Consider the following 57,671-nt stretch of genomic DNA (forward strand, 5'->3'; position numbering starts at 1 on the left):
CGAGAGAGCTTGGTAGGTGCTGGATATTAGTTAGTGAGGGGTTGTGATAATTATTTTAATTATCAGTGCTTTAATATTGGTGTTGGGCGTTCAAAAAGGGAAGGAGCTATGACGTTTAGCGGTTTTGAATTATTCATGAATATGAGTGGATGGCTTTATTATTATCAACGCCCTTAGGCGCTGATAATATGTAAGTCGACTTAATTCATCCGTCAGCTTGGTATCAATGACTTATCACGCACAAAGCTGTTTTGAACGATACAGCCTAAAAATTGCTGTGATTCAACATGCTTGAATTTTAGTGGTGCTGCTAGTTCGCCAAACAGTGAAATACCACCGCCAAGTAGGGTAGGAATAGTGGTGATGATCATTTCATCGATCATGTCTTCTTTCAGAAAGTTTTGGATAGTCACGCCACCATCAATGTAAAGGCTGTTGAAGCCTTGCGCATTGATTTGACCAACTACGTCTTTTAGCTCTCCCTTTACGAGGAAGATTTTGTCTTCATAGCCAGCAGGAACCTCCGCCATGGTGTTGCTCAAAACAAAAACAGGCTTTGGGTAGGGCCATTCACAGTCAAAACTTAGCACCATATCAAGCGTGTTACGGCCCATCACAAGCGCATCAATACGATCCATAAAGTTACCAAACCCCATATCTGAACCCTCAGGGTTTGGGACTTCGTGTAACCAATCAATCTTGTTGTTTTTGTCTGCAATGTATCCATCAAGACTGGTTGCGATATAAACGATATTCGACATCTTTGACTCCACGCTCGTGATCATTATCAGTTGGCAATTTATGTCTAACGCTATAAAATATTCTACAGTGTAGAAATTAATTGTAGCGAGTGATCTCAATGAGTGTCAATGAGAAAAAACGTGGTCGTCCGAGTGGTAAGGGAAGTCAGCTTAGCCAAGCTTCGATCATCGAACAGGCGAAAAACTTGATGCAAGTTGAAGGTAAAATCCCCAGTATTCGCAAGTTATCAGCTGCGTTAAATGTGGATGCGATGGCGATCTACCATTACTTCAAAAATAAAGAGGCTTTGTTAGAAGCCATTACAGTTTCTTTGGTGACTGATATTTATGAGCCGAAAACCAATGCCCAATGGCAAGTAGAACTAGAGCACCTGTGTCATAGCTATTTATGTTTATTGGCGCAATACACTGGCTTACTTGAAACTTTGCTAAGTATGAAATCAACAGGGCCAGCTCACGTGTTTATAGATCGTTTTAATTTGATTATTGAACCACTGGCACTTTCTGATTCTATGCAAGAAAACGCTATTGGTTTGCTGGTGGATTATCTTCACGGTTTTGCTTTGGCGATGAAGTGCAGTGATGGTGCTTTAACGATCGATATGTGCCAAGGTGCGCTGGCCTTGTATTGTCGTGGAATTGCGAGTGAGTCTGTTAACCGCTAAGTAGCCACCGTGCTCACGATGGCCAACAATCAACTCTGCCTCATGAAATTAAGGTTATTGGTCGTTAGGGCGTTTTAATTGCGTTAAAAATTTCACCGCTGGCTGACTCTTGGATACTTGCTTGGTAATAACGGGCAACATCACTCGCTGGGATACCTGTGCTGCTATCAACTCCCCATTGCTCCATAGTTTCTTTTACCATGCTAGGGCTAACAGCGTTGATACGTTTGTTTGCAGGGAGTTCGAGCGCAGCAGTAGCAACAAAAGCATCTATTGCCGCGACGCCCATCGCAATAGCTGTTGTGTTGGGCATGAGAATATTAGCGGCTTGACCTGAGGTTAGGGTGATTGAACCACCGTCAGATAAGTGCTCTAAGCCATACGTACAAGGTTAACTTGCCCCATAACTTTGTTATGTAATACATTGAGGAACCCTGATTCTGGCATAGTTTGTAAGTTACCCATTTCCAGCCATGCTAACAATGGCATCAACAGTGCCAATTTGTTCAAACAGGCGATGAATCGACTCTGTACTTTCAATATCAACAGTGAGCTCGCCAGTGGAATGTCCAACGGGAATTACGTCGTGATCTTGTTGTAATAAACGCACTGTCGCTTTACCGATCAAACCATTGGCACCAATTGCTAAAATTTTCATTTTGCTATCCTTTATTTTGTTCTCTTTTATTGAATGTTTCTCAGCTTTCTTTGTTTTACGGCGTGTTAAAACTGAGTTTGTTGTAGCTAATGAATCACCTTGTCTGCTAATTGTTCGGATTGATCTTCTTGTAAGAAATGCGAAGCATTTTTGATTGTGGTGTGAGGCTGATGTTTAGCACCACTAAAGTTTTGTTGAAACTTCTCGTCATAATCACGATCAGCTAAGAAGGGGTCCTTATCACTGAATAGGGTGAGGACGGGTTTTGACCATTGTTTGAGTTTTTCCCAGTCGGCGTTGACTTGATCCAATTCAGTGGCGACGATTTCTGGCACCTTTAGTGTTACTGCCAGCCAATCATTTCTGTTGGTGAATCAAAGGGATCTGGTCGAGCTATAGCATCTAGCATCCATTGTGCGACATCTTTTTTTGATATTTGAGATGAAAGGTCAAAATGGTCGACAATAACTGCTTTCTTATCCGTTTGTTGATCGACAAGTCCAACAGGTCGAACTGCAAGACTGTCTATTGCACTATTCGCTAAAATCTTTTCCATCGCTGCGAAATCATTGAATGTTTTATTAATATTACTGCCTTTAATGAGTAATTTCATGATAGTGCTGATGTTAGAAAAGCTTTCAGCTACTCCTGCAGCACTAACAACAACGAGCCGTTTAATGTCATGAAATGTCATCGCATCTACGATATTTTTAGTACTTTGAGTCGCAAGGTCTGATGGAGAAGCAAGTGCAGACCATGGATTTTTCGCTGTTTTACGTTTGATACCAAGACAAGAAATTACCGCATTCTGATTACTCATCGCATCTTTGACTGTTTGTGGATCTAAGATATTTCCGTAAATCACTTTAACACCAGCTGGCGGTGTATATTGGCTATTCTGGCGGATCAATACCGTGACTAAGTAACCTTGTGCAACGGCTAATTCGACAGCCCACTGCCCACAACCACCTGATGCGCCCAATATTAATAACTTTTGTTGTGTCATGTTTCGTCCTCTTTATGCTTGGAGTCTGAATTTATCTCCAACTGATAACGACAGCTTACGGATCACCAGACGTTGGAAATAGATGGATAGCGACAAATCATTTTTGTTATAAAGACAAAAGTACTGTAATTTTGAGGTGGCATTGACGGGCTTATTTGAGGTTTATTGCTATTATGGACAAAATTAGAGCGTTGCGTTATTTCAAGCGCGTTGCTGAAGTGAATAGCTTTAGCCGAGTGGCAGAAGAGTTTGATGTGCCTCCGTCGTCGATATCCCGCAGAATAAAAGATCTTGAAGCTGAGCTTGGTGTTGAGCTTATTAAGCGAACAACACGTCATGTCAGTACCACAGAGCTAGGTAGCATTTACTACGACGCGATTGCGCCCGCATTGCAAAAAATAGATGAAGCAGATGAATTAATTTCGCAAAAGCGCGACGCAGTAGAAGGAAAGTTGCGTATTAGCACCACAGTTAATTACGGCGAAAAGGTATTAATGCCTATCCTGCAAAAGTTTAGGCAATTGCATCCAAGCTTAGTTTTGGATATCGATTTTTCTGAGGAACGTATTAGCTTATCGCAAGGATCAACAGATATCGCGATAAGGGCAGGGTACATGCCAGAAGAAAGGGTGATAGCTAAACCGTTATCAAGTGCTTTGTTTTGTTTAGTAGCCAGTCCTCAGACCCTTGCGCAGTTACAATCCCAAGCGGGTAAATCATTACTTACTTTTGATGACATTAAAGCCAGTCCTGCACTGCAGTATCGGAGCAGTCATGGTGTATTTTCTTGGTGGGCGATTGATGAAGAGGAGCGTGAACGTATCGACACTACACCGGTATTGGTCTGTAACAGCGGTGAAACTCTTCTTCAGGCTGCAATTAATCATGAAGGAATTGCACTGTTTCCAAGTTGGTGGATAAAGCCTTATTTAGTCTCAGGTGAATTGGTTGAAGTACCGACAGAGTGTCAAATCACCAGTAGTCCAACCGTTAGTCTAGATATTTATATTATTTATCAACAGGCTAAATATCAAATCCCTAAAGTGAAAGCATGTGTAGATTTCTTGCTCGCCAATTTAACAGAGTAAAAGTCTTTGGATACATCCAAAGACTTGATGGGGCTTTCCGCGAGCTTTAACTATTTGTTATTTACTTACCCAGGACACTTTTTTACCGTTACTCAAATCGGCAATGATTGTGTGTGGTGCAAGTGATGTTTGACGGGATTTGAATAATTTATCTGAAAAGTTAGCCGTTATTGTGCTGCCATCGCTAAAGCGAGTTTGCTGGATATTTCCTTTATTATCTAGCCATTTAAAATCAACAAGCTGTTTATCCCAAAGTTGTTGGTGAATCGGCTCGTAACCCTCTTGATAATGTTTCAGCGCTTTGATTCTCGGGCTATTGGCACTCTTTGCTTCATCGCGACTGAGGTGAACCATTGCGGGCGTGTTATAGAGCATCGAAATCAAATCACGTTCTGTTTGTACGTTACTGAATTTGAGACTGTCACTATGCCAGTGGTGGCTGTTAATCACCTCATCGTGAAATACAGCTTGGTACAGCGGTACACGGTATTGTGGTGCAAACAGCAGTGTTTTATAAGGTTCTTTGACCTTGGCTGATTTGAAGAAGAAATCAGGCTTATGATCGGGATACCAACGGCCAAGGTAATAAGGCGAGGCTTTATTATTCTTCATGTCTTTATCTGTCCAGCCAAAACCTATGGTTTCTAAGCCATGAGCAAAAGCGGTTCCAGTGGTGGTTAAGCTATTACCATCTTCTGAACCTAATACCACGCCTGTATTTTTTGCAATCCAATCCATACGATGGTTAAACGCTGTGATCATCTGGGATTCATTACTTTTTGCTTGGTAATCTTCGCGTGCCATGGCGGTGCCATCAACATCTAAAAATAGGCTATTGAATCGCCCGTATTTCACAATATCTTTAACCCTTTGCTGTACATAATCAAGATGACATTGAGGGTTAAGGTAATACCCATTCCCTCTGAAGCCTTTTTTCTTGCTGCCATCGGCAAGCTCTATGGCACATTGCTTACGTATTGCATTTGGTAATTGAGCTGTGAGCCAGCCATCGTTTAAACCCAATGGAATAGCGGTATTATACGAATCGTAGGTTGCTACTAGGTATCCTGCTTGTTTGGCTTTATCGACCATCTTTGGTTGGTAAAACGCAGGCATCCAGTTATCTAGCCCTAGCCACAGCTTGTTAATCCCTGATTGTTCTAGTGCTGTGATCATATCTTCCGAGAGTGCTTGTCCCCATTCTCTACTGCTGATCAGATAGGGCTGCGCATGTTGTGCTAACCATTTTTTCCGCAGTTGAACGGCTTTAAATTGTGCGGCAATGCCATTGTTAGCTAGGGTTGGCTGAGGTGCCGGATATTTAGCACGAAGAGAGGCGTTAATGCTATCGACCAATAATTGCTTATGGTAGTGACTAAACCAATCTTTACCTTGTGTCAGTGCTTTGAGTTCTTTATTCGCTTCAGCAGGGATCGTTAGTGTTGAATGTGTAAAATACCAATTCTTCAACTGCCACCAGTTGATAACATCTTCTGGACTTATCCCGTCAGAACCGAATAGGTAAACCTGAGAAGCGCCAATCATCTTTTCAACAGCGGGTGTTTGTATGATTTTCTTCGTTAACGGTTCGGCTTGGCCGTGCTTAATTCGCCATTGACGATAACGTTTTGCGCCATCGAGCATGTTAGCGCCAATACTCATTCGTATTACAAAGGGCTCATCTTGATTGAGTGCGGTGAAATAGTGGGTCGCCGTCATATCAATTTTGTGTGCATTGTATTTTTTGTTGCCGCTGGTTTTACTGTTATTCACGAAGGTTAATTCGTTATTGGTTGGGTTAGCCAATTGTACTGTGATGAAGTGGCCTGCTTGTTGCGAACTCCAGAAGGGCATTTTTAAGTCTTGGGTCGTGTTAGCGCCTGAATGATTGTCTGCTAAATATTGCGCCCATTGAGAATTATCAGTAGGGATCCGCATACCTTCACTGAATGGCAAGTACAGTTCGTTTGTTTGGCTGTCGTTTAAATTAAACCAGTTCAGCGAGACAGGTTTATTGCGATCTATTGGATCCATGGTTGAGGCGTCAAACGCTAACTCGAGTACCTCGCCATATGTCGCTTTAACCGTTATTTTACTTGGCAATAAAGTCCAACTGGCACGATTGGTGCCCGTTTGACTCAGTTCGGAAGGTGTTTGCGGTTTACCATTAACTAGAAGTGCTGGAGAGTTAATAGAAATATTTTGTTTATCTGTCAATTGCCAGTCCAGCTTGAGTGACACTGGCGAGACCGTGACTTGTTCTGAGCCATTTTGTAATTGTAGGCTCAGTTCGTTTGCCGCTGTTGAAGGTGTGGTAAGTATCGCCATAAGCAAAGAGAGAGGAAATGATTTTGTAACGATTGACATGATTAACTCCGTTTGTGTTTGTTACGGATATTAAACGTCATCAATTGTTGGTAATTGTCACCTATTTGTCTCTATCTCAGGTTTATGGACTTTTGTTTATGGTCGGTTGTTTTGGTATGCACATTTTGCGGGATTGGAATAGCGACTCTGTGGAGGTACTCAATTTTTACACCTGTTTGATATTCAAAAATAGATGCCGATGCACTTAAATAGCTCGCCTGATTTGAAGGTGGAGCAGGAAGTCGTGTGTTTGTTTCAGCGCTAGTTTTACTCAGTGATACTTCACAAAGGTCTATTGGTTGTTTTAAGCCAATTTGGTTGTAGTTTTGATCGAACCATTCCCAGCTTAACGAGGGTGGAGAGCAATGTGTAATTGTTTCAGGCAAATGTGTTATTAGCTGAGTATTGAGCGTTCCTTCTCGCGAAAGCCAGCTTTCGGTATCACTATTTGTTAGCAGTAATGGATAACGGTTTTCACCAACTTCAAGCTGATATAGCCCTGCTTGAGGTTTAGCGAGTAGCTCATTCGTTTCCCATTCTTGGTAATCACGCTTAGCAGTTAGTTCTCCACTAACTAACTGCTCTCCCTGAGGGGTATAAAGTGAGAATACTTGCGTTTGCTTTACTTGCTCAGCAGAGATCTTAACTTGGTAGCCAAGGCTGGCAAGCCCTGAACGACTAATAATCGTTAACGTTAATTTGGCAGATAGTCCATTGCCCTCATGCATTAATTGCTGACCACATCGGGTTTGCACCATAATTTCATTTTTGATCGGCAGCCAGTGCTGGCTGTCTATATCAAATTGACTGACGGCAAGCAATAATTCTTGCCATGCTCGCTGTGGGTGCTTTACAAGTAATGCATCTAGCGTTGGTTGTAAAGGTGAGTTAGGGAACCAAGAGGCTGAGCTGGTAACTGGCGCGAGCGTACATACCATGAATAAAAGTGTTTTGATCTTCATTTAGCTTTGGCCTCTAATAGGCGATAGCCAACGCCACGATGTGTTTCTATATTCAGCTCTGGGAGTTGCTGGCGAAGGCGTAAAATATGATTATCAACGGTTCGCGTCGTAGGAAATGCTTGGTAGCCCCAAATTTTATTTAGCAACTCTTCGCGATGGAAAACACGCCCTTGGTTTTGGAGCAGTAGCAGCAGCAGTTGAAACTCTTTGGGTTTCAGATTTACCTCGGTCGTTTGCTGTTTAACAACCCGCTTTGATGGATCAACCATGAGCGATTGATAATTGATTTGCCCTGAGCCAATAGGGCGAAGGTGTGTAATGATCCTTGCCAGTAATTCATCTTGGGCAAAGGGCTTAGTCATATAGTCTTTCGCACCAGCCATTAGACCTTCTATGCGTTGCTCGACGTCAACTTTTGCTGTCAAAATGATCACTGGTAGTGCTTTTAAGTTAAGCCAGTACGGTAAATGCTTGAGGCTATCGCAACCATCAAGTTGACGATCAAGCACCACTAAATCGGCTTTAAACCAATGCTGTTTTACATTGTGAGATGAGGTTAGCCAAGTGCACGAAAAACTATGAGAAGCTAGGTATTGACGTAAACCATCACCAAGTAATTCATCGTCTTCAATTAAAAGAATATGGCTCATAAAGGCATCTCCAAAATACAGCTAGTAGGTTTTCTTTCTATGATTAATCGTCCGCCCATTTGCGTCATCAGCCGTGTGACAATGCTTAGCCCAATCCCCATGTTATCGGGGTGCTTTTGGGGAGATAACCAGATTAACCAGCGTTCAATGAACGAAGGGAAGCGCCCCTGATCAGAAACGCTGATACGAAGTGTTTTTTTCTTTTTTCTAAATATTGTCTGTGTAGGCGGTCGCATTTCAACATGAATACGGATTGATCCTTTGCCATGTTGCTTTGCATTGTTGATCAAGTTATCTAAGCAGATCGACAGCCAGTAAAAAGGCAAAGTGAGTGTGTGATTTTCATCGAGTTGAAAGCTGATCCCATGTTTGTCACAAACATGTGTTAGCCACTCTTCAAGCTCTGCGACTTGTTGTATCAGTTGCTGGTTTTTATCTGTGCTTAAGTAACCTTTACTGGTTTCAGTTAATTGCGCTAGCCGTTGGTGATCAGCCAATAGTCGCCACACTGCTTGCTGCGCTGTTTGATTGAGGTTATCGAACTCATCCCTAAACATTTCAACTGTTAAACCTAAGCTGGCAATGGGAGTGCGTAGCTCGTGGGTAAGTAACTGCAGGATAAAACGCTTATCTCTATTTTGTTGCTGCCTTTGGCGTAGGCTTTTTAAGCCTATAATCGTCATACCAAACAACAGCAATAATAATGTGAATTTTAATAGAGTCGAATTGGGCTTCTGGTCACTTAAGCAAAGATTGCTGTAACGAAATGCACAATTACTCGCCCCAATCTTGATACCAAGCTGCTTGGCGAGTGGCTGCCAAATGTTAGCTGTTATTTTTTTCCAACCTTCTTTGCCACTTAACCATAAGGTGTCACCGTCAAGCCAAGCTCGATAACCGCTTAATAGTGCATCTCGGCCTTTAGGTGAGAGTGATTGAAAAAATGAATATAAAGGGTGAGCTGGATTATCTGCGCTTAGATAGGTCTGGAAAGGTGCGCTTATCTTTGTGATGCCTTTTTGCCTGAAGTAGCGATCAGCATAGCTTGCGCCTGCAGGATAGCGGAGTGAATGATTATTAAACCATGTAATGTCTAATTTATCGTCATCGACTGGCGGTTTTGAACATAGCATCAGTTCAAATTCGACAGCGGTTTTGAGTTTATCATCGATCAATTTTGGTACTGCACAGTTTGATTTTATCGCAGACAGTTGTTGAATATCTTGCCAAGTATAATGCTTAAAATCTGGGTATTGCACAGTAGAGAGCAATAGCTCTGTTGGGTATTGGCTTAGTTCCTGCTGCGTTAGTGTTACAGGGTTATCGCGCCAATTTTTTTGATAAAAAGCCTGCCACTTATCTTGTAAGTTCATGGCGCTAGCAGGTGCAGAGGCACTTGCTAGCTGCAGTGCTAACAATAGGGGTAATCCTTGCCCAAATAAGCGGATTGAAAACCGAGATGAACCCATAAAGTGCGATGATTCAAAAGAAGAAGTGTTGTCATGGTATCGGTTTTTCGCTTTGATTTGTAACCCCAGTGTCAACAATGCATTTAAGCCTTACTTTAGCGCGATACGAAATCAGTATGCTGTTATAGCTTAGCGGCGAGTTGAGTGATTTTCTCAATGAGTGCCAAGTGAGATTCAGATGTTTCTCTTCTGTGATGGTAAATGCCCACAGTGCCTGAATTGGGTTCTTTTTCCATGGTTAGGCATTGTAGCCCGAAAGATTCAAGGTACGTTTGTAGCGCCTTGGTATAAGACATGATCGCCACGCTATTTTTAAGAACGTCAATGCTAGCAAGTAAAGAATCAAGCTCATAAGTGGCACGTTCATCAAGTTGCTGACGATCACGCTCGTATTGTTTTGGACTGGGGTTGTCGATGATATGACTGAATTTCTTCGCATCATAAGTGACCGAGAGGGCTGGGTATTTGTGCAGCATCTCTTCGGTTACCGTTTTGCCTAAAAGCGGATGATCAGGTGAGACAAAATAAGTATCGGTCGTTTGAAAAAGAGGGATAAAAGTCACATCACATTTTTCAGATAAACCCACGATTTCATGGCCAATGAAAAATTCGATATCTTCGTTGATCAGCGAGTCCATTAAACAGAGATGATTACCAAATTCAACGTGGGTAGACGCTAAAGGTGAATGTGTGAGGTGTTCATCCAGTGCTTGTTTTACAAACAGTGGCCACCACGCATCGCCAGTGCCGATTTTAATTTTGCCAACTTGATATTTCTTCCTTTCACTAATGCTTTGTACCATTAGGTTGTATTCGTGTTGCATCGCATTGCTGTGACGATAAAGAATACGGCCATATTCGGTCAGTATCATGCCTTTAGATGTTCGTTCAAACAGATCGACATCAAGGCTTTCTTCAAGCTTCTTTAGATTGCTGGTTACTGTTGGTTGGCTCAGTCCTGCCATTCTTGCTGCGGCGCTAATACTTTTACAACGCGCGACAAGTAAAAACTGTTGCAGAGATTTGTCCATATCTTATTCCTTAAAAGTGCGAGCCATTTTGCACAAATTCACTTGCAAATCACAAATTTGAAATCATTCTCAAGTCAGAATAAACATATTTAATAGATCTAGATCACGGCTGTTCGTCGAGATATAGCTTTTATCTATGACCTGGCGCATCCCACCTATTTTTCCTGTGAGAGTGAGTTTTTTACACTGACGCACAAAATAACGAATGGAAGGGATGAACATGAAACCGAGTATTATCGCGCTTGCTGTCGCATCATGTATCGGGCTTGCCGGGTGTAATTTTAACTCTGACTCACAAGAGAGTGTAAATATGCCGACTGTCGCACCTAAGCCGGAAGATAAACCTATCATCAGCGAAGATTTGTATCTACGTGGTTTAAATGGTGATTGGGGCACGGCTGAGCATGCCAAGCTGAATTATTTGGGTGATAACGAGTACGAAACGGTACTAAGAGTGGCGCGCGGTAGTAATCAGTTTAAGATTGCCGATCCTGGTTGGCAGCTAGAATACACCCATTTTACTGAGCCCACTGAGTTTGACGTGGCGCAGGACTATTATCCGAAACCCGAAATTAATGATGATTGCATGAATGATGACTGTAACTCTGTCATCACTTTTAAAGAAAAGGGCTATTACAAATTTGCTGTCAGTTTTGCCAATGAAAGCAGTGCAACAATGACGGTAACTAAAGCGACTCAAGCTGAGGCTGAGAAATATTACTCAGAGGCCATTATAGATCCTGCGATGGTTCACAACGGCCACCAAGTTAAAGAAGCTCAGCAATTCGCCAACTATGATGGCACCCAAGATACTGTGGTGTTTTCTGTAAAAGACCCACAAGCCAAACAGCGTGAGTTTGGGATTTCAACAACGACAGAGTTACGTGATGCCTTGGATCAAGGCTTAATTGTGAATGAACAGGCTGGCCCGCGAGTAATATCAGGCGATGTTGCCTTTGATGCACTGTTTGCGATGAGCCTGAAAGAGCTGAGCCAGCTATCGGTGTCTGAAATTAAAGACGGTAACTATAACTACAATAAGCCAATTAAAGCGGAAGTATTTGAAACCGGTGCCAAGTGGCACTATGTGTGGACTCGTGATTTAGCGTATGCGGCTGATCTCTCGTTAGCATTGATGAACCCGACACGGGTTAAGAATGGGCTTAATTTCAAATTGTCTGGCTTCCGTGCCAATACTGGTAAGCAATACGACGGCGAGCAAATTGTGCAAGATACTGGTACGGGAGGGAGCTGGCCAATCAGTACCGACCGTACAACGTGGGCATTGGGTGCTGAGCGATTACTTTCAGCATTAGACGGTGAAGCATACGATCAATTTGCGGAACGTGCTTATAACGCGATTAGCAATACACTGGAAGCTGATCGCCTAGCAGCTTTTGATCTGCAGTCAGGTTTGTACAAGGGGGAGCAATCCTTCCTTGATTGGCGCGATCAAACATACTCTACGTGGACACCGCAAGATGTGAATGCCATTGGTAGCAGTAAAGCCTTGTCGACGAATGTAACCCACTATCGAGCGATGCGTTTAGCCGCAAAATTGGCAGAGCAGTTTGATTCAAAAAATGCCGTTAAATATGGCGAATGGGCTAAGCAGTTAAAATTAGCGATTAATGATAAGTTCTGGAATGCACAGCGTGGTATGTACGTTAGCTACCTATTTGATAACGGTAAAGATATCGCGGTAGATAAATATGACATGCTTGGTGAATCGCTGGCTATCATTAGTGGTATTGCGAGTGATGAGCAAGCCAAGAAGATCATGGCTAATTACCCACACAGCGAATTTGGTGTGCCCGTGTACTTCCCTCAGCAGCCCGATGTGCCGGTTTATCATAACCGTGCAATTTGGCCATTTGTAACAGCTTATAGTTTACGTGCTGCGAAGCAAACACTAAACGTAGCCGCAGCCAACAATGCGGTGCAATCTTTGGTGCGCGGAACCGCAACGAACCTGTCTAACATGGAAAACCTCGAATGGTTATCGGGTAAGTCATTTATCATTCATAGCGATCATGGTGCAGACGCCAGCCTTGATGGCCCTGTGATTAATTCACAGCGCCAACTTTGGTCGGTCGGTGGCTACCTGAATATGGTTGTGGAAACGATTTTTGGTATTCATACCGAAACAGGGCAATTAGAGGTTAATCCGTTTATTACCGGGTGGATTCGCAATAGCCTATTTGCGCATTCCCAGCAAATCACACTCGAAAATTTTAGCTTCAAAGGAAAAACAGTCTCAGTCACTATCGACTTACCACCAGCAAGTGATGACATGTCTGGTTACTACCCAGTTGATAAGGTACAAACCGATAAAAACGGTAACTACCGTGTCACTTTAGGTGCGTTGGTTGGAAATGATGACACGATCAAGGTCATTGCGGGCGTGAAGCCTTACGCAAGTGATGATAGCAAAGTGTACTCTCCGAAAGAGCCAACATTAACGGCGAAAGTGATTGATGATGGCAGTGTTAAAGGCGTAGCGGTCGATGTTCAGAGTAAATACAAGGTTAACTTGTACCGCAATGGTCAGCTTATTCAAGACGGTGTTGCAGCGCAGCAGTATATTGATACCCCACAAGGGTTTGCCTGCTACATAGCCGAAAGTATTAATGACCAAGATTTCCGTTCAAATCCAAGCCAACCTGTATGTGTCGGTAATGATATTCGCGTCAAACTTGAAGGCGATTACCATACACTGAAGCAAGGTGTCTCTGTGGTAACGGTTGATCAAGACAGTGGACCTGTAAACAGCCTTAATAGTTTTGTTGTACCTAAGACAGGGACTTATCAAATAGCCGCTTGGTATAACAACAACCTTGGTCAGCTAAACACTGGGATCACAAATACGGTGAAGGAGATTGAAGTGTTTGATGATTCGGCGAAGGTGGTTGGTCAGGGTTATTTACAGATGGGACACATTGGCGAGAACAAGGGGATGCGTTATTCAACCCCAGTTGAAGTCAATTTAGAGCAGGGTAAGGCATATCAGTTCACGATTAAGGATCATTTTAATATGAGTTACCTCAAATCGAATGAAACCTATATCTACGCTGGTGGCGTCGATGGTGTGAAAAATGAAGCGAAAATTGCAGACATTCGCATTACACCGCTCCAATAAAGTAGTGCAACACAGTTAAAGCACCTTGAGTACAAAGCCGTTGAAGTTATTCAGCGGCTTTTTCGTTTCTGCTACTTATAAAGCGATAGTCAACTCGTCTGCCTCTGAATGCTCTTTAATCAATTGTTCGTAATTTCTGAATAATGAATTTAAATTTTACTCAATTATCAAATTTAATTTGATGAATATACTGGTTACATACTTTCCAAGACTCATCAGAAAAAGAATTGAGATGATTATGAAAAAAGAAAAAATGCCATTACAGGTATGGATTTTAACACTGGCTGCATTCGCGATTGGTACTGCGGAGTTTGTGATTGCAGGCCTGCTTCCACAAATTGCATCATCACTATCAATTACAGAGGGGCAAGCTGGTTACCTCATCAGTGCGTACGCATTAGCCATTGTTTTTGGTGGACCGATTCTAACGATATACCTCGCGCGATTTAATAAAAAAGCGGTGCTTGCCAGCTTGATGGTGCTGTTTATTCTTGGTAACGCGATGTCAGCCTTTGCACCTAACTACACAATTTTAATGATAAGCCGAGTGATAACTGGCTTAGTTCAAGGTCCTTTTTACGGTATTGGTGCGGTTGTTGCGACAAACTTAGTGTCTGAGAAAATGGCAGGACGGGCCGTTGGTCAGATGTTTGCAGGTTTAACATTGGCGAATGTACTGGGTGTTCCTGGCGGTACTTGGATTGGCTTACAGTTTGGTTGGCACAACACTTTTATTACGGTTGCAGCATTAGGCTTGGTCGCGATGGTATTCATTCTGGGTGTGGTTAAATCAACGGGTCATGGTGAAGCGAAAGATGTGAAGGCACAGCTAATGGCATTTAAAAACCCAATGTTGTTAATGAGTTTGGCCATCACGGTGTTTGCATGGTCTGGCTTCATGACGCTTTACGGCTACATTGCACCTATTGCCACTCACATTACAGGCTACGGTGAAGAAGCAGTAACTTGGATTTTGGTTATCGTTGGTCTAGGTCTGATTGTTGGTAACACTGTGGGCGGACATTCTTCTGATAAGAACCTTCATAAGGCATCAATGTTCTGGGCATTTGCGATGATCGTTTCTTTAGTACTGGTGGGCTTAACCGTTGATAACCAGATCTTATTTGTTGCAGCAGCATTTGTTTTTGGTATTGCTTCTTTTGCAAATGTACCCGCTATGCAATTACGAGTAATGAACCATGGTGGTGAAGGTCAAGAACTCGCAGCGACAGCAAATATTTCAGCGTTTAACTTAGCGAATGCATTCGGTGGCTTCCTTGGTGGCATGGTGTTGGATAGCCATATGGGCGCAGGCATGATTCCGTACGCAGCAATAATAGTTCCTGTATTTGGTTTAATATTGATTTCGGTTGCTAATAAACGTGAAACGCTAGCGTTTACATCAGCAGAGCAATACTAAGTAATACATTCAATAAAAATGGTAGATAGAAATAAATAACTCTACAGACAATAAGAAGAGTACCCAGCCTTAGCTGGGTACTCTTGTATTAAACATGGTGAAATATTAAGTAATGCACATCTAGCGTAAGGTGTATTAGCTTTGCTTCGCCATGACTTTATCAATATCCTCTGCGCTATGGCGTTCAGGCACTTGTTCCCATTCTTCACCCCAAGATCGATTGACTAACCGACCGCGTTGCACCGCTTCACGCTCAGCAATCAGATGGGCCCATCGCAAAACGTTTTTATAGCTGGCGACATCAAGGAATTCAGCAGCATCATACAGTTTGCCAAGTACTAAATTGCCATACCAAGGCCAAGTGGCAATATCTGCAATCGAATATTCATCACCTGCTAAGTAAGTATTGTCGGCTAATTGTTTATCCAACACATCTAACTGGCGCTTTGCTTCCATGGTGAAGCGATTAATTGGGTATTCAAATTTTTCTGGAGCATAGGCATAGAAATGACCAAAGCCACCGCCGAGGTAAGGGGCAGAGCCTTGCAACCAAAAGAGCCAATTCATGGCGCTTGTACGTGTTGCGAGATCTTTAGGCAAGAAGTGACCAAATTTGTCTGCGAGATAAAGCAATATCGCACCAGATTCAAATACGTTAACTGGCGTTTCCCCAGAATAATCGACTAATGCAGGGATTTTAGAATTTGGGTTTACACCCACGAAGCCAGATGAAAACTGATCACCGTCGCCAATACGAATAAGATATGCGTCATATTCTGCTTCTTTGATACCAAGTGCTAATAACTCTTCAAGCATGATGGTAACTTTTTGCCCGTTTGGTGTACCCATCGAGTAGAGCTGTAATGGGTGTGAACCAACAGGTAATGCTTGTTCGTGTCTTGCACCAGAGTTAGGGCGATTGATGCTTGCCCATTCGCCACCGTTTTTATCGTCCATTTCCCAAACCTTAGCTGGGGTATATACCTTTGCCATTGTGTGTCCTTTTAATTGACGTCGCTGTGATAGAGTGCGATTTCGTTAGTCTAGTTGGTTATTGTAAACACCGGCTTGCTTGAGCTACAACATAATCTGTGTCGAGCTCTGTACCTATCATGATTTGATGGTTTAGCAACCCAAGTAGGGTGGTGTATAGCGTATTACAGTGTTCTGCAGAAACATAAGTAGTCAACATAGTAAGGTATTTCTGATTCGCGAGCTGCATGCACGGATCGTCTGCAATCTTGTCTAAACCTATTACGTCGATATAGTCTGCAACTAGCTTCATCTCTTGGAAAAAACGCGGTGCCATTTGTTTAAAAATCAAAGTGAAGTTTTCGAGTTGCTGAGTGGTGGAGGCCGAGGTGGCGAGTGGCCGTCCTGCCAGTATATCTTCATCTAGGTTAACAATCGCTTCAGTCGCAGCCCGAAAGAGTTCGTCTTTAGTTTTGTAATAGTAATAAACTGCACTTTTGCTCATCTCAAGCTTGTCACAGAGCTGTCTCATACCAATATTCTTATAGCCGTACTCTAAGAAAATAGCGGTTGATTTCAATGCGATTTCTTGGCGTCTTTTATCATGATCGACGATTTTTGGCATTTTCTTCTCTTTGTTCTGCTCGGCAATATCAATGCAGTATACCATCAATATTTTATTGCTGACCACTTGGACTAAAATAGATCTTTACTTGGGTGATGGGATGCTCTATTTTTAAAAAAACCAAGTGGTCCAAATAAAATAACAGAGGATAACGTAATGAAAATTGATTGGCACTTTCCACCTGCTAGGACTGGGTTCTTTGGCGTCATAGATAAGTTGATAGGCCCAGGCGCGACAAATGCAGAGAAAAAACTGCAGCTTTATATTCCGTTCATGGCTGGGTTTGCTGTCGTTGCATATGCTTATTTTAATGATCTAGAGTGGGGCTGGTGGCAATATCTAATTGCTGGCTTAATTACGGTTGATATTGTCGGTGGCATTATCACCAATGCAACATCCAGTGCTAAACGTTGGTTTCATCGCAAGGGCCAAGGTTTTAAGCAGCATATGGGGTTTATCAGCATTCACTTTGTACAACTGACAATGCTTAGTTGGGCTTTTCTAGATTTTGATGTGTTCTGGATTGCCTCTGTTGGTGGTTACATGATGTTAGCGAGCGCTGTAATTCTGCTAACACCATTATATTTACAACGCCCAATTGCACTAATGATGTATGCACTTGCTATTGTGCTTACTACTTATCAGTTTAAAGCGCTGCCTGATTTGACGTGGTTCTTACCTTTGTTTTACCTGAAGCTGCTACTTAGCCATGTATTACGTGAAGAACCATATCGCCCTGAACATGAATAATGGTTAAGGCATAATCTATTCGACGAGGTAAGCCGTATGGGCAAGGCAAAATGTATTTTAGTGGTGGGTTCAACGGGGTATTTAGGATCGCACATCATCAAACGTTTATTGGATGAGCAGGCTGATTTTAAAGCGGTAGCAAGAAGTAAAAACAAGTTACTGGCACTTGGAGTCAAAGAGTCGCAGATCATTGAAGCGCAAGTCACAAACCCAGATGAGTTAACAGGAATTTGTGATGACATTGATATCGTGATCTCATGCCTTGGTATCACTAAACAGCGTGATGGGCTTAGCTACCAAGCGGTCGACTATCAGGCCAACCTTAACTTGTTGTGCGAAGCGGAACGAGCGGGTGTGCGTAAGTTTACTTACGTCTCAGCCTTTAATGCGCAAAAGTATCCAGCTGTGCGGTTATTAAAAGCTAAAGAAGCGTTTGCCAAACGTTTATTAGCGTCAGAAAAACTTACTCCGTGTGTGATAAGACCGAACGGTTTCTTTTCCGACATCAGTGACATTTTCAATATGGCAAGATCAGGACGAGTATATTTATTTGGTCGTGGTCATTTAAAATTAAATCCAATTCATGGTGCCGATCTAGCGTGTTTTTGTCTTGAAGCCATTAGTAAAGAGCAACAAGAAATGGATGTTGGTGGCCCAGAAATCTTATCAGTAAAAGCAATAGCCCAGATCGCTTTTACTGCTCAACACAAACCAGTCAAGATCACTTATTTACCTGACTGGTTACGTGTTTTTCTGGTGGCTATTGTTAAGCGGCTACCAGTAAAGTGGGGTGGACCTGCCGAGTTCTTTTTGACTCTGATGGGAGAAGATGCAATAGCTCCAAGTTATGGGGAGCATAGATTGGTCGATTTTTTTGCCACGTTGGAAAAATAGTTTACCTGTGATTTATAAACAACACCCAGCTTTGTAACTGGCACATATTAATGTATGACTCGTAATAACAATATAAGTTAATATTTAACTTTATTGATAATGTAAATATATCCCACATAATATTTGTTAGCTTATTATTCTTATTAGTTGAAAGCTATTATTTTATGTGACGTTGACAATATAATAAACGTGGCCTTAACTTCTTGTGAGTTTCTCAGTCTGTAACCATCAAATATGATTGCGGTGGTTAAGGTGAAAATATTTTATCTAGAAGGGACTACACATGAAGATTGTTGTTCTCGCACCTCTATTTACTTTAATGATATCAATGGCTTTTGCTTCGGAAGAAAAACCTGAAACACAAATACTCTTCAAGAATGTCGATATATTTAATGGCCTCGAAAATAAGCTTTTTGAAAATTATCATGTATTAGTTGAAGGGAATATCATAAAAACCATTTCTGACAAAGACATTAAAGTTCGAGACGACGCGACTACCATTGATGGTACGGGAAAAACCCTAACTCCAGGCTTTATTGAAAATCATGCGCACTTGATGCTCATGGGGCCAAATTTGCCTGCAATGGAAGCAAATATGACTTGGGAAGACTTTGCCATTCATGGTTCCCGAATGGCGAGGATGTACCTTATGCAAGGTTTCACGACTGTGCGTGATGCGGGTGGTGCAAATGGTGGTTTAAGGAGAGCCATAGACGCAGGGGAAATTGTTGGTCCACGTTATTATCCATCGGGTGCTTTTCTTGGCACTAGAGGGGGACATGCGGATTTTGCAAACTTCACGGCTCCTGTGGGTAGCGAAACAAATTTTGGACGCCTGAATATGGCACAAGAAGTTGATAGTGTTGCTGACGTTAAAAAATATGGAAGAAATAATTTCCGTATGGGGGCGACTCAGTTGAAGTACATGCAGTCTGGCGGGGTGGTATCAGCATTTGACCCTTGGCAACTATTGGCAGGTTCTCCTGAAGAAATTAAAGCCGCGGTTGCTGTTGCTGAAAGTTATGGTAGCTATGTAATGGCGCACTCTTACCGTAAAGAAGCCATTCTTAGCGCTCTTGATGCGGGAGTTATCTCGATTGAACATGGCTTTGCATTTGATTGTGATATTGCCAAAGTCATGACGGAAAAAGGCGCGTATATAACAACGAACTTAACGGCATTTGATCCTGGCCTTTTGGATATTCCTGCCGTGAAAAATGTAGCTTCTAGTTTAGCAAAAGCAAAATCAGCGAGTGATACCTTTAAAAACTACATTCCTAATATGAAGAAGTGCCCAGTTAAGCGTGGATTTCAAACTGACTGTGTTGGTTCTGTAGATGCATGCAATATTCAAATCGCTTACGAAAAACATTTAAATAATGCGTTCTTCGGCCCTTATGAATCTTTGAAAACATTAACATCTGTTGGAGGTGAGATTTCGAAATTAACAGGTGATTTCACTAACCCTTATCCAAAAGCTAAATTAGGGGTGATTGAAACGGGTGCTTATGCAGACATTCTGTTATTAGATGGCAACCCTTTAAGTGACTTTTCTGTTGTGGGTACTGGTGACAAGTGGTTTGGTGCAGAAAAGCGCCCTGAGAGTCCAGAGACCATTAAATTGATCATGAAAGATGGTGTTATCTATAAAAATACGCTTTAGGTCATCAGCTTGAATTACCTTAACTGTCTTTAACTACAGCTATTTGAGTGTTTAAGAAAGGATGATGAATATTGAAAAAGCGTATTTTATTACTATTCACTGTGGTATTAGGGGCTGTCTCTTTAGGCTGTTATGCCAACGATCCAATCACAATTGAGTGGCAATCATTAAGGCCTGAAACTGCCAAAAATCCGATAACACTTCCAGACCTCAGTGATGAAGAGAGGTTACAACTTCAACGTGTTTTCACGCTAATGCAGTCTAGTGGGCAGCAAGACACAGATCGTATTGCTTTAATCAAGAAACAACTAAAGTCCAAAGGTATTGATGTCGATGAATTGCTTGAATTACGGAGGCTGTATATACAAGCACAGAAAAAGTCAGCGGAAGCGATCACCACAACCTTTGATGGAAAGAATGTCCGTATCCCCGGTTTTCTTGTTCCAATTGAGTTCTCCGACGCCATGGTGACGACGGACTTTTTACTGGTTCCCGTTGCTGGCGCTTGTATTCATATGCCGCCTCCACCAGCAAACCAGATTGTCCGTATATCGTTCCCTGAAGGGTATAAGGTAAAGAATGTTCAATATCCGGTCTGGGTTGAAGGGGTTATTGCTTCATCTGTTAAATCAGAAGATGTCTATATCGTAGATGGGACCAGTAATATCACTATGGGGTACAGTTTGAATGCATCTAAAGTGGTTGATTATGAAGAGTTCTAATTTGAAATATGTAAAATTGAATTGAACTTGTTGTGATATTGGCTGCGCTGACTCATGAGGGCTTTGAGTGAAATGCCGTGGACGCTAAAAACTAAAAACAGCGCCATCGCAGAAGGATGGCGCTATTTAAGAATGCAGTAATTAGTGTTTCTTACGCTGTGGACCTCTGCGTACCATCTCTTTACCGTTTTCGTATACGTCTTGAGATACCCAACGGCCCAATAATAATTGGTGTTTGTCATCTAGCACAGCAACAAATGGACGACCATCAGTGTTGTTCGTTGCCATTGCAATACCAGCAACATTTGTTAGGCCAAGACCACCGTCTTCGATTGAAATAAGAAAAAGTTCAAGTTCGTCTAGTGTTTCGATTACAGTATTTTCGATATTCATGGATATTTCTCTATATTGTTACTTTTACCGCAATGCGTATTCAGCGCAAGAACATTCATTACTATGCCTGAAGATAGCGGTAAACGACCGATTTTGCGTACTTTACAGGTGAATCTAAGGGAATGAAACCTCAAGTATCACGATGGACTCTATCCCGTTTTGTGAACGGCTTGCTATGTGCAGCAAGCCGTTAAGCTTAATTCGACATACTACGACGAAAAACGGAGCTTACAACGGTTGATAAATGCCTGCACTATGAATAATTTTCTTGGAAATTTTATTCATGACGCGGATGAAGAACCTTCGCAGTAAACCAAACTTGATGTTAACAATTGCAACTCGGCAAAGTTCGCCTGAGGCGTTATAACCTAAATAGACTCGCATACCTTTACGGGCTAAGTGAACCGCTAAAACGTTAGATGCATTACTCTCATCGGGTTGAATCAGATGAACTGCCTCAGTTTTGGTGACTTTTTTACGCCAAGTTTTGGTGCATTGCTGCGCCGCTTTAATACTGCTTGGCTCTCCAACTAATAGCGTTTTACCTTTTATTCGGCTTTCTAAGTATGGGTACAGTTGGTTTGCTGCTGGGTACCAGTGATCTGGCTGAGTTTGATTAAGCCGAATATCGACCATTTCCAACTGATCTTGGCGCTGATAACGATAAACCTGCGTGACGGATGCTTGCAATTTATTGCCTAAAATTAAACCGCTTGCAGACTGATTGTATTGCATGAAGTCCAGCTCACCATTGGCGAGGGTTAAACTGCCAATATGAGCAATGTCGATACTTTCATCATTTAAAAGCGCCGTCAGTTCAGCCACATAGCGGGGTTTGTTTTCCATTACGTGGAAGGTTTTTTCTGCGACTAAAACACCAGAAGGATCATATATTTCAAATCGGTAAATACCGCAGATGCTTAACGCACGATCCGACATCGTCCAGCCAACATAGGTTAAGCGGCCGAGTGAGATGGTGGTAGCCCAATCAGATAAGTAGCCATCTTCACTGTGCATGTATGGATGGTGTAATTTGATGGTTAGTTCCAATTCTGGCGCTAATTCATCTTCATTATCGTCATCGGCAAAATACCCCAGTTGAAGACCAAACGAACGATTTAATTCATTATCAATCTGCAGCGTCTCTTTGCGATGTTCAATTTTATAGAACAAGAGACAGTCACTTTCTTCTTGTTCTTGCTTTATTTCTTCAAGCTCTTCTTCTGTGGCCCCTTCAACGAAGATCCCATAATTAATTATTTCAATATTTGAGGTGACTGTTTTACTGTATTTTCCAGCTTGAATGTCGGCAACCAAATCACGAACATTACGAGAATTATGTGCAGCATAGTGATCTATTAGTGATTGGCATTCTGGGTAGCGTGCTAAAGATTCTAATAGTTTCAGAAGTTCTTCTAGATTGAGTTTATCGGTGTACTGACGTATTTGTGGTTGTTCAGCAAACCAAGGTAAACTTTTGTCCCATCCCTGATCTAGCGAATAAGACAGTAAGTCATGAATATTAGCACCATATTCGTGCACTTTTTGGCACAATTTGGCTTGTGTCGTTTTATCTTCGCAATAAAGGTGCGTTAAACCAAGGCGTGGTCTGGCAGCGAACAAGCGCATGATTGCATCTTGTAAATGTGAGGAGGTGTAGTAAAACAACGTCTCCAATGCTGCCATGCCATAAAGCGTATCGAACTCATTGACACGGTATTTATCACATAAGGCGAGTAGTGTTGTGACTTGCTCTGTGGTTAACGGTGCCGTAGTTGCTAATATTGAACTGAATTGTTGAAGATCCTGCGCCTCGTCTTCTTTGTTCGATTGGATAGGAGAATAAGCTCTGTGTATTTGGCGACGAATGCTGTTCATCATCAAGTAATGTACAGTTTCATCAAAATAGCGAATGGTCAGTTCAGGGTTTGCCTTCTGAAGGGCGATATAAAACTGCTGTTCGTTACGGGGTAATATTAAGCGTAGTGCTAACCGTATGCACTGTTGTTGGTGTTGTTTGGTTTGTTCCGTTATCCATTGCTTGAAAAATGGCGCGAGCAGTGCGGCTTCGTCATCATCCCAACCGATGTTATCAACAATAGTTTCTATTTGATAGGCAAGCGAAGCCAGTGGCGTTAATGCGTCGAGTTGCTTGACTAAATCGGCACTCGCTTTCGTTTTTTTTACCTCTGGATCGGAAAAGAAATCCGCCAGCATGCGCGTTGTTTTACAGGGAGCAACACGCAACCAGAGTGATACAAAACGTGTGCAGAATGACTGAAGCGCAAAATTATCTATGTGTGCTCCAACTTGGGCGCAAACTAAAAGCTTTTGTGCGTTATCACTGAAGTTACGTAAAAACTCATAATAGGGTTGTGCTGGGTTAATGCTTTCTTTTCGCTCGTGGCGGATTAACTGAGGCTCAAAACGGGCCAGCGCTTCTTCAAAGTGATCATGTTGTTGGGTGAGGAACCCCTGTATAAATTGCCAATCATCAGCCGTTTTAGCGAGGTCTTCGCTATTGGGTGTGACATAAGAATACGGTTTGTCATCGGTATGGCAAATAAAGTGACTGGTTTCATTTAAGTCGCGATAGATCAGTGTTTCAAGGTTTAGCTCTAACTGGTTAAGCGCGTATAAAGATAGCTCATCATGTTGTTGATGTGTTTTGTCCCATTCCACAATGGCGGCGCACAGTGCCATGTGAGTAACGGCATCGAAGTCTTGCGTCTTCGTTAGCTTGGTTAATAGGGCGATGATGTCTGAACGATGGCTTTGTATTAGTGTGTAACAACGCTTGAATTCATCATGTGCGATTGCGCTACTATACCCTGAAAACTCACCAATATGACGGATTAGCAGTGCTTGCCAATCGCTATTATAACGCGCAATAAAAGCGTCATCGGTGAGAAGCTCATAGGTCTCGACTATCTCGTTCGCAAAATCAGGGTGGAATGCTTGCTTGCCGTTCCAGTGATGAAGAACATCAAACATGCGTAACAGTTTCAGGCGGTTATTGGTGAGGATCTCTTCAGCATCATCCTCATCATTCCAGTCTACGATCAAGTCATAAATGATCGATGCCATTTCAGCGTGGTAAGTATCAAATCCGCCGACATGATAGGCAATTTTCTTGTGAATATTGAAGTTGCCCGCTTTGGCTACAGCGGCCATATCACAAGGTGTTACCTGATCTAGAATACTTGGATTTTCACCTGTTTCGACGAAATGCCAAATATCACGACCGTGCTCAAATCCATCGGTTACAAAGGCTTTCCAATCTTGCTCACCCGTACCGTAAATATAGTAATTGTCGCGGTAATAATCGTCTTCATCTTCAATCGCTTTCGGTGCAACAATTGGCCGCCCTAAGTATTGCTCTATTTCTAGTTTGAGTTCAGCAGCAACTTCGTCGCCCGGTGAGTTGATAAAGTTACCTAGCAACACTTGGTGGTATTCATCCCGATCGTAATAATCATCACCTTTGCTTGGCGACATTATTGTGTAGATGAAACTTTCAACCGGGTGCTCTTGGTAATAACGCGTATCGTCCGTGTATTGTAGGTAATCTTGTTCAGCAAAGCGCTGCTTTAATAGCGATTTAAAGGTGTTGAATTCATCAGGATTACGGCGAAGTACACCCAGTAATCCACCTTCAATGGCTTCACTTTGTACAGAGTCGGCACCATGGTGACTAAGGTATTCAAGGCTAAACATGCGTGCTCTGGCGCTGCTGTTATCACAGTAACAGAAGGCCTTTAGCGTATGTTGGTTATTATAGCCCAAGTGACTCGCGAGTAAAGCTAGCATATCTTCGCCAAGGGGCGCGTGTTCTGAATCCCAGTACGGGATGATATAGCCTCCGAATAAGTAGGCATTGCTCGGGTAGGTTATTGCTATCATGAACAATGGCAGCATCCCAAAAACCTCACATTCTGAGATCCACATTTCAGATGAGTCATTGATATTCCGAGAGACTTGGCAAATGAGTTTGGCCGTTTGTGTTAGCTGCTCTTCCAATTGAGGATGCTGACAGGCGCGAAGGAAAAAGGCGCTTTCAGAGGTGAGGTGGGTTGAACTCAGTGTTTGTTCTGCCTGTATGCCATCGGTATTGCCGTCGCTATAGCCAAATGTGAGGTTAGCGAGCTTCGTTTCGTAAAGGCTGCCAATACGATCGTCACAACCAGAGATAACCTCAAAGCGTACCTGACAATGGGAATCTGAGAAGGCGCCATCAGATTCAAGGAGTTGACGGTAAGTGATTAGCCCTTGGCGAAGAGATTCAACTGATTTTGGGTCGTAATACACAACAAATGGGGAAGTGTTTAAAGCAACGGACATAGCGAACACATGGCATCAAAAGAAAGGTGTGTTAAGAGTAAAGGGTTACATTTTCTATGTCATTGAAAATAGTTAAATAATTTGCGGTGTGAATGCTTTAAAGTGCAATTAATCATTAACGTGTCACGCATAAAATGCAGGAAGGGTTTAGTGCCGTGTTTTATGCGCAATATTACTATGACTATTGGACTTAGCTATTCAGACGTAAGTCTTTTTTATCGGTTTGAAAAAGTGTGCGGTGCATCTTAGTGCGGGATTCTGTTAAACTGTGCGGCTATGCTTTCAGCCTCGGCTTATGCGGAGGCTGTTGATTATTATTTTCTACCGAGATCCTACATGTCATTCTCTAAGCTTGGATTACACGAATCAATCCTAAAAGCCATCGCCGAATTGGACTACAGCAAGCCGACCCCTATTCAAGAACAAGCTATTCCCGCTATTTTGAAAGGTCGTAACCTTCTTGCTGGTGCTCAAACGGGTACAGGTAAAACGGCTAGCTTTGCGTTACCTATTCTAACTATGTTAGATAGCGATGTAGAAGTACGTGCTAAACGTATCCGTGCGTTAATCTTAACGCCTACACGCGAACTTGCGATTCAGGTAGAAAAGAATATTGCGCAATACAGCAAGTATTCTCAGCATACATCACTTGCTATGTATGGTGGTGTTGATTACGCCGATCAAAAACAACGCTTGATCGATGGTGTTGATATCCTAGTAGCAACGCCTGGTCGTTTGTTGGATATGTATACCCAACGAGCTATTCACTTTGATGCACTAGAAATATTGGTTCTTGATGAAGCTGACCGCATGTTGGACATGGGCTTTATTGAAGACATCAATAAAATCATGGAACGTCTACCAGAAGATCGCCAGAACTTATTGTTCTCTGCTACTTTGTCAAAGCAAGTTCGTGCACTAGCGAAAACGGCTATCGTAAACCCAGTAGAGATTGCTGTGAAGGCAAATGCCGATACAGCACCAAAGATCGATCAATGGTTAATCTCGGTAGATAAAGACAAGAAATCGGCACTTCTTAGCCATTTGATTAAAGAGAATGAGTGGGAACAAGCACTTATCTTTATCGAAACAAAACATGGTGCGGCTAAATTAGTTTCACAGCTAGAAAAACGTGGCATTGTTGCTGAAGCGATCCACAGTGGCCGAAGCCAAGCTGCGCGTGAGCAAGTACTTGAAAAATTCAAATCTGGCGAATTGAAACTATTGGTAGCAACAGGTGTTGCTGCGCGTGGTATCGATATCGATGATCTTGATCGTGTTGTGAACTACGATCTACCATTCCCAGCTGACGAATATGTTCACCGTATTGGTCGTACTGGCCGTGCTGGTGCATCGGGTGAAGCGATTTCTTTAGTATCAAGAGACGATTTCAAAAACTTGTGCATGATTGAAAGCTTGTTAGGTCATTTGCTTGTTCGTAAAGATGTGGACGGTTTCGTTCCGACAAAAGAACTGCCAGTGTCTATTCTGAATTATGTTCCTAAAAACAAGCGTAAGCCTGCACGTAATAACGACAAGCGCCGCTAGTTGCTAATTTGGTTTACGGTAAAAGCGCTGTAATTAGATAAATATAAGAAGGGCTACCTCATTGGGGTAGCCCTTCTTTTATCTGGATTGGTTATAAGTTGTATTTATCATCAGGACGATAACGCGAACTGATCTCACTGTAAGCTATGCGTTCTGACTGGATACCTTATGGCTATATGCCTTCTGTCCATATACGTTTTGTTAAAGCTTGATAAGCCTCAGAGGCTTTATCACTTTCTGCGCAAACACTAAGTAGATCATCAATAAAGTGATGCAGCGCACGTTGCTCTATAGCTCTAATACGTTGTTGTTGCTGCTCATTAAGCATGTGATACATAGACGCTGCGCCAAAATCACCAAAAATGATATTCGCATTCTCATCAAACAAGGTGTTGTGCGCGTATAAATCACCATGACACACTTGATTGTCATGCAGGTGCGCAAATACGCCTTCCATTTGCTCAACCATGCGTGCTATATCCGTTACTGGTAAGGTAAAACCGGTAGGGAAAGTATCGCGTGTGCAGCTATCAAGGCTTGGTGGTAAGCCAAGGTTATTATAGTGAGCTGGGATCAAGTTCATGATCAACGCTAAGTAACCCTCTTCATTCACTTGGGCCAATGATTGGACTAAATTAGGGTGATTTCCGACTTTTAAGCAAGCTTGTAGTTCATCTTCAGGGTAACCATCACTGGTGACTTCACCCTTAAAGACTTTTACGGCGATATCAGCGGGAAATCCAGTATGGTCGCCATTCCACATCGCTTTTGAAATAACACCAGATGCCCCTTGACCAAGTAATTGAGCTAATTCAAATTGGCTTGAAGCAATTGATGGCACAGATTTAACTTTTAATGTCGATTCACAAAATGGATTTCCAGCAAACGCAAACCAAGCTAACTTAGGCAATTGCAAAAGCTGCTCAGGACATTGTTGCAGTTTGTTTGCAGAAATACGTAGTAATTCAAGATTGGATAACGTCGACATGCTCAGTGGTAATGCTGTAAGGCAGTTACCCGCTAATGCTAGCTTCTGTAGGCGAGGGCACTCACCTAACGTTTCAGGCATCACTTCAATGCGGTTGTCGGTCAGAATTAGCCAGCGCAACTTCGCCGGTAACGCATTTTCAGGCACGTGACTGATGTGGTTAGATTTGAAACCGATCATTTCAAGTTCAGGGCATTGCCCCAATACCGCTGGTAACGTATCAAATTGGTTGTTTGATGCGAAAATGATTTTCAGCTTGGTCAGTTTAACTAAAGCATCAGGCAGTGAGCTAAGTGCATTATCAGATAAATCCAGCACCTCTAACGTATCAGCTAAGGTCAGAATTTCGAGAGGAAAATCGGTTAAGCCTTCGGCTAGTTTTAGGCGTTTAGTACCGATCAGTTCGCCAGATTTTAGCTGAGAAAGAGTATGCAAAATGATGAATCCGTATTGAGGGAAAATTAGCGGGAGTATTTTACTCGAAATCGAGCATAAAGAGGGTAAAAAGCAAAATATATTATCAATAGCATAAAAGCCACCAATGATGACTGGCGGGTTTATGCGCTAATTCATTGATTATATAGGTTGAGTAATTTGGCTTATTACTACGACAAGAAAATCGAATTGTGACGCGGGGAGGATGGTTATATAACGCGCATCCCTGAATAATTCGCAATGAAATGTTGATGAACAAGTTAATTGAAGCGCTAGATACAAACGGTTACTACATCTGGGATGACTTTCTTTCTGCTGAACAAGTTGAAGACTTAAAAGCCTGCATGCCTGATGAGTGGAAAAAAGCGTGTATTGGTCGTAACGATGAAGTGATGCGTGAATCCTCTATCCGCAGTGATAAAATTCACTGGCTGGCAGAGAGCCAAGGCGCAGCGGTTGATGATTTCCTTTCTCGTATGGAAGCGATTCGTCGTGCTGCAAATCAACATTTCTACCTAGGTTTATTTGAGTATGAAGCGCACTTTGCTAAGTACGAAAAAGGTGACTTTTATAAGAAGCACCTCGACTGTTTTCATGGTAACGAAAACCGCCGTTTAACGACGGTTTTTTACATGAACGACGCTTGGAGCAAAGAAGATGCAGGTGAGTTGGTGGTTTATGATTTGGATGGCAATATCATTGCAACCTTACCTCCTAAATCAGGCCGCTTGTTCGTGTTTTTATCTGAACAGTTCCCTCATGAAGTACTGCCAACAAATAAACCGCGCTTTAGCATCGCAGGTTGGTTCCGTACCAATGGCGTGACAGCGAATCAATTGGATATTGCGCAGTAATTTGTTATTAATTAAAACTTTAAGCCCAATCGCTCTTATGTTGACTGGGCTTGTTATTAAGTTATAGCTTAACTCTGATAGATATTATTTGCATGCTCTAATGCACCAATATTACTGCTACAGATCAAGTCTCTTAACGCCTCAAACTTAGCTTCTGGCCAGTCATAAATCTTTAAGGCCAGTAAGCGTTTGGTAGTATCGTCAGAGAAACGTAGACGGATTATTGTGGCAGGGCTACCACCAACGATGGCATAAGGTGGCACATTTTTAGTGACTACGCTATTTGCAGCAACGATTGCGCCTTCACCTACGGTAACGCCTGGCATTATCATGGCACGCATACCAATCCAGCAGCCATCTTCTAGTATGGTGTCACCTTTAGATTGGTAGGCTTCTTCAATTTTATCCATGAAAGGGTACAGGGAGAACCAATCTGCGCGATGGGTATGGTTACCCCCCATTAGAATGACGGCTTCAGCGCCAATACAAACGTAATCACCAATGGAGAGCTTATCTATCTCCCAGCGTGGTTCCCAATGTTTACTGACTTCATCACCATGAAGGTAACGCACAACCGACTGTTCAAAACCATTATCGTAGGCGCCGCTATAGTAACTGTGTGTGCCTTTTAAAGTGATATTTTTGTTTTGTACTGTCTCATGGAGCATTTCCATTTTAGACCAATGCTTAATTGTCATTGTATTGCCTCGTATTCGCTCATTGATGGCGATATTTTGCTATTGCATTTGAATATGCCGCAAACTGACAAGGTGCAATCAGATAACCGTCACATTTTAATTGTGATCGGAGAGTTTACTGTAGGCTGATTGAGTGTGTCTTTGGCGGCAGTAAATAGTGAATATTTACTGCCTGAGCTAAGCGATCAGCGGACGCTGATGGTAGGCGATAGGTGTAAAGAAGGTACGTAGCGGAATACGTGTATTAATAAACATATTATGTACCTCCTATAACGAAAACGGATTAATTGTCGTTATGATAAGTTTTACAAGCGTGAAGTCAAGGTTGTAACAGTAAGGTGAGTGCGTTTTTATTTCTGCAGCAAATATAAATTGTGAAATGAAGAGAATGAAAAGCCCCTTTAGCAAATACTAAAGAGGCGAATTACTCTATGGTTTTGACCTTTTTGATTACACGCGAGGGATTTGTTGGGTAATACAGTGAATATTACCGCCACCCAGTAGGATCTCTCGTGCATTTACGCCTGAGACTTGGTACCCCGGATAGATAGTGCCCAACATGTCTGCGACTTCGGCATCGTGATTTTTATCTAGCAGCGGATATACTATGTGTTTGTTAGAGATCAGGTAGTTAGCGTAAGAGCCTGCTAACCGTTCACCCGCAACACGCTCCATACCGTCTGATGCATCAATGCCGCCTGCCTCATCTTCCGTTATGAATAGAGGGCCTGGCATAGGCAATTTGTGCACTTTAATCCGACGGCCTTTTGCATCGGTTTCTGTCTCTAGTATATCTAATGCCATGCGTGAGATTGGGTATTGCGGGTCATTTTCGTCATCACACCATGTTAATGCTATTTCGCCGGGACGAACCACATGGATGAGGTTATCAACATGCCCGTTGGTTTCATCGTTAAACAAACCTTGCGGGATCCAAATGATTTTGTCTATCGCAAGGTGCTCTTTTAATACTGCCTCTATTTGCTCGCGGCTTAAATCAGGGTTACGGCTTGGGTGTAATAAGCACTCTTCAGTCGTGTAAAGAGTCCCTTCGCCATCAACATGAATTGATCCACCTTCAAGTACGATAGGGGCACGATAGCTATTGTCGCCGAGGGTTTCACACACTTTTCGCGCGACAGCATCGTCTTTATCCCATGGGAAGTACAAACCATCTAATAATCCTCCCCAAGCGTTGAAGTGCCAATCAACCCCACGACGTTCACCGTTGTCATTTACCACGTACGAAGGGCCAATATCACGCATCCAAGAATCATCGGTACTCATTTCCAGTAGCTGAATGTCACTCGGCAGCATAGCGCGTGCGTTCTCGAATTGATGCGCACTCACCACCATAGTCACTGGCGTTGTTTTTGCTATTGCTGTTGCGACTGCAACAAAGGTTGCCTGAGCGGGTTTGCCACCATAACGCCAATTGTCGGTACGCTCTGGCCATGCCATCCAAATCCCAGCTTGAGGTTCGTGCTCCGCTGGCATTCTGAATCCATCTTGTTTTGGTGTGGTATCTAATTGCTTAGTCATGATTATGTCCTTATTTATTTTTGTTTGAATTCGCAGTTAAAGCAGGGGGGCACTAAGCGGTGTGCTCTTCATAAGTCACCGTTTTTTCCGATTGTGCTTTTTTCTTCACGGCCAATGTAAGCAGGTACTCACCAATCCCGACGGTGAGTATTACGCCAAACAGCACTGGGGCGCTGTAAACCCAATCAACAGAGAGAGTGAACAGGTCAGGGAAGATAAATAGCACCACGGCTTGCGCAATAGTGAGGAAGCAAACAATGCTGAGTAGCCATTGCACACCCATGCCACCAGGTACACGGAACGGACGTTCACGATCACCATCAGCAATACGCAGTTTTAGGTATGACGGGAACATGAATAGGTATGGGAGTAAGAAGATGCAGCTAGAGAAGGCAAATACAGACCAGAATAGTTCGTCACTACTTTGCGCAAAAATGGCATACGCAATGATGACAACAGTAGATAAGATCCCTGTGATGTTATTTGCGCCGACAGGTGTATCGTGTTTTTCTGACATCTTAGCCACAACGTCAGGCAGTTCACCTTCACCAGCAGCTTCTGCTGCGGCACGGCTTGCACCCATTGTCCACGTCACCATGTTACCGATGAAGGTTAATAGCGCCATTGTACCGATCACGTAGACCATGCTTTGCCCAAATAAACCAGTGCCAAACAACTTACGTAATGTGTCGATAATACCTGCGACTAGGCCTATATCTTGAACTGGCAGCGCCATCAAGATGCCCACTGTGCCAAAGACGTAAAGGAAAGCGGTAATTGCAGCGGCAAGGAAAATAGACTTAGGCATATCGCGGACGTCTTTCATTTCTTTGGTCATTGTGGCGACAAGTTCAAAGCCCATAAGGTTGAAAACTAAAGCAGGTAAAAAGGCAACGCCGGTATCTAAACTTGGCATCATGGCTTCAATCGAGAATTCATTCGCAACGCCATGCTTAGCGGCATAAATAAACCCACCAAAACCTAATATAGATATAACCGTTATCTTTAATATGGCGCCAATATTAGTTACCCAAACACCCACATCGACTGAGACATTACAAATCCAAATTGTTAACCACGTGAGAGCGATACAAATAATGATTTGCCAGAATAAAGAAAGGCCAGGTGCAAATAGTTCTGAGAACATACCTGCAAACATAATATAAACCGCAGGCATCCATAACCCGACATTTATCCAGTAGAACCATGTAGTTCTTACCGCCCATTTATATCCAAATGCTTTTTTAACCCAATCGTAAATACCGCCATCACCAGGGTAAGTTGTACCAAGTTCTGAGGTAATTAAACCGTAAGGAATAACAAATATAACCAGTGTTACTAGCCACCAGCCGATGGAACTAACACCAATGGATGCTGAAGCGGTTAATGTATCAACGACGATAACGGCACATAAGCTAAATAATGCTAGGCTCGTTACCCCCATTTTCCCTTTGGATACTTGCGCGTCCATAATGATTCTCCGTACTGTGTTATTTCATTTATTGGATGTTGCGAATTGTTGTTCTGTTGTTTATTTAATCAGGGTGAGCCACTTATTTTCGTTATGAGAATCACTTATCGGTTTAATGCTGATATGTAACAACTAGGTCGTGATGGAATGACCATATTTCAGGGCGAAAGTAGGTGAGATGGCGAAAATTGATTCTGATCAAGTTAGCAAAGGGGGAACAAGAGGTAAATTTTAATGAGAGAAGAGAAACAGAGTAGTAAGTGTGATGTGCTAGGTTGAGTAAATAATTAACCGTGAAGTATTTTTAGAGATTACAGCAAAAGATGGTGAGCCTGATGGGTTTCGCACATTATTGACTACATCATATACGGTAATATGTCGCATTAATTGATAGTTTTAACAAGAAGCGAAAAATAGTAACTACATCCATTCATAACAATAAGCATAATGTAAAGTAGGAAGCACGCATGAAGCGAGAATCAACCGAGAAGCGCCTAGAACGGATTCATACTGCCATAACGAGTTTGGTTGCTCACCGTGATGTGAATGCGATTTCAATTTATGATGTTGCTAAAGAAGCCTCAATAGCAGCTTCTACGGTTTATCACCATTATCCAAATATTGAAGCGCTCATTTATGGGCTAATGGAAGGCATATTCGCAGATTTCACCCACGTCTTAGATGAAGCGATAAAACCTGAAGAAATTCGCCATTGGAGTGACATTAATAGGATGATAGAGCAAGGCTTTGTTAACTATTATCGAGGCAATCCGCTCGTGCAACGTATATTGCTTGGCCAACATACTTATACTTCTATACGACATGCAGATGCACAAAATGATCTTTTGTTAGCGGAACATGTTGAAGTCATCTATCGACGTTATTTTGTATTACCCGAATTGCCGAATGATGTGAATATTTTTGCTATTGCGCTACAGGTTGCAGATAAGGTTTATTCAATGAACTATCGCGAAAATGGCGATATACCACCTGAAATGGCGCGTGAAGCAAAAATATTAACCGAAGCCTATTTAGGCACTTATTTACCGCGCAATCTTCCTCGAATAAAGGCAGACCCTACATTAAATTAATTATTACACCTTACTTATGACGTTTATCACATTACTTTTGTGATTGTATAGTTATTTAAGTCAGTACTAATGTACTGGCTTTTTTTTGCTTGTTATAATTCAAGAGTATCAGAATCAAATATCGATAAAGACAAATGGCACTGACTTATATTTGTGACGTTAATCAGGAAGTAAATTGGCTTTTAGTGTCACTGACCGATTAGTGATTCTAGTTTAAGATTTAATTTTTTATTCTGGCAATAATGATTCCAACAAAGCGGGGAACATCAGTTTCTACTTTCAGTTAATACTTATTAAAATTGCAACTGAATATCATAAAGAATAAAAGGAATATATTATGAAAATGCCATCTTCAAGTGCAACTAACCTAAAAAAAGAAGGTTTACGTCATTTCCTTAAAACTCAGGATTACACTAAAAAAGAATTGAACGATATTCTTGAGTTAATGGCAATGCTAAAAGAAGCACGTAAAGAAAATGCATTACCCCAGTTGTTTAAAGGCAAATCGGTTGCAATGATTTTTGAACAACCATCAACTCGTACTCGTGTCTCTTTTGAAACTGCGGCAACAATGCTAGGTGGTCATGCTTTATTCTTGTCACCAAAAGACATCCATCTTGGTAGCAAAGAATCATTGGAAGATACTGGTCGAGTTTTATCGCGAATGGTTGATGTGATTATGGCGCGTGTTGATGAGCACAGCACGGTAGCTGGGCTAGCTGAGCAAGCAAGTGTGCCGGTGATCAATGGTTTGTGTGATTGGTTGCACCCAACCCAAATAATGGCTGATTTATTTACGATGGCAGAGCACCTACCTGAAGGTAAATCCTTGAGCGATTTAACAGTTGCCTTTGTGGGTGATGCGACCAACGTTACTTCTTCATTAATGTTTGCGTGTACTAAGTTTGGCATGACTTTCAAACACATTTGCCCTGAACGCTTTAAAGCACCACAAAAATGGGTAGAGATTGCGCTAGATAACTGTGAAGCATCAGGCGGTAAGTTGGTGATTACCGACAACACAGATGAAGTGGCAGGGTGTGACATTATCGTTGCTGATAGCTTCTACTGGTTTGGTCAGGAAGATGAAAAAGAGCTCCGTTTATCAACGTTTATTCCTAATTATGTTGTAACGCAAGAATTAATGGATAAAGCGGGTCCTGACGCTATGTTCATGCACTGTCTACCTGCAAATGATACGCGTGAATGTACACGTGAAGTGATGGAGTCACCACGTTCGGTTATCTTTGATGAGGCAGAAAACCGCTTAACAGCACAAATGGCACTGTTGGTGTACTTCACACATCATCATATCCAAGCGCCAACTGAAGCGACATTAACCATGCATAAAGACAAAATTGAAGGTTTCTTAAAAACGCTATAAAAAGTAAATTACCTGAAATATACATCCCTGTTTATAGAGGCTCGTTATTATAATGAGCCTCTTTTTATTTGGGCGTAACGGCTACTGAATTGAAAAAATGCGATGTCATGTGGCAAGGTCATAAAGAAAAGAAAGCGTTATCTTGCTCACTATGCTAAAAAAACAGCGAATTATAAGGAATTTATTTGCTAGGCTTATGTCGTACTAGCCTAGATAGTCATAATAAGGGACGAGAATGACCGCAACAGCCTACCTCAATACATTAAACCAAGCCTATTTAACCGTTCATCGTGAGAAAGAAGATTTCTTCTGGGAAACCTACATGGGGACCAGTGATGATCACGAAGGATCGGCAAAATCACAAACGGCATGGACAAATTTCATCAGTGATGCAGGAAAGATTGCTGAAGTAAAAGCACAGCTAGCATCTGCAGATTCGATTACAGATGCGCAAGAGCGCGAACAAACAATCATAGGTTTGAAAGGGTGGTTAGCAACCTTTGAGTCGCATGCACTTGAGTCACAGCAAGCTCAAGCCTTAAAAGCTGACATCATCAAGTTTGAAGCTGACCTGTTTGAGAAAAAACAGAATCACGCAATGTGCTATACCGATGAGAATGGCCAGCAGGCAGAAGGCTCTTTACCTGTACTAGGTGCCAATATCCGCAACAGCGGTGATGAAGGTGTTCGTCAATCATCGCATCAAGCATTGCTGGATCTTGAACAATGGCTATTAACGAATGGTTTCTTAGATTTGGTCAAGCTGCGTAACAAGTTTGCACGCTCACTTGGCTATGACAACTTCTTTGATTTCTCGGTAGTAAAAACTGAGCAGATGACGGCAGAAGAGCTGTTTGTCATCCTTGATGATTTCGAAGCGCGAACACGTGAAAGTAACCAATCAAGTTTAGATGAATTAGCGAAAAAGCTAGGTGAATCTTCGTTACAGGGTCACAACTTTGTGTATTCATTCTCGGGTGATGCAATGCGTGATTTGGATGCTTATGTACCGTTTTCACAATCACTGCGTCGCTGGGTGGAATCTTTTGGTCGCTTGAATATTGATTATTCAGGGGCTGAGCTTACGTTAGATTTACTGGATCGTAAGGGTAAGTATCAAAATGGTTTCTGCCATGGTCCTGTACCTTCATTTTATGATCAGGAAAGCTGGATCCCAGCAAAAGTAAACTTCACCAGTAACGCAAAGCCTGATCAAGTGGGTAGCGGTTACGATGGCATCAATACTTTATTCCATGAAGGGGGCCATGCTGCGCATTTTGCCAACGTGAAAATGAACTCACCGTGTTTTTCGCAAGAGTTTGCTCCTACATCGATGGCGTATGCTGAAACACAGTCTATGTTCTGTGATAGTTTGCTTGAAGATGCTGATTGGCTTAAGCAGTACGCACTGAGTGCCGAAGGTCAGTCAGTACCCGATGAGGTGATTAAAGCCTTAGTGGATAGCCGTCAGCCGTTCCGATCTTATATTGAGCGCAGCATTTTAGTTGTGCCGTATTTTGAGCGCGCGCTGTATCAGTTGCCTGAAGACCAATTAACGCCGGAAAATGTTACTCAGCTTGCACGCGACATGGAGCAGAAAATATTAGGACTGGCGTGCAGCCCACGTCCGTTACTGGCTATTCCGCATTTACTCTCAGATGAAGCGGCATGTTCATACCAAGGCTATTTGTTGGCACATATGGCAGTCTTTCAAACTCGCGCTTACTTCACAGAGAAATTCGGTTACCTAACGGATAATCCAGAAATCGGCCCATTACTTGCTGAGCACTACTGGCATGCTGGTAATAGTGTTAACCATAATGGCACCATTATGCGCTTAACGGGCGAAGGCTTTAATGCGAAGTACCTGGCTGATGAGTGTAATTTATCGAAAGAACAAGCATGGGAAGCGGAGCTTCATAAAATTGAAGCATTAGCTAACCGTGATCGAGCCGGTATATCACCACTAAATGCAACAATCAGTATTGTTGATGGGGCGACTAAACTCGCAGATAACACTCAATCTGATGGCGTGATGTGTCATGACTTTGAAACTTACATAGTGTCGACTTACGGCCGCTAATACGAACACCATAAGCGATATAAGGGCCTGCTTCACAATGTGTAGCAGGTCTTTTTGATTTTAACTTGGAATAAGGAACGTATTAATGCCCATACATGACGGTTATAAGTCGCTATCGTTAAAGGCATCATGTTTGATGAGCTTGATGTTTGGCACATTAACAGTAAGCGGATGGGCAACGGCGGGTGAGTTTGACCCTAAAAGTAATGCTGTTGTTGGATGTCCTGGCGCGATGTTTACCCAACAAGCCCGTATTTTCGATGCAGTGACTATCTGTGCAACGGAAAAGGTTGCCGTTGATAAACTTCATTATGCCGCCAATGTGACGGCTAAATGGCTCGATAACAATGATGATGGCATTGTAGATGAACCCGCTTTGTTACCAGCACTACGTCAACAAGGTGCGATGTTACTAATGAGCGAAGAAGGCTTTTCTGATAAGGCCTTTGATATTTTAATGCCACAACTTGAAACTCGTATCGGGCAGGATCTCGCCGCGAATGAAACGGCACCAATGATAGGTCGAGATGCTTCGCAAGAAGAAATCCATCACCTGATCGTGAATGCTGGGTGGCAATTTGTTTACCCCGAAATTTTTAGTAGCCAACAAGATCAAGCAAGTCTGTTGTATAAGCAGTGGGAAAAAGCGGAGGCAGCAGGGTATTACGATTATGGCGATCCAACCTGTGATGATGAATGTAAAACCGTTGAGTTCTTTTATTTAGCAACAGCGGCATACTTAGGTTCTGATGCGGACTTAGAGTCAGATGAAATGCGAGTTAAAGATAGACGATCATTGCGCCAACGTCTGCCGGGCATTGTTGCTTTGATGGAATCACCTGATTATCACTATCCAACCCATATTTGGCCCGATGGCAAATACCAACACAGCAGCCATATTCGCTATTATGGCATTGATGATTTTAATGTCAGTAAGTAATGTCAGTTACTTTGTTAGCTAGTAGGGGTGTGATGCTTAGGCAAAAATAAAGCGAAGCCTGTTAGACAGTACTTCGCTTTATTTGTCTCTCACTCACCGAGTTACTTTCTGAAATGGTAAAGTGACTCCGTTTGTTTGATAGTTGTCAGTAATTAGCTCAATTGTGCAAAAGCTGTTGTGAATGCAGCTTCTTGGAATTGACGTAGGCCAGTGCTACGGAAATCAATCGCAAGTGGGTTACGCTTTAGCGATTGTTTAATTTCAGCAGTGCTAATGAACTGAACATCAAGGCCATCAATAAGTTGGATTGCAGATTCAAGCTTAAAGCCAATTGCACTTCCAGCAAATTTACCACGTGTTTCACGGGTACGGATAACAACTTGATCAACTTGGTAGTCGTCTAGTAGTTTTTTGAATGCGAATTGGAAGTCGCGCATTTCTTGGTTGTCCAATGAATCCTTGATCATGAACTTTTGAGTTCGGCAATCAGGGATATCAATCATGCCACTATTTTTGTTTAACATGCAGATAATAGCTTCATTGCTACGTAACTCAACAGCACAAATTTTCATGTATTCACCTATCATTTGATTAGTGGGCGATTTTAAGCATTTTTGTGAAGTTTGTCAGTTGTGTTTTTCAGTTAAATCCGTTTTGGGTAGAAAAAGAGTATGTATTTAAAGTTACCGCCACCGTTATTGATGATTATCACCCTTGGTTGTATGTACCTGCTTTCACAATATTGGCCGTTATGGGGATTTTCTTTTTTTGGGCAGCAAGCTTTAGTCTTAGCGCTGAGCTTGAGCGGAGCCTTACTGGGCTTATCGGGTGTTGTCTCATTTGCACGGGCGCGTACCACGGTTAATCCACACAAGCCTAAAAATACGTCACATCTAGTGACAGGGGGGATCTATCAGTTTTCACGAAACCCAATGTATTTAGGGTTAGTCCTGTTTTTGATTGCTGCATGGTTGTATTTAGGCGCAGTGTCACCTTGTGTGATGATTTTTGTGTTTGTTGGCTATATGAATCATTTTCAAATAGAGCCAGAAGAAGATGCGCTTAAATTAAAATTTGGTGATGAATTTACGACCTATTGTCAACGCGTAAGGCGATGGTGTTAGTGGCTAACATTTTCGTGATGTTTTCATCTTAAATTGGCAACCAAGTTGTATCTTTTATATCTATATTAGAGGTCGATAAATGTGTGATGTTGGTCATATTTGGAATTGATTGCCACTATTATCGCTATTGGTAGTAATTTTTTCTATTTGGGGGTGTTTTTTATATTAATAAGGAAAACCTTTTTCATTCTATTAGCGTTATATTAATCCGCATAATAAGTAGGGGCATGAATCCCTTTTTGAATAAGCACTTAGGTAGCCTTGTCTACTTTTCTGCATACTTTAGTGGTGAATAACGTGAAAAAGCATCTGTGGAATGGTTTTACCAATATTGTTAAGAAAGAAGTTGTCCCTGCGCTTGGCTGTACCGAGCCTGTTTCTGTTGCATTAGGTGCGGCAATTGCGATGCGTCGTATAGCAAAAGGTGAAGCACTAAACGAGCAACTGCGTATTGAAGTGCTGGTATCTCCTAACTTAATGAAAAATGGCATGGGCGTAGGTGTACCAGGTACGGGTATGGTGGGCTTACCTATTGCGGCTGCCATTGGCGCATTAGCTGGTGACCCAGATGCTGGACTCGAAGTGCTTAAATCAATTACGGACGAAGATGTTACTAAGGCTAGAGTATTACTGGATGATAAGCGTGTTACCGTTGGTGTAGCTGCTGTTTCTCAGATCCTTTATGCGCAAGTTACGTTATTTGCTAACGAGCAATCGGTATCCGTTACGATTGCGGATTCTCACACCAAAGTGATCGAAATTCGTGAAAATGACACTGTTATTTTTGCTGAAAATCAGGTGAAATTGGATAATAAAGCCCCGAAAGACAGCTCGTCTTTCTGCGGTGCTACTGCACATGATGTTTATGAGTTTGCTATTTCAGCCCCATTAGCCGATATCGACTTTATTGAACAAGCTTACCAACTAAATGAAGCTCTATCTCTAGAAGGGTTAACTGGCCAATACGGCCTACAAATTGGTGCAACTTTTCAACGAAATATCGATCGTGGTTTATTAAGCCAAGATCTATTAACAGATATTATGCGTCGAACTGCAGCGGCATCAGATGCGCGTATGGATGGAGCAATGAAGCCAGCCATGAGTAACTCAGGTTCAGGTAATCAGGGTATTGCAGCGACTATGCCTGTTGTTGTTGTTGCTGAGCATTTAAAAGTCGACCGTGAGACCATGATCCGTGCATTAATGCTGTCGCACTTAATGGCGATTTATATTAAAAGCCATCAAAACAAATTGTCAGCACTCTGTGGAGCAACAACTGCATCTATGGGCGCAGTGGCGGGTATGACATGGCTATTAGGTGGCCAGTTTACTCAGGTTAGTGCGGCTATCTGTAACATGATTGGTGACATTACAGGCATTATTTGTGACGGCGCGAAAACCAGTTGTGCAATGAAGGTATCTTCTTCAGCAAGTGCTGCAATTAAAGCGGCAATGATGGCATTAGATGGTATTCGTGTAACAGGTGATGAAGGTATTGTCGATAATGACGTTGATGCTACCATCCGTAATTTATCCGCTCTAGCAAATGGCGCGATGACCCAAACAGATGTTCAGATTTTAGAAATCATGGTGCAGAAATAGGGTTCAAAATAAGCGCGCACATTAAATAAATATTCTATTTAGAAGGCCTTTCTACCTTTACGCTTGGTAGGAAGGCTTTTTTGATCTTACTTTGATCTTTCCATTGTTATATCAAGCCTAGCTGTGCTTGAACACGATTTACTCACATCGGTATTCAACGCTTTTTGTCTGCGCCTTTATCTATAGATACGAATGATTTCAGCGAAAAATTTGCGTAACATACAGTTCTGACAATAAGAACGAAAGTAATAAAGACGTTTAAAAAATGACTTTTACTATAAGAAACGTATGTTTAGATGATGCTGAAGGTATCACCCAGGTGCTCAACCCGATTGTTGAAGAGGGCTTGTATACAGTATTAGATACCACGTTTACTGCCGAAGAAGAAAAATCCTTTATTAATAGCTTCCCCGAACGAGGCATCTTCACGGTTGCTGAACATGAAGAAAGTGGTGTGATTGCAGGCTTCCAGCCAGTTGAGCCGTTTGCTGATTATACGCGTGCATTTGATCATGTTGGGATTATTGGCACTTTCGTAAGTAGTGATTTTCATCGCCAAGGCATTGCAAAATCAATGTTTCAAGCAACATTTGAAGCGGCAAGAGAGAAGGGATATAGAAAGCTTTTTGCTTACGTTCGTAGTGATAATGAGCGTGCTTTGGCTGCCTACCTTAGCCAAGGGTTTGAAGTGATAGGCACGGCGAAACAGCATGCCAAAGTTCGAGGTGAGTATGTTGACGAAGTGCTTATCGAGAAGTTCTTATAATATTTTTCCGACGAGCTATTTAGCCTTATTGGTATCATCCTGACAAAGGTGAACATCAAGCTGATATAAAAAAGCATGTATAAAATAAGGAGAGGTAAATGCCTCTCCTTGTTTTTTCTTTGGCGTTTACTTTGTGCTAAAGTACGCTGATGCTAGTGGAAGTAGTCAACTTGCTGTTGAAGCTCTTCTGATAGCCCTTGTAGATTATTAGCACTTTGTGATGTTTGAGCCGCGTTATTACGTCCTTGACGGTTCAGGTTACTGATCTCCGTAGCATTGGTGGCAATCTCTTGCGATACCTGTGCTTGCTCTTCTGAGGTAGCAGCAATGACTTCCGATTGGGCTGCAATAGAGGTTACCTGAGTGGTAATGCCTTCCAGCGCTAAACCCGCTTGGGTTGCCTGTTCTGTGACTAATTTCCCTTTCTTCTGGCTTTCAGACATCATGGCAACGGCACTACTAGTACAGCCGCGCAGTTGTTCAATAATCCCCACCACTTCTTTAACTGATTCCTGTGTGCGATGCGCGAGTGTTCGAACTTCATCTGCGACCACGGCAAAGCCTCGACCTTGTTCACCTGCGCGTGCTGCTTCAATAGCTGCATTCAATGCTAATAAGTTTGTTTGTTCGGCAATTTCATCGATCATGCGAGTAACCGACTGAATGTTATCGCTCTCACGGCTGACCATATCAATGGCTTCAGCCGACTGTCGTAGCTGGTCATTCAGCTCTGCAACTTCGACGCTAACTTGTGAAACCAAGTCTGAACCCGATGTACTATCTTCATTAGCCGCTCGAACACTTTCGGCGATGGATTCAACTTGCTCAGCCACTGATTTCGCTGATGATGCCATCTCTTCGATAGCGGTAACCACTTGTTCCACTTGCTCTTGCTGAATATCAGATTGAGCTAGACTGTGTTGCGCATCGTCAGAAACACTGGTTGCTTGATCGTGAACTGATTCACTAGTATTGCGAATAGAACCTACCAGCTCATTCAGTTTCGCAGCCATATTATGGACACCACCAGTAAGGCGCTCAATTTCATTGCCCGAATGGATATTACCTTGCTCCATAGAAAGGGTGACTTCCCCCTTGCCTAAGCGGTCCATGTAACCCGCGAGTGTGGTTAAAGGTGTCGTTAGCCTGTTTAGGTAAAGGCCTAAAATAAAGAAGGTAATTACGCCAGCCACAAGAGCGACAATAACAATAATGGTCAATAATTGCTGGCTACCTTTGGTGACTTCTTTAATGAATGTGCCACCGAGTAACTTCCAGTTCCAACCAGGAACTTCGGTATAAACTAGGTATTTTTCACCGACGACGCCATTATATTCAAATGGGTATTTGATTAAGCCACTGGTGGATTCGAAGAGTTGACCAAAGGGTTTGTTTCCGTTGTAGTCGGCAACATTCAGAATCGACGCACCTTTCTGCTTCTGATCTGGGTGGTGCAGATAAACACCTAGGTTACTTTTGTCATTATCAACCACAATAGTGTAGCCAGAGTTACCCCAGCGGACATTACTCACGCTTGAAAATACAGCTTTAGAAGCTTCTTCAATAGACAGTCCAATAAAGGAAATAGCAACAACGTGTCCATTTACATCTTTGATGGGTGAATAGTAGGTGAGGTAATCATGACCAAATAACACGACCTTGGCATAGTAAGGCTGACCGTTCATCAATTTGTTATAGCCTGGGTGGTTCAGCCCTAACTTACTACCGAGAGCACGTTGCCCGCTATTGTTTTTTAGTGATGTCGCTACGCGTACAAAATCGTTTCCTGATGCTACAAAGAGGGTTGCGATAGCGGTTGTATTTTGAGTAAAGCGGTCAACGACTTCAGTATCGTTGATCATTGATTTGCCATTTAAGGTGACGTTTTGTACTGATTGACCTGCGAAGTTAATGGTATTGTCTTCAACTTTAAGGCCATACATATAGCCGAGACGGAATGCACTCTCCAGTTCTTTGGCACTTTCTAAATAAATATTAAATTGTCCCGCAATGCTTTCAGCCATTGCTGTCAATTTTGATTGCTGTTCTTGTAATGTTTCTTCTAGCAATATATCTGCTGAATTACGATAAACAATCGTCGCGACTGAAGAAAAAGCGATAATAAGCAATACGCTTATCACCAGCTTTAATTGGAAACCGATACTTTTATTATTAATTGTTTTCCACATTTGCTGTATTAAGGACAGGTGTCCTTTTACTCTCTGTATACATAAAAAACCAATGATGTATTCGCAGGGCGTATGTGTAAATGGTTGGTTATTAATAAAAGTGACAATACTGTCTTTTATTGATCTGTATTGTGTAAAGTTATTAAAAAATGGAAAGTAAAATTACACACCTGATATGCGATTGAGTTTATATTTTATGGCTGGGGATCTCGTGATTTTATATAAACGGGTGATTATTGAACGATTTTAATACGTATAGGTGTTGTTCTTATTTAGAGCTTATCGTTTTTTATCTGATTTTAATTTGATGTCTATCACTTATTTTTATACTCAAATAGAAAGAACAGAGTCAGTGCTTTATTAAACTAGTCAAATGTTGATGGCTACTTGGTAGAAGGCTATTTGGTAAAAGACTATTTGGCAGGTGACTATGTGCTAGAAGGTTGTGTTGTAGATGATTGAGCTTAGTATAAGTGCATGAACTTTTAAGAGGGCTGCTGTTGGTATCATATTAGAAAAAGGCGCTGATTGCTCAGCGCCTTTGGTTTATAGAGAATATGGGGGAAACTTATTCTCTACACTCAGAGCATTGTATGAATAGGCTTTGTTCGTTATAGGCTATTAGAGTCACAACTAGCACCAATTAACATTAGCCTTGAATAAGCGTAGCCGCTTTTTTCATTGCTTCTTTGGTTGAGCATTCGAAGACGTTAGCATTCGCAAAGCGGTGTGCGTCTTTAACTTGAATGTCGTGCGCCAAGATAACCAGTTTCGCATTGGCTACATCTAGGTCGCTGATGCGGTTTTGGATACCATTCTGACCTTGAGTTTCAACTTTGATCTTGATGCCTGCTGCTGCACCTGCTTTTTCCAGTGCTTTCGCTGCCATGAAGGTGTGTGCCACACCTGAAGGACAACAAGTTACCGCAACAACATCGTATTCGCCTTCACCAGCAACTGGTGCTGCTTGGACAGGTGTTGGGTTTTGAGCAAGTTCATCTTCTGCTTCTTCTTGTGCAACGGGTTTCCAGAAGCCAACGATAAGAGCTGTTGTTAATGAACCCAGCGCGATACCCACAACATACATTGGAATGTTGCTAGAAACGGGTGCTGTAATTAGGCCACCCCAAGGTGCATGTAGCAGAACATCTGTTAGGAAACCAAACACACAGCCTACGATACCACCAGCGACAATAGATGGCAGCACACGCATTGGGTCGTTCGCTGCGAATGGGATTGCACCTTCAGAGATACCGATAGAGCCCATGATTGCTGCAGCTTTACCTGCTTCTTGTTCTTGTTTAGTAAATTTCTTTTTGAACATGAAGGTAGCAAGTGCCATACCCAGTGGTGGAGTACAGATTGCGATACCGACGCCGCCCATTAGCCAAGGTTGAGTATCAACTTGTGTCTGAGCAAATAGTGTTGCTACTTTATTGATTGGGCCGCCCATATCAAACGCTGTCATACCACCTAAAATAGTACCTAGTACAATTTTTGATGCGCCAGCCATTGAAGCGAGGAATTCGTTCATTGATGCCATGAAGAATTTGATTGGCTCGCCGATACCCCAAAGTACAATCCCTGCAGAGACTAACGTACCGATTAGCGGGTAGATAAAGTATGCGCCCAGCGCCGTCATGTTAGACGACAGTGGGATTTTCTTCAGTTGGTACACAACCCCACCAGCAATGAAGCCCGCAACGATACAGCCAAGGAAACCACCGCCCATATCCGCCATGATGCCAGATGAAATCATAGCCGGCGCAAGCGCAGGTTTATCAGCAATAGAATAACCAATGAAGCCACCAAGGATGATAGGGAATAAAACTAAACCCTTAATACCAATATTTGAAATGTCAGCTAAAAAACCATCGGCTGGAACCGCACCTTTACCTGAGGCCATTACTGCTAGCGCAAGTAATACACCACCAGCAACAATAAACGGTAACATGTGGGAAGTGCCAAATAAAAGGTGACCTTTTAGGACACTTAGTGTTTTTTTAAAGTCGCTATTATTACTAGGTGCTTGAGCTGCTATTGTACTCATGATTATTGCGCCTTATGAATTAATTAAAATAGTTAGAATTTGATGTTCATCTTTTGCGTTATGGATATCTTCAATAAATTCTTCACTGAATTTGCCAAATAATTCCTGAAGAACGTAAATATGGTGGTCAGCACCGTTATCAGGCGATGCAATCATAAAGAACACACTTGGTTTGATGCCATCTTCATCATCGTACTCAATGCCGCCAGCCTTGATGCCAACTGCGATTGCTGGCTCAATAACCGCCTTGCTTTTTGAGTGCGGATAGGCGATACCATCAGTTGATGTCACGCTGACGGCTTCGCGAGTTTCAACGTCATCTAAAAAGCTTTCTTTGCTGCTAATACGGTTATTGTCAAATAACATTTGTGCAAGCTCAGAAAATACTTCTTTTTTTGTATTCGCCGACAGTTCTTTTTTAATTAAATTAACGTTGGTTAGTTGTGTGATCATGTTTTAACTCGAGAGGTATTTAAGTAATACGTTTAAATTAAGCCATGATGAGAAAATCAGAAATAGTAAAAAAGGACCATCAACTATACTTTTGTATCACCCTATTTTAAGTGTGACTAACGTCATTAACCTTATATCGACTAGATCACATTAATTAGTGAACTCCCTCGGGTTAAGTCGTAAACCTAGTTGGTTGTCTGGTTATTTATATTGGTCGCAGAAATAAAAAAGCCCCGCATGAGCGAGGCAGGATTAATGTGGTTAAATATCAAACACGAGTCAGTGTGTGTCTGATTTTACTAGCTATAAGCGCGAGCGACGCGGCCAGTACATTCTATTTGATAGCTTTGGGCATAAGCTGGGATGAATACCGACTGACCTTTTTCAATCACACTTGACTCGCCATCTTGGTGGGTGAGTGTCATGCTATGGTCAAGAGGCAGTAAAATCTCAGCACTATTGGTATGCATTACTCGCTGGTGTGAACGTTGAATAATGGCGAATTTAAAGTCATCGACAGGGGTAGGGTAGTCCAATATATCATCCGCTTCATTTGGCTGTAGCAATAAGCTGTCGAATGGCTTTTCATCAAAGCGGGTACAGGCTATCAGCTCTTCAACATCTATGTATTTCGGGGTTAGCCCTGCACGCAACACATTATCGGAGTTCGCCATAATTTCGAGCCCGGTCCCTTTGATATAAGCGTGAGGGGTTTCGGCATCTAAGAACATGGCTTGCCCTGGCTGAAGGGTGATCACATTAAGAAGTAGTGGCGCAAATAATCCTACATCACCAGGGTATTGCTGCTCTAGCTCTGCAATTAAAGCGAAAAGTGGAGCGTCTGACTGACTGGCTGAATGTTTAACATGGTGCGTGGAATAGCGCCTAGAATAGTCACTTAACTTGGCGAGTGCTTGCTCTTTTGTTTGACCTGTCATCGACAGCAATGCAGAAAAGAAAGTTGCTAGCCCTTGCGGCGTTGGGTTGGCTCGCAATGCATCTAACCATGTTTTGAATTCGGTAACCGCAAGCTGATTAAAGTTGGCAATAATCTGCTCTATTGATCTAAATCCATTCATTGCTTGATATTGGGTTAATGCGTAAACCAATTCGGGTTTGTGGTTTGGATCTTTGTAATTTCGATTTCCCGCATCAAGAGGAATGCCTTGCTGCTGTTCTAAAGCAAAACCTTGTTCGGCTTGTGCTTTATTAGGGTGAACTTGGATAGAAAGGGCTTTTTCTGCAGCTAAAATTTTAAATAAATAGGGTAATTCACCAAAACGATTAGCGACCCTGTCACTTAAAAAGAGCCTTGGGTTACAATCGATTAAGGTTGAAAGCTTGGTCGCGTAATCACCATAACCGACGGTTGAGCAGCCATTAGAATGTGCCCCCATCCACACTTCAGCCTGTGGTTCACCGCTTGGGTTTTTAATATCAAAAAGTTGATTTATTGACGATGTACTGCCCCACGCGTAGTGTTGAATGACGTTGGTCATTGGGAAGAATTTACGCATTAATGTGGGAATAAGCGCGAGCTGCATCATCATTTGATGTTGTTTAGCTAGTTGCGCTGTTGCAGCTGGAATCGCTGCTGGGTTTATAGCTTGTGTTGAAGCAGTCGCAGTGGCGAGAAGATCAGACATCAGGATCACCATGAGAATTCAGATAAATATGAAATAGGCTTGAGCACATCAGCTCAAGCCATTGATGAGTTACTCGGAGTAAGGTTCTAGGCGGTAACAGCGATGAGCTTTGCCTTGCGCATTTTCTTCAGCGCGACACAGGTTAGTGCTGTCACAATTGCGCCTGAAGCCATGCAGATCAGTGCCAGTAGCGGATGGTTCATCGCACCAAGCAAGGCAACCACAGGACCACCGTGAGCCACGCTATTTGTGATACCGAAAGAGAACGCCATCACAGCTGCGGTCATAGAGCCAAGGACGTTTGCAGGAATGACAGAAAGTGGATCTTGTGCGGCGAATGGAATCGCACCTTCAGAGATACCCACCAAGCCCATCGCACCAGCGGCCTTACCAGCTTCAATCTCTGATGATTCAAACAGTTCAAACTTACGACCTAGCGCAGTGGCTAATGCCATGCCTAAAGGTGCGACAGGAATGGCGCACGCCATTGCCCCCATGAACTGGGTTTGACCACTAGCAATCATGCCGACTGAAAATAAGAAGGCGACTTTGTTGAATGGACCACCCATATCGAAGCCAGCCATACCGCCGAGTACAATGCCTAGTAGCACCACGTTGCCTGTGCTCATGCTTGTTAATAGCGCGGTAAGACCAGTCATCAAATCAGCGATAGGGGCGCCAATAACAAAGATAAATAGACCAGCAATGAAGAGTGAGCCTGTAATCGGCGCAATCATGATAGGAACAAGGGGCTGGATAAACTTGTGGTAGTTAATGGAAACAATAAACTTCACGAAGTAGCCGACTAACAGACCCGCGACAATAGCGCCGATAAAACCCGTGCCTGCTTCTGCACCGTAGAAAGAACCATTGTTAGCAATCCAACCGCCAATTAAACCAGGAGCAAGTGCAGGGCGATCGGCAATCGCATAGGCAATGTAACCTGCAAGGATTGGGATCATTAGAGTGAATGCCACAACACCGACATCTAAGATCTGATTCCACATACTGCCAGCTGGAATCGCCATACCTGCTTCAGATGGTTCACCACCAATCGCCAACGCCAGTGCGATCAACAAACCACCCGTTACAACAAATGGGATCATGTGCGAGACACCATTCATTAAGTAACGGTAAAGATCGGATCGTGCTTCTGAGGCTTTGCTGGATATTGATGTTTTATCGGAAACAGATGTTGTTGATTCGGCTTCATAAGCGGGTGCTGTAAGCGCTTGGGTAATTAAACCTTGGGCGTCACGAATAGGGGCTTTTACATTGGTTTTGATTAATCGCTTACCTGCAAATCGGGTTAAATCAACTTGCTTGTCACAAGCCACTATAATGGCGTCGGCGCGTTCAATTTCTTCTAATGTGGGGCTGTTCTTAACCCCAATCGATCCGTTGGTTTCAACTTTAATGTCGTAACCAAGTGCTATCGCACCTTTTTCTAATGCTTCTGCTGCTAGGTAGGTATGAGCAACACCAGCAGGGCAACCTGTTACACCTATGACAAAGCCTTGCTTTTGAATTGAGCTTGTCGTTTCGACGGGCTGTGGTTTTTCAAGAAGTAGTTGTAAAGCCTCTTGGTTAGAAGTGGCATTGATGAAGCGGTCGATGAAACCGTCTTCAATCAGTTTTGATGACAACTCAGCCAAGACTTCAATGTGGTGATTGTCACCGCCATCTGGCGACGCAATCATAAAAAACAGTTTTGATGGCAGTCCATCTTCTGCGCCGTATTCAATTCCTGTTTTGCTCACTCCGATCACAACAGCGGGGGCAATAACGGCAGCGCTTTTGGCATGGGGAAGGGCGACACCTTCTTCAAATCCGGTATTACCTTGTGCTTCACGCGCTTTAATATCAGCTAAAAATTGTGCTTTGTCGGAAATGCGACCCTGTGAAAAAAGAACCTCAATGAGTTCTTTAAATACCGCTTCTTTTGAAGTGGCTTGAAGATCCAGTGTAATCAATTCTTGGTTGATTAAATTGGTGATCATGTTTAACCCCTAATACTTTTATTGTTGTGCTAGGGGTATTTTGGGATTTACAGGTCAGAGTCTGTAGTGAAGAAAAAAACCATTTACTAGAGGATTGTGGCTTCCTGATAGGAGTGTGATTTTGATCGTGATGAACCTTGTTGTCACCCAATTTAAGGGGGGTGTTGAAATGCTGTAGGCCAGTGGTGGCAAGGTTTGACAGATGAAGTGAGGTGGTTTTAGTGTGAGTAGATGACTAGAATTTTACGTCTTTAGCTGGATTTTTGTAACCTTGATTCGAAATTGTGATTTTGCTCAATAGCTAATAATCCATTCTGGAGGTATATATACCAAAGCTGCATCAAAGGTGCGTATTGAGAGTTCAACTAATGATATTCCATGATTTAATTTCATCTGTACTTAACGAGCGAGAGCCATTTCACAATATCTGGTTTGCCGGTGATTTTCATACGCCACCGCAGTTTAGCTATCAGGTGAATTTTCCTCGCTTAGAGTTAGTATTAGACGGCGAATATATAAATGAAATGGAAAGTCATGAGCGTGCTATAACCAAGATCACGGCTAAGGCGGGCGATGCAATATTTGTCCCACCAAACTGTTGGAATAAGCCTGACTGGGATACCAACTGCTCGGTATTAAGTATGCTTTTTGGACGTCGCCAGCTTGGGTTGAGCTTGGTGAGTAAGCGCAAAGGTGAAGCGAGCTTTTATGACATTCAAAAGCACAGCATTCAAACTCGTTCGGGCTTCGCTATCGATAACATTCTCGAAGCATTAAGTTCATTAGCACGTGAAAGCACTAAAAAGCCAATGGATGAACTCTTGTTACAAGCCTTGCTGCAATATAGCAAAACAATGTTAGATGCACCTGTCGAGAAATCGCACAGCCGAGTACAAGATCTTTATCAAGGGATCTGTATCTATATCCAGGAAAACTTTCATCGCCCTATAACGCGTGACAGTATTGCGTCTCGCTTTAGTATTTCAGCTAATCACTTATCACGTTTATTTCGTCAACAGGGCCATATGACTTTGGCTGATTATATTACTTGGGTACGGATTGATCGGGCGAAATTCATGCTTAAAAAGTACAGTTTTAAGCTTAATGAAGTGTCACTTCGCTGTGGTTTTAAAGATGTTAATTACTTTTGTCGAGTCTTTAAAAATAAGACGGGACGCACGCCAACAGACTACCGTGGATCTATTTGAATGATGGTTTGAGTAAGGCTTAAATGACGTTTTTCATCAGTGCTACGGAGTGGAAACGAAGTAGCTCTGTAGCAAAAGGGGGACTGTATTATGGCAGCAAGCGTGACATGGAATACATTAGCAAGGCTTGTAGATCGATACAGTTTTTTGTCCGTAGTAAGCGTTCAGGCAGCTGATCACATAAGAGATTTCGCGTTAGGTTCGTTGCAGATATGATTTGTTCGCGGCTTGGTTTAGCTGGCATCACCAGTGCTATAGCAAGGTGTACCTCTCCCATTCTAGATTCCCAAGGAATAGGGCTTTCACTCGCAATAACGGCGACAGAAATATGATCAATATCTGCAAACATGACATGGGGAAGGCCTATTCCTGGTGCCACACACGTCGAAGATCGTTCCTCGCGCTTGATAAAGGCTAAGATAAGCTCGTCAGGTTCTTGAGGGTAAATAAGCTGTGCCAGTCCTTTTAAGCATTCAAACTTAGTTAATTCCGTCTGGGCTTTGGCATAGTGCCACTTGATCTCGCTAGGTGGACAAATCTGCGGTAATCGCTTGGTTAGCTGGCTGGAAAACTCATAGTTAATGTGGGCGCCTATCAAGGTAAAACGCTCTGCAATAATGTCTTTTATTACAAAACAGGCCAGTTCGGCATCAATACCGACGGCGGTGATTTGACATAAATCACCGTTGACTAAACCCGCTTGGAGCATGGCGACAGATTGGGACAATTTAGCGGTACGGTTACGAGTAATGTTGACGATGCGAATAGTGCTTTTAAATTTCTTAGCAAGAAGCCTCAGCGGCTGAGCAACATAAGCGCTGGCATTAGCATCATCAACAAAAAAAGTAATTTGGTATTCGTTCATTGGCTATATCGAATGCTTAATCGCGGCAGTGAACGAGGAATACTTTATCAACGTTGAGTAGCACATCTTCAATGGGAATTCGGATAGTATTCATGGCATCAAAGCGACCAGATTGTTCAACTTCGATGTCAGATACAATCAGTACCTTTTGAGCGTGTGCGATGTCATGCGGCGTTAGTTGGTTTTCAACTCCCATAGCACCTTGGGTTTCAACTTTGATCTGAACATTGTATTTGGGTGCAGCTTTCATTAGTGCATCTGCTGCCATGTAAGTATGGGCAATACCTGTAGGGCAGGCTGTGACAGCAACAATTTTCATAGGTATTCTCACGTCCATTTTTGCGGATATTAGCACAGGGAATCTGGAATACCTTATTTTGAATGAGGTAAATGAAAGACCCATATCACAGTTTGATTACTAGGTTACATTTATCCAGTAAATGGTGTTTTAGTCCTATATAACACACAAGATCACCTCGCTAACCTAAGCCCGAGTGGAACTCTGCTTAGACGTGAAGCGAGACGTAAGCATGCGCTAAGTAACAGCATAAATTTTGATTGAGCATATAAGGGTAATTGGGGCATAAAATGGATATAACAGACCTGATAGAACCAGAGATTATTTGCTTAGATCTAAAGGCGCGAACGAAAGAAGGTGTGCTTAAAGAGCTGGTGGATTTATTAGATGTGGCAGGTAAGCTTGCTGATAAAGATCAGTTTTTGACGGATGTATGGAAGCGTGAAGAAATAGGCAATACGGGCTTTGAAGAAGGGATTGCTATTCCTCATGCGAAAAGTTACGCGGTTGCCAAGCCTGCCGTAGCGGTTGGGATTAGTCGTGCTGGGATCGATTATGGGGCTGAAGACGGTGAGTTATCGGATGTCTTTTTTATGCTGGCATCGCCAGATGGGCATGATCATCATCACATTGAAGTTTTAGCTCAGCTTTCTAGTAAATTGATTGAAGATAATTTTGTCACCAAGTTAAAGGCAGCTGTGTCAATTGATGAGGTGCTCGATCTCTTAATCGATATTGATCCCGTTTCTTTAGCTCCGCCAGCATTTGTTGCCGCAGAGCCACTAAGCCCACTCAAACAACATTTAGCCCATATAAAAGAACACCTGCTGTTTGGTACCTCTCATATGATCCCTTTTATCGTTGCAGGTGGCGTCTTGTTATCGCTGTCGGTGATGATGTCGGGCCATGGCGGATTACCAGAGACAGGTATTCTTGCAGATATCGCCCAAATGGGTATTGCGGGGCTTACCTTATTTACCGCTGTCCTAGGTGGTTATATTGCATACTCCATTGCCGATAAACCAGGCTTGGCGCCAGGGATGATAGGCTCTTGGATTGCCGTTAATCACTATCATACTGGATTTTTAGGGGCGATAGTGGTGGGTTTTTTCGCTGGATTTGTGGTGCGGATGCTTAAGAAAATTACACTCCCCGATAGCATGAGCTCGCTTGGTAGTATTTTTATTTGCCCGTTAGTTGGTACCTTTGCGACCTGTGGTGCCGTCATGTGGCTAATTGGCGCTCCAATTGCGAGCGCGATGATTACCTTGAATGAGTGGCTAACAGGAATGGCGGGTTCTGGTAAAGTCTTACTGGGGACTATCTTAGGTGGGATGACAGCGTTTGATATGGGTGGCCCTATCAATAAAGTCGCGACCTTATTTGCCCAAACTCAAGTGAATACCCAGCCTTGGTTGATGGGCGGCGTGGGCATTGCCATTTGTACCCCACCGCTTGGGTTGGCACTGGCGACTTTTTTATCTCCCAAGAAGTTTAAGCGTGATGAACGCGAAGCAGGCAAAGCGGCTGGTATCATGGGTATGATAGGTATTAGCGAAGGTGCTATACCCTTTGCTGCGGCTGATCCTGCTCGGGTGTTACCCGCCATTGTCGCTGGCGGTATTGTAGGAAACGTCACGGGTTTCTTGTTCCATGTGCTTAACCATGCACCGTGGGGTGGATGGATTGTGTTACCTGTCGTCGATGGCAAACTTGGTTATATTATTGGCACGTTACTTGGTGCACTAACAACGGCTTGTATTGTGATAGCGTTGAAAAAAAATGTGGTTGAAGATGATGATCAAGGAATAGGTGTTGCTAACCATGGCTCAGTAGAGGGAGAGGGCGAAGCTGATATTCTTGCAGTGACATCGTGCCCATCAGGTGTGGCTCATACTTTTTTAGCGGCAAAATCACTTGAAAAAGCGGCTTACTCAATGGGCGTAAAAATCAAAGTGGAAACGCAGGGAGCCAATGGGATCAACAATCGGATCACTGAAAAAGATATTGCGAGCGCGAAGTTAGTAATATTCGCCCATGATGTTGCGATAAAAGAACCTGAGCGTTTTAAAAATATCGCTATCATTGATGTTTGCACCAAGGATGCAATGCTTAATGCCAGTGCTTTAATTCAATCTAAACGTTAGCTAATAACTCAGTAACCTCTTTGAGCTGAATCACTTATTACTGTGACCAATGCATGTGATTTTACGTTAAAGATTGAGATAGATGGTCGTCAACGTGGTAGTGATACGTTTCGAAAGGTGAAAGTACGACTTCGTTAGTTTGTGTTATTAACCGCATTTATTTCAATAAATTACTTCTATACTGATGGGGAATCTAACTGAAGAGGGAACGCCGATGCTAAATGAAAACCATGCTTTTATCTTAGATTTTCCGGACCTTAAATTAGATATTGTTCAGCTTAACCATGATGATCCAACATTCAAAGCCGATCTTCAGCTGTATCATGAACTGGATTATGATATTCGCCAGTTGGAGGTATCTGGTAGCCCTGTTGACGATCAGAGTATGCATAATTTAAAACTAAAGCGTGTTGAACTAAAAGACTTGTTGCATAAGCAACTCATCAAACACCATGACAAGGCAAATAGCTAACTTGCTATGGTGATTAGATAAAACAAAAAAGACGTCTAAGTATTAGCAAGCATTAGGCGTCTCTAAGCCCAGTCTCATGGGTTATGCCCACAGTATTTCCTTACAAATACATAGTAAGGGTTCCAATATTCACAATACACGCTCTCAATATTAATTATACAAAATAATCACATTGTTTTTCTTCAAGTAGAATTGATATCACTTATTGTTGAATGCTGAATGGATTCTTATTTAGTTACTGATGCTATTAGATTTTTAGAATATAAACAGTATCGAAGAGGCTTTGAATGTTAATTATCTATTTAAACGTTATTAATCAATAAGTATAAAGAAATGAGCTTGGTTGCGTATGTGTAGTAGCCCTCCCGCTATCGAAGTATTGATAAATATAATTCACAGCGTAAAATAGCTGCGAGTCAGTAAGCAGTTATTAGCTAATCGGTAAATAGTTGTTTCTTATAAGAAGGCGTTTATACGCCTTTTTGCTGTTAGGAATATGGAAATAAAAGTAAATTATATGTATAGACACATTGTTACTCTGCTATTAACTGTCTTTATTTCAGCTTGTGGTGGCGGAGGAGATGAGAGTTCAGATGTTATTACAGTCTCGAAACCACCCAAAGCGACCAATGTAGCGCTGAAAGGTTCAGAGATCGATAATGGAATCCAATCAGGACAAGAGGTTATTGGCCAGTACACGTTTAATTCTGCAAGTATTCCCCCAGGGCTGGATGCCTCTATTGGTTTTTGGGAAACAGAATCAGGGACGAGTATTCATCGCGGGTTAAAATACCGTATTCCTCGTGATAATAGTCTTGCTGGTACTCGAATTCGCTTTTGCGTTAAGCCCTTCAATCGTATTGATAGAAAAGCAGGCAAGAAAGCTTGCTCCAAATTTGTATTAATAACACCTGTCTTTTTTGATCCATCTAGCCCTATGGTAAAAATATTATCTAATGCTTACACCCCTGAAGTGGTAGGTGGCGAGTTATTAACTTTTATCATAAATAAAAATGGCGATAGCGTTGATGGTGAGCATGGGTTTCGTTGGAAGCGAAATGGCCAAATTATATCTAATGAAAATAGTGATTCTTATTTATTGACGGTTGCTGATGAAGGTAAATACATATCTGTATGTATTATTAACCAAGTGACGAATACATTAATATCATGTTCAGAAGAAACGAATGCGATACAAGCTGCTGCTGGTATTATGCCATCTGTGTATCTTGAGCCTTTATCAGCAAAAGTTGAAGTCGGGCAAAATGTGTTGCTAGATTATCATTTTATTGATCTTGATAACGATAAGGAAGATATCGATACAACGTCATTTTCGTGGTTTGTCGATGATAACCTTATTGCAACAGATCAGTCATTGCTTGTTGATACATCTATGGTCCATAAAAAACTGAAAGGTTGTGTGACGCCTTATTCGTTAACTGGGTGGCCTAAATCGGGTGAGATGACGTGCACAGAAGAAGTCATTATCACATCTATCGCGGGTGATCTGCCTAGGGCGAATAATGTGGCAATAATGGGTCATCGTTTTGAAGGTAAAACGGTTGAGGGGAGTTATGATTATTTTGACCCGAACAATAATCAAGAAACCGCTAGCTTGTTTACATGGTCTATTATCAAAAACGGTCAAGAGACTGTCGTGGGCCAGGAACAAGGTTATACATTACAATCTGGTGATGAAGGTAAGGGCAATAAAATCCGTTTTTGTGTTGTAGCGCTAAATAACCAAGCACAAGGTATACCTGCGTGTGTGACTAAAAATATTGCTTGGGTAGATGGCGAAGGGGATTTTAGAGAGGGGGGCGCTGTTACCGCTAATCTTAAAGGTTTTCCTGAGTTCAGTCAGTCATATTGGTTGTCAGAGGGGCATCAAACTCCAGAACTCCCATTAGCACTAAATACAACACCTAATACCGTTTCAACATTAATAGTTGATGACGTACTGCCCGATTTCATTAACTTAAAGCCGATGAAGCTATGTTTATCATTTGATACCTCGCTACTCAATAGCGATGATATATGCCGCGAAATTCCGATTGGCAAAAAGTTGTCACGTTTCATTGCAATAGATGGCGATAAAGGCTCATCGGCTGCAATAAATATAAATCAGTCAATTATTACTCTTGATGGTTTTTATCGGTTATACCGCCCATATACTTGGTCTGAATTTAAAATTTTACCATCAGAGATCCGATCTCAATTCAGCAGCGCTGAAGCATCGCA

At 42.4% G+C, this 57,671-nt stretch carries 46 protein-coding genes and 2 pseudogenes (1 of these 48 cut by a window edge); 22 read left to right on the forward strand and 26 right to left on the reverse strand.

The annotated features are described in order from the left end of the window. Nucleotides 1–212 precede the first annotated feature (212 nt). Nucleotides 213–761 carry a dihydrofolate reductase family protein gene (locus tag OCU87_RS18775; protein ID WP_062687826.1) on the reverse strand — a complete coding sequence of 183 codons (549 nt, stop codon included), beginning with the start codon at nucleotides 759–761 and terminating at the stop codon, nucleotides 213–215. Between the two features lie 98 nt (nucleotides 762–859). Here OCU87_RS18775 and OCU87_RS18780 point away from each other — a divergent pair, with 98 nt between their 5' ends. Continuing rightward, nucleotides 860–1,426, forward strand: a complete 567-nt coding sequence (locus OCU87_RS18780; protein ID WP_261859077.1) for a TetR/AcrR family transcriptional regulator — start codon at nucleotides 860–862, stop codon at nucleotides 1,424–1,426. A 64-nt stretch (nucleotides 1,427–1,490) separates the two neighbouring features. On the opposite strand, the gene OCU87_RS18785 is transcribed toward OCU87_RS18780, so the two are convergent. From OCU87_RS18785 to OCU87_RS18800, 4 genes are all read right to left on the reverse strand, one after another. Beyond that, the gene (locus tag OCU87_RS18785; protein WP_261859378.1) at nucleotides 1,491–1,775 is read right to left on the reverse strand and encodes a Rossmann-fold NAD(P)-binding domain-containing protein; all 285 of its coding nucleotides are present in this window, start codon (nucleotides 1,773–1,775) and stop codon (nucleotides 1,491–1,493) included. 108 nt (nucleotides 1,776–1,883) lie between these two features. Continuing rightward, a complete protein-coding gene (locus OCU87_RS18790; protein WP_261859078.1) occupies nucleotides 1,884–2,084 on the reverse strand; it encodes an NAD-dependent epimerase/dehydratase family protein in 201 nt (66 codons plus the stop codon). An 86-nt stretch (nucleotides 2,085–2,170) separates the two neighbouring features. After that, nucleotides 2,171–2,419: an alpha/beta hydrolase family protein gene (locus tag OCU87_RS18795; protein ID WP_261859079.1), complete on the reverse strand. Its 249-nt coding sequence runs from the start codon at nucleotides 2,417–2,419 to the stop codon at nucleotides 2,171–2,173. An 8-nt stretch (nucleotides 2,420–2,427) separates the two neighbouring features. Continuing rightward, nucleotides 2,428–3,090, reverse strand: coding sequence for an NAD(P)-dependent oxidoreductase (locus tag OCU87_RS18800; protein ID WP_261859080.1), 663 nt, complete (start codon nucleotides 3,088–3,090; stop codon nucleotides 2,428–2,430). A gap of 173 nt (nucleotides 3,091–3,263) precedes the next feature. Here OCU87_RS18800 and OCU87_RS18805 point away from each other — a divergent pair, with 173 nt between their 5' ends. Beyond that, entirely contained in the window at nucleotides 3,264–4,178 is a 915-nt protein-coding gene (locus OCU87_RS18805; protein ID WP_261859081.1) for a LysR family transcriptional regulator, read from the forward strand. A 57-nt stretch (nucleotides 4,179–4,235) separates the two neighbouring features. Here OCU87_RS18805 and OCU87_RS18810 read toward each other — a convergent pair whose 3' ends face one another. The 5 genes from OCU87_RS18810 to OCU87_RS18830 all read right to left on the reverse strand — a co-directional run bounded on the left by OCU87_RS18810 (nucleotide 4,236) and on the right by OCU87_RS18830 (nucleotide 10,657). Further along, nucleotides 4,236–6,545 (reverse strand): glycoside hydrolase, encoded by a 2,310-nt coding sequence (locus tag OCU87_RS18810; protein WP_261859082.1) that lies wholly within the window; start codon nucleotides 6,543–6,545, stop codon nucleotides 4,236–4,238. A gap of 71 nt (nucleotides 6,546–6,616) precedes the next feature. Beyond that, entirely contained in the window at nucleotides 6,617–7,507 is an 891-nt protein-coding gene (locus OCU87_RS18815; RefSeq protein ID WP_062687829.1) for a DUF2861 family protein, read from the reverse strand. Then, nucleotides 7,504–8,157, reverse strand: a complete 654-nt coding sequence (locus OCU87_RS18820) for a response regulator transcription factor (protein ID WP_062687830.1) — start codon at nucleotides 8,155–8,157, stop codon at nucleotides 7,504–7,506. Before OCU87_RS18820 ends, OCU87_RS18815 begins: the two co-directional genes overlap by 4 nt. Further along, nucleotides 8,154–9,530, reverse strand: coding sequence for an ATP-binding protein (locus tag OCU87_RS18825; RefSeq protein WP_261859379.1), 1,377 nt, complete (start codon nucleotides 9,528–9,530; stop codon nucleotides 8,154–8,156). Before OCU87_RS18825 ends, OCU87_RS18820 begins: the two co-directional genes overlap by 4 nt. A gap of 218 nt (nucleotides 9,531–9,748) precedes the next feature. Further along, entirely contained in the window at nucleotides 9,749–10,657 is a 909-nt protein-coding gene (locus OCU87_RS18830) for a LysR family transcriptional regulator (RefSeq protein WP_261859083.1), read from the reverse strand. A gap of 220 nt (nucleotides 10,658–10,877) precedes the next feature. Here OCU87_RS18830 and OCU87_RS18835 point away from each other — a divergent pair, with 220 nt between their 5' ends. Further along, complete coding sequence (locus OCU87_RS18835; protein WP_261859084.1) at nucleotides 10,878–13,796, forward strand: amylo-alpha-1,6-glucosidase; 2,919 nt, start codon at nucleotides 10,878–10,880, stop codon at nucleotides 13,794–13,796. Between the two features lie 238 nt (nucleotides 13,797–14,034). After that, complete coding sequence (locus OCU87_RS18840; protein ID WP_062687895.1) at nucleotides 14,035–15,216, forward strand: MFS transporter; 1,182 nt, start codon at nucleotides 14,035–14,037, stop codon at nucleotides 15,214–15,216. Nucleotides 15,217–15,351: 135 nt separating this feature from the next. On the opposite strand, the gene yghU is transcribed toward OCU87_RS18840, so the two are convergent. Both yghU and OCU87_RS18850 read right to left on the reverse strand, forming a co-directional pair. After that, nucleotides 15,352–16,209, reverse strand: a complete 858-nt coding sequence (gene yghU, locus OCU87_RS18845) for a glutathione-dependent disulfide-bond oxidoreductase (RefSeq protein ID WP_062687832.1) — start codon at nucleotides 16,207–16,209, stop codon at nucleotides 15,352–15,354. Nucleotides 16,210–16,267: 58 nt separating this feature from the next. Then, nucleotides 16,268–16,813: a TetR/AcrR family transcriptional regulator gene (locus OCU87_RS18850; RefSeq protein WP_261859085.1), complete on the reverse strand. Its 546-nt coding sequence runs from the start codon at nucleotides 16,811–16,813 to the stop codon at nucleotides 16,268–16,270. Between the two features lie 156 nt (nucleotides 16,814–16,969). On the opposite strand from OCU87_RS18850, the gene OCU87_RS18855 reads away from it, so the two are divergent. The 4 genes from OCU87_RS18855 (at nucleotide 16,970) to OCU87_RS18870 (ending at nucleotide 20,842) form a co-directional block, all read left to right on the forward strand. Then, nucleotides 16,970–17,563 (forward strand): hypothetical protein, encoded by a 594-nt coding sequence (locus tag OCU87_RS18855; RefSeq protein ID WP_261859086.1) that lies wholly within the window; start codon nucleotides 16,970–16,972, stop codon nucleotides 17,561–17,563. 36 nt (nucleotides 17,564–17,599) lie between these two features. Continuing rightward, nucleotides 17,600–18,457 carry an SDR family oxidoreductase gene (locus tag OCU87_RS18860; RefSeq protein WP_261859087.1) on the forward strand — a complete coding sequence of 286 codons (858 nt, stop codon included), beginning with the start codon at nucleotides 17,600–17,602 and terminating at the stop codon, nucleotides 18,455–18,457. A gap of 283 nt (nucleotides 18,458–18,740) precedes the next feature. Then, on the forward strand, nucleotides 18,741–20,120 hold the full coding sequence (locus tag OCU87_RS18865) for a metal-dependent hydrolase family protein (protein WP_062687835.1): 1,380 nt from the start codon (nucleotides 18,741–18,743) through the stop codon (nucleotides 20,118–20,120). 71 nt (nucleotides 20,121–20,191) lie between these two features. Then, on the forward strand, nucleotides 20,192–20,842 hold the full coding sequence (locus tag OCU87_RS18870) for a DUF3299 domain-containing protein (protein WP_261859088.1): 651 nt from the start codon (nucleotides 20,192–20,194) through the stop codon (nucleotides 20,840–20,842). Nucleotides 20,843–20,983: 141 nt separating this feature from the next. Here the strand turns inward: OCU87_RS18870 and OCU87_RS18875 are convergent, their stop codons facing one another. Further along, a complete protein-coding gene (locus tag OCU87_RS18875; protein WP_062687836.1) occupies nucleotides 20,984–21,235 on the reverse strand; it encodes a hypothetical protein in 252 nt (83 codons plus the stop codon). Between the two features lie 228 nt (nucleotides 21,236–21,463). Then, nucleotides 21,464–25,576, reverse strand: a complete 4,113-nt coding sequence (locus OCU87_RS18880; RefSeq protein WP_261859089.1) for a hypothetical protein — start codon at nucleotides 25,574–25,576, stop codon at nucleotides 21,464–21,466. A gap of 336 nt (nucleotides 25,577–25,912) precedes the next feature. Here OCU87_RS18880 and OCU87_RS18885 point away from each other — a divergent pair, with 336 nt between their 5' ends. Beyond that, on the forward strand, nucleotides 25,913–27,124 hold the full coding sequence (locus tag OCU87_RS18885) for a DEAD/DEAH box helicase (protein ID WP_062687839.1): 1,212 nt from the start codon (nucleotides 25,913–25,915) through the stop codon (nucleotides 27,122–27,124). A 172-nt stretch (nucleotides 27,125–27,296) separates the two neighbouring features. Here the strand turns inward: OCU87_RS18885 and OCU87_RS18890 are convergent, their stop codons facing one another. After that, on the reverse strand, nucleotides 27,297–28,547 hold the full coding sequence (locus OCU87_RS18890) for a leucine-rich repeat-containing protein kinase family protein (RefSeq protein WP_261859090.1): 1,251 nt from the start codon (nucleotides 28,545–28,547) through the stop codon (nucleotides 27,297–27,299). A gap of 251 nt (nucleotides 28,548–28,798) precedes the next feature. On the opposite strand from OCU87_RS18890, the gene OCU87_RS18895 reads away from it, so the two are divergent. After that, on the forward strand, nucleotides 28,799–29,401 hold the full coding sequence (locus OCU87_RS18895; protein ID WP_062687840.1) for a 2OG-Fe(II) oxygenase: 603 nt from the start codon (nucleotides 28,799–28,801) through the stop codon (nucleotides 29,399–29,401). Nucleotides 29,402–29,469: 68 nt separating this feature from the next. Here the strand turns inward: OCU87_RS18895 and OCU87_RS18900 are convergent, their stop codons facing one another. The 3 genes from OCU87_RS18900 to OCU87_RS18910 form a co-directional block, all read right to left on the reverse strand. Next, nucleotides 29,470–30,099, reverse strand: a complete 630-nt coding sequence (locus OCU87_RS18900; protein WP_062687841.1) for a CatB-related O-acetyltransferase — start codon at nucleotides 30,097–30,099, stop codon at nucleotides 29,470–29,472. Nucleotides 30,100–30,549: 450 nt separating this feature from the next. Next, entirely contained in the window at nucleotides 30,550–31,641 is a 1,092-nt protein-coding gene (gene aguA / locus OCU87_RS18905) for an agmatine deiminase (protein ID WP_261859091.1), read from the reverse strand. Nucleotides 31,642–31,693: 52 nt separating this feature from the next. Further along, nucleotides 31,694–33,112, reverse strand: a complete 1,419-nt coding sequence (locus OCU87_RS18910; protein WP_094957826.1) for an APC family permease — start codon at nucleotides 33,110–33,112, stop codon at nucleotides 31,694–31,696. 467 nt (nucleotides 33,113–33,579) lie between these two features. On the opposite strand from OCU87_RS18910, the gene OCU87_RS18915 reads away from it, so the two are divergent. The 4 genes from OCU87_RS18915 to OCU87_RS18930 all read left to right on the forward strand — a co-directional run bounded on the left by OCU87_RS18915 (nucleotide 33,580) and on the right by OCU87_RS18930 (nucleotide 38,610). After that, a complete protein-coding gene (locus OCU87_RS18915) occupies nucleotides 33,580–34,203 on the forward strand; it encodes a TetR/AcrR family transcriptional regulator (protein WP_062687843.1) in 624 nt (207 codons plus the stop codon). A 337-nt stretch (nucleotides 34,204–34,540) separates the two neighbouring features. Then, entirely contained in the window at nucleotides 34,541–35,587 is a 1,047-nt protein-coding gene (gene ptcA, locus OCU87_RS18920; RefSeq protein ID WP_261859092.1) for a putrescine carbamoyltransferase, read from the forward strand. Between the two features lie 235 nt (nucleotides 35,588–35,822). Beyond that, nucleotides 35,823–37,670, forward strand: a complete 1,848-nt coding sequence (locus OCU87_RS18925) for a M3 family metallopeptidase (protein WP_261859093.1) — start codon at nucleotides 35,823–35,825, stop codon at nucleotides 37,668–37,670. A gap of 85 nt (nucleotides 37,671–37,755) precedes the next feature. After that, nucleotides 37,756–38,610, forward strand: coding sequence for a hypothetical protein (locus OCU87_RS18930; RefSeq protein ID WP_261859094.1), 855 nt, complete (start codon nucleotides 37,756–37,758; stop codon nucleotides 38,608–38,610). A gap of 152 nt (nucleotides 38,611–38,762) precedes the next feature. On the opposite strand, the gene OCU87_RS18935 is transcribed toward OCU87_RS18930, so the two are convergent. Further along, entirely contained in the window at nucleotides 38,763–39,182 is a 420-nt protein-coding gene (locus OCU87_RS18935; RefSeq protein WP_062687846.1) for a DUF3010 family protein, read from the reverse strand. A gap of 99 nt (nucleotides 39,183–39,281) precedes the next feature. On the opposite strand from OCU87_RS18935, the gene OCU87_RS18940 reads away from it, so the two are divergent. The 3 genes from OCU87_RS18940 (at nucleotide 39,282) to OCU87_RS18950 (ending at nucleotide 42,102) form a co-directional block, all read left to right on the forward strand. Continuing rightward, nucleotides 39,282–39,734: a methyltransferase family protein gene (locus OCU87_RS18940; RefSeq protein ID WP_062687847.1), complete on the forward strand. Its 453-nt coding sequence runs from the start codon at nucleotides 39,282–39,284 to the stop codon at nucleotides 39,732–39,734. Between the two features lie 297 nt (nucleotides 39,735–40,031). Next, entirely contained in the window at nucleotides 40,032–41,336 is a 1,305-nt protein-coding gene (locus tag OCU87_RS18945) for an L-cysteine desulfidase family protein (RefSeq protein ID WP_261859095.1), read from the forward strand. A gap of 265 nt (nucleotides 41,337–41,601) precedes the next feature. After that, nucleotides 41,602–42,102: a GNAT family N-acetyltransferase gene (locus OCU87_RS18950; protein WP_261859096.1), complete on the forward strand. Its 501-nt coding sequence runs from the start codon at nucleotides 41,602–41,604 to the stop codon at nucleotides 42,100–42,102. Nucleotides 42,103–42,254: 152 nt separating this feature from the next. Here the strand turns inward: OCU87_RS18950 and OCU87_RS18955 are convergent, their stop codons facing one another. The 5 genes from OCU87_RS18955 to OCU87_RS18975 form a co-directional block, all read right to left on the reverse strand. Further along, nucleotides 42,255–44,291: a methyl-accepting chemotaxis protein gene (locus tag OCU87_RS18955; RefSeq protein ID WP_261859097.1), complete on the reverse strand. Its 2,037-nt coding sequence runs from the start codon at nucleotides 44,289–44,291 to the stop codon at nucleotides 42,255–42,257. Nucleotides 44,292–44,940: 649 nt separating this feature from the next. Then, on the reverse strand, nucleotides 44,941–46,341 hold the full coding sequence (locus OCU87_RS18960; RefSeq protein ID WP_261859098.1) for a fructose-specific PTS transporter subunit EIIC: 1,401 nt from the start codon (nucleotides 46,339–46,341) through the stop codon (nucleotides 44,941–44,943). Between the two features lie 12 nt (nucleotides 46,342–46,353). Continuing rightward, nucleotides 46,354–46,794 carry a PTS sugar transporter subunit IIA gene (locus tag OCU87_RS18965; protein ID WP_062687849.1) on the reverse strand — a complete coding sequence of 147 codons (441 nt, stop codon included), beginning with the start codon at nucleotides 46,792–46,794 and terminating at the stop codon, nucleotides 46,354–46,356. A gap of 299 nt (nucleotides 46,795–47,093) precedes the next feature. Continuing rightward, complete coding sequence (gene manA / locus OCU87_RS18970; protein ID WP_390961531.1) at nucleotides 47,094–48,344, reverse strand: mannose-6-phosphate isomerase, class I; 1,251 nt, start codon at nucleotides 48,342–48,344, stop codon at nucleotides 47,094–47,096. Between the two features lie 182 nt (nucleotides 48,345–48,526). Then, on the reverse strand, nucleotides 48,527–50,440 hold the full coding sequence (locus OCU87_RS18975; RefSeq protein WP_261859099.1) for a PTS fructose transporter subunit IIABC: 1,914 nt from the start codon (nucleotides 50,438–50,440) through the stop codon (nucleotides 48,527–48,529). A 368-nt stretch (nucleotides 50,441–50,808) separates the two neighbouring features. Here OCU87_RS18975 and OCU87_RS18980 point away from each other — a divergent pair, with 368 nt between their 5' ends. Then, the gene (locus OCU87_RS18980; protein ID WP_094957780.1) at nucleotides 50,809–51,648 is read left to right on the forward strand and encodes a helix-turn-helix transcriptional regulator; all 840 of its coding nucleotides are present in this window, start codon (nucleotides 50,809–50,811) and stop codon (nucleotides 51,646–51,648) included. 88 nt (nucleotides 51,649–51,736) lie between these two features. Here the strand turns inward: OCU87_RS18980 and OCU87_RS18985 are convergent, their stop codons facing one another. Further along, on the reverse strand, nucleotides 51,737–52,513 hold the full coding sequence (locus tag OCU87_RS18985; protein WP_062687851.1) for a PTS sugar transporter subunit IIA: 777 nt from the start codon (nucleotides 52,511–52,513) through the stop codon (nucleotides 51,737–51,739). 16 nt (nucleotides 52,514–52,529) lie between these two features. After that, nucleotides 52,530–52,832, reverse strand: a complete 303-nt coding sequence (locus tag OCU87_RS18990; protein ID WP_062687852.1) for a PTS fructose transporter subunit IIB — start codon at nucleotides 52,830–52,832, stop codon at nucleotides 52,530–52,532. A gap of 269 nt (nucleotides 52,833–53,101) precedes the next feature. Here OCU87_RS18990 and OCU87_RS25070 point away from each other — a divergent pair. The 4 genes and pseudogenes from OCU87_RS25070 to OCU87_RS19005 all read left to right on the forward strand — a co-directional run. Further along, a pseudogene (locus OCU87_RS25070) lies at nucleotides 53,102–53,516 on the forward strand (PTS sugar transporter subunit IIA); the annotation flags it as partial. 71 nt (nucleotides 53,517–53,587) lie between these two features. Next, a pseudogene (locus OCU87_RS18995) lies at nucleotides 53,588–54,958 on the forward strand (fructose-specific PTS transporter subunit EIIC); the annotation flags it as partial. Nucleotides 54,959–55,172: 214 nt separating this feature from the next. After that, entirely contained in the window at nucleotides 55,173–55,430 is a 258-nt protein-coding gene (locus tag OCU87_RS19000; protein ID WP_261859101.1) for a YdcH family protein, read from the forward strand. Between the two features lie 517 nt (nucleotides 55,431–55,947). After that, nucleotides 55,948–57,671, forward strand: partial view of a hypothetical protein gene (locus OCU87_RS19005; protein ID WP_261859102.1) — the 5' portion only. It continues 277 nt past the right edge of the window; 1,724 of the gene's 2,001 nt are visible here — the first part of the coding sequence; it begins with the start codon at nucleotides 55,948–55,950; its stop codon lies beyond the right edge, outside the window.

Source organism: Photobacterium sanguinicancri (assembly GCF_024346675.1).
Classification (GTDB): Bacteria; Pseudomonadota; Gammaproteobacteria; order Enterobacterales; family Vibrionaceae; genus Photobacterium; species Photobacterium sanguinicancri.

Excerpts from the sequence above, each read along its gene's own strand:
- OCU87_RS18775 (WP_062687826.1), bottom strand. The coding sequence starts at position 761 with ATGTCGAATATCGTTTATATCGCAACCAGTCTTGATGGATACATTGCA.
- OCU87_RS18780 (WP_261859077.1), top strand. The coding sequence starts at position 860 with ATGAGTGTCAATGAGAAAAAACGTGGTCGTCCGAGTGGTAAGGGAAGT.
- OCU87_RS18790 (WP_261859078.1), bottom strand. The coding sequence starts at position 2,084 with ATGAAAATTTTAGCAATTGGTGCCAATGGTTTGATCGGTAAAGCGACA.
- OCU87_RS18800 (WP_261859080.1), bottom strand. The coding sequence starts at position 3,090 with ATGACACAACAAAAGTTATTAATATTGGGCGCATCAGGTGGTTGTGGG.
- OCU87_RS18805 (WP_261859081.1), top strand. The coding sequence starts at position 3,264 with ATGGACAAAATTAGAGCGTTGCGTTATTTCAAGCGCGTTGCTGAAGTG.
- OCU87_RS18810 (WP_261859082.1), bottom strand. The coding sequence starts at position 6,545 with ATGTCAATCGTTACAAAATCATTTCCTCTCTCTTTGCTTATGGCGATA.
- OCU87_RS18815 (WP_062687829.1), bottom strand. The coding sequence starts at position 7,507 with ATGAAGATCAAAACACTTTTATTCATGGTATGTACGCTCGCGCCAGTT.
- OCU87_RS18820 (WP_062687830.1), bottom strand. The coding sequence starts at position 8,157 with ATGAGCCATATTCTTTTAATTGAAGACGATGAATTACTTGGTGATGGT.
- OCU87_RS18825 (WP_261859379.1), bottom strand. The coding sequence starts at position 9,530 with ATGAACTTACAAGATAAGTGGCAGGCTTTTTATCAAAAAAATTGGCGC.
- OCU87_RS18830 (WP_261859083.1), bottom strand. The coding sequence starts at position 10,657 with ATGGACAAATCTCTGCAACAGTTTTTACTTGTCGCGCGTTGTAAAAGT.
- OCU87_RS18835 (WP_261859084.1), top strand. The coding sequence starts at position 10,878 with ATGAAACCGAGTATTATCGCGCTTGCTGTCGCATCATGTATCGGGCTT.
- OCU87_RS18840 (WP_062687895.1), top strand. The coding sequence starts at position 14,035 with ATGAAAAAAGAAAAAATGCCATTACAGGTATGGATTTTAACACTGGCT.
- yghU (WP_062687832.1), bottom strand. The coding sequence starts at position 16,209 with ATGGCAAAGGTATATACCCCAGCTAAGGTTTGGGAAATGGACGATAAA.
- OCU87_RS18850 (WP_261859085.1), bottom strand. The coding sequence starts at position 16,813 with ATGCCAAAAATCGTCGATCATGATAAAAGACGCCAAGAAATCGCATTG.
- OCU87_RS18855 (WP_261859086.1), top strand. The coding sequence starts at position 16,970 with ATGAAAATTGATTGGCACTTTCCACCTGCTAGGACTGGGTTCTTTGGC.
- OCU87_RS18860 (WP_261859087.1), top strand. The coding sequence starts at position 17,600 with ATGGGCAAGGCAAAATGTATTTTAGTGGTGGGTTCAACGGGGTATTTA.
- OCU87_RS18865 (WP_062687835.1), top strand. The coding sequence starts at position 18,741 with ATGAAGATTGTTGTTCTCGCACCTCTATTTACTTTAATGATATCAATG.
- OCU87_RS18875 (WP_062687836.1), bottom strand. The coding sequence starts at position 21,235 with ATGAATATCGAAAATACTGTAATCGAAACACTAGACGAACTTGAACTT.
- OCU87_RS18880 (WP_261859089.1), bottom strand. The coding sequence starts at position 25,576 with ATGTCCGTTGCTTTAAACACTTCCCCATTTGTTGTGTATTACGACCCA.
- OCU87_RS18885 (WP_062687839.1), top strand. The coding sequence starts at position 25,913 with ATGTCATTCTCTAAGCTTGGATTACACGAATCAATCCTAAAAGCCATC.
- OCU87_RS18895 (WP_062687840.1), top strand. The coding sequence starts at position 28,799 with ATGAACAAGTTAATTGAAGCGCTAGATACAAACGGTTACTACATCTGG.
- OCU87_RS18900 (WP_062687841.1), bottom strand. The coding sequence starts at position 30,099 with ATGACAATTAAGCATTGGTCTAAAATGGAAATGCTCCATGAGACAGTA.
- aguA (WP_261859091.1), bottom strand. The coding sequence starts at position 31,641 with ATGACTAAGCAATTAGATACCACACCAAAACAAGATGGATTCAGAATG.
- OCU87_RS18910 (WP_094957826.1), bottom strand. The coding sequence starts at position 33,112 with ATGGACGCGCAAGTATCCAAAGGGAAAATGGGGGTAACGAGCCTAGCA.
- OCU87_RS18915 (WP_062687843.1), top strand. The coding sequence starts at position 33,580 with ATGAAGCGAGAATCAACCGAGAAGCGCCTAGAACGGATTCATACTGCC.
- ptcA (WP_261859092.1), top strand. The coding sequence starts at position 34,541 with ATGAAAATGCCATCTTCAAGTGCAACTAACCTAAAAAAAGAAGGTTTA.
- OCU87_RS18925 (WP_261859093.1), top strand. The coding sequence starts at position 35,823 with ATGACCGCAACAGCCTACCTCAATACATTAAACCAAGCCTATTTAACC.
- OCU87_RS18930 (WP_261859094.1), top strand. The coding sequence starts at position 37,756 with ATGCCCATACATGACGGTTATAAGTCGCTATCGTTAAAGGCATCATGT.
- OCU87_RS18935 (WP_062687846.1), bottom strand. The coding sequence starts at position 39,182 with ATGAAAATTTGTGCTGTTGAGTTACGTAGCAATGAAGCTATTATCTGC.
- OCU87_RS18940 (WP_062687847.1), top strand. The coding sequence starts at position 39,282 with ATGTATTTAAAGTTACCGCCACCGTTATTGATGATTATCACCCTTGGT.
- OCU87_RS18950 (WP_261859096.1), top strand. The coding sequence starts at position 41,602 with ATGACTTTTACTATAAGAAACGTATGTTTAGATGATGCTGAAGGTATC.
- OCU87_RS18955 (WP_261859097.1), bottom strand. The coding sequence starts at position 44,291 with ATGTGGAAAACAATTAATAATAAAAGTATCGGTTTCCAATTAAAGCTG.
- OCU87_RS18960 (WP_261859098.1), bottom strand. The coding sequence starts at position 46,341 with ATGAGTACAATAGCAGCTCAAGCACCTAGTAATAATAGCGACTTTAAA.
- OCU87_RS18965 (WP_062687849.1), bottom strand. The coding sequence starts at position 46,794 with ATGATCACACAACTAACCAACGTTAATTTAATTAAAAAAGAACTGTCG.
- manA (WP_390961531.1), bottom strand. The coding sequence starts at position 48,344 with ATGATGATGCAGCTCGCGCTTATTCCCACATTAATGCGTAAATTCTTC.
- OCU87_RS18975 (WP_261859099.1), bottom strand. The coding sequence starts at position 50,440 with ATGATCACCAATTTAATCAACCAAGAATTGATTACACTGGATCTTCAA.
- OCU87_RS18980 (WP_094957780.1), top strand. The coding sequence starts at position 50,809 with ATGATATTCCATGATTTAATTTCATCTGTACTTAACGAGCGAGAGCCA.
- OCU87_RS18985 (WP_062687851.1), bottom strand. The coding sequence starts at position 52,513 with ATGAACGAATACCAAATTACTTTTTTTGTTGATGATGCTAATGCCAGC.
- OCU87_RS18990 (WP_062687852.1), bottom strand. The coding sequence starts at position 52,832 with ATGAAAATTGTTGCTGTCACAGCCTGCCCTACAGGTATTGCCCATACT.
- OCU87_RS19000 (WP_261859101.1), top strand. The coding sequence starts at position 55,173 with ATGCTAAATGAAAACCATGCTTTTATCTTAGATTTTCCGGACCTTAAA.